Source organism: Bacteroides sp. (assembly GCF_030151085.1).
Taxonomy (GTDB): Bacteria; Bacteroidota; Bacteroidia; order Bacteroidales; family Bacteroidaceae; genus Bacteroides.
In genome coordinates, this window is sequence record NZ_JASLER010000015.1 from 1 (window position 1) to 44175 (window position 44175).

Sequence of the window (44175 nt, forward strand, 5' to 3'; positions counted from 1 at the left end):
AGCGGGGAAACAGCAAGCGGACTCGCAAACTTCACTCTGAAGAGTGTAAGCATATACCGAACGAAAAACAAAGGTTATGCAGCTCCGGTAAACGGAGGGATTATCACAGGCAATGTAGTGACATCCGTATCCATACCTCCCAATGCGGGTACAAACGAGGCATTGACTTATACCTGCTCGGACGGTAAATCATTAATCCGTACGATTTATGTGGCAGAAGCGGCACAGGGTACTAAGAGGGACAATAACATCTGTCTGGTAGTTGGAGGAACCTATGCGGGAAGCACGAATTACTACCGGGTGGATTTTGTCAATTCCGACGGTTATATACCACTGAAAAGGAACTGTAAATATATGGTGAATATCAAGGCCGTGAGCAATGCAGGATATACAACAGAAGAGGTGGCATTGACTGGAGACAAGACTCTTACCCCGGCTACAAGTATATCTGCAAACGCGTGGACTGATGAAACTCAAAACGGTTCGGGAAGTATAACTTTACCATAAACAAAGATGAATCAGATAATAAACAGCATAGTATATTTAGCATTCGCCATCTTGGTAGCAGGATGTAATACGGATGGGAATGAAGATGCTACCATTTATGAGAATGGTATACTTATTGAAGTAGAGGCTCCTCAACTGAACGGATGGGGCACGGAAGAGAACAGTTACACACGAAGCGGCGAAGCAATCAGCATACAACAGAAAGGTGAAGACGGGTTGGATATGGAAGTTGACTTACTACCGGATACAGCCAGAACTTTTACCGATAAAGTAACTACACGTTGGACGAATATGGATGACAATACAGTCTTCCGGGTAGTGGCATACGCATGTGAAAGTGCGGCAACCATCACAACATCGAACTACAAAGGATATGGAGACTATAAGCTACTAACTGACGGAACCGTACAAACAGTGAAAAGCCTGACACTACCTATAGGGACATACACTTTCGTATGTTACTCAAATGGGGACTCGACTGCGCTACCGGCTTTCAGCAATAACGCAACAAGTATAACTGCGACAAATGGAATTAACTTTATGACATGCGTAAAACCTAATATCGTTATTGATAATACAGGTAGCATATATACATTAAGTAACATTGAATTCACACACAATTGTGTACGCTATAGGGTCAGTGCAGCGGCACAAAGCGAAAGGATGGCAAATATCACGGCATGTGCAGCAACACTTACCCTGCCTGCCAATAGTGCAACGTATTCATTTACGAGCAATGCGTTTACCGCAAATTCTACAGCAGAAACAATAGCTCTGGTATGGAATAGTCCCAATGCCATGACAGTACACAGCAATTATGTGTATCTACTGCCTCAAAGCGGGAAAAATTTAACGGTTAAACTAAATCTGACTATTGGAGGAAAAGCATTCAACGATAAAAGCACTACCTTAACAGGAATTACTTTCACAGCAAATGGCACATACTGTAGCAGTGTTTCTTTTACTACCACCAAAGGGTATATTGTGGGAGGTAATATTTGGGCAAACGGTAATTTATATCGTGCTGCTGTAAGTTCGGGAGCATATGATTTTTATCCCAATACAATGTCGTGCTCAAAAGGGAATTATGCTAGTGACTACTTTACATATAACAACCCATATCCAAGCAACTCGGAGCTTATTACTACTTGGTCGGATTCAAGAGATCCTTGCAGATTGGTATCACCTACAAATACATGGAGGACACCAACAGTACAAGATTGCAATGCATTACTTCAAACGGGTGTCGTACAGAAGACAGACCGAACAATATATGGGGGAGTGCTTAATCTGCCCTTTACAAGTTTTATGAGATATCATACCGGTTATCCACACGAACCATATTTTGACCATATAGGATATTATCTAACTACAACATATACCAGATGTTTACAAAACGGAGGAATAGGCGAATACTCTGTCGATGAAACTTTAGCATTCGCTGTTCGTTGCGTTCGTAATTAAGGTAAAAAACAAAGACCTAGATAGAAGCACTTTTATTCTTCTGATAAAGAAATCCCGCAACCCCAAGGAATTATCATTTTTAACTCCTTTGTACTTTCTGCGGGTAATCAACATCATATGTAGATGTGAATTTCCATCCGATGTATTTTTGTTTGTTTGCGAATCTCCTTTCCAAGCGTGGAAAGGAGATTCTTTAATAACAACTTACCTAGAGCTTATTTTAACATTCAACCAATAAAACGTTAATAACCTTATTATATCTTTTAAACCATGTTATAAGTTAGCCCAGATGCTTTGATAAATTTGGAGATTAGCATAAAATCTGTACCTTTGCATTGTGTTTTTCATAGTATTAGATTTAAGGTTAACAAAAGATTGGCTGTCTGGGATAGATAGCCTTTTTTTATGCACATAGGTTACTTACTCAAAATCCATCATAGAGACCGAATACTTACCAGCTATTATTTTTTAACTTTACAAATACAATTAGTTAATAACCCTCTCACATCTATTAAACCGTGTTATAAATCACCCTGATTTCACATAAAAATTTGGAGATTATCATTTAATCAGTACCTTTGTACTGTGTTTTTCATAGTATTAGATTTAAGGTTAACAAAAGATTGGCTGTCTGGGATAGATAGCCTTTTTTTATGTACATAATTCAAGGATTGAGTTGCAGGAAGCTATCATTGCTTTAGCTTTAATTGCTGCATAATGACCTTTGCCATTTCTTTAGAACTGAATGGGTTCTGTCCTGTAATCAAATTATTGTCAACAACTACTTTTGAAGTCATAGGTATCAATGCTTTTTTATAATCGACTCCTCGTTCTTTCAACAAAGCTTCAAGATCGAAAGGCACATCTTCCTTTCTTTTAGCAAGGCTCTCCTCAAACCAACTGAATCCTGTCAGACTTTTACCTTTAATCATATATTCACCATTGGATAGTTTGACATTCAACAGTCCGCTTACACCATGGCAAATGGCTGACATCATCCTGCCACTTTCATACTGCTTTTTTATGATCGCTTGCAAAGCTGCATTATCAGGAAAGTCATACATTGCACCGTGCCCACCAGCTAAATAAACACAATCAAATTGTTGTTCCAATACATCATCCAACCTATTTGCATGATCCAGCATTTCTTTGAAATCGGGATTTTCCCAATACTTTTTGGAGACTTCATCCAAAAGAAATGGTTTTAAACTTTCGGGATCAACAGGAGTATAACCACCTTTCGGGTTGGCTAATGTAATATCATAACCGTTTTCTTTTGCACTATGATAGATATGAGTAAACTCACTAAGCCATAATCCGGTTGCAAGTTTTCTATTGACAAAAATCCCAGCACTGGTAACTATTATTAAAATCTTCATGATAATCAAATTGTTAATTCTATATTATTCAGAAATAAAACATTCACATGAATTGATTGTTTTATTGACCATAGTTTTTTATATAACCCGAAAGCATACATTGAATTTTAATTGGTATTTACCAATTATGTGTGTATTTTCCCAACTATTACCATATATCTTCATAAAATCCTTATTCACGATTATTTTCCACTATTTCTATTTTTCTCATTACCTATCCACATAAAAGCCAAACAGTATGTTAATTTTTAACCTTACAAACGCAAATAGTTAACAAATCCATCACATCTATTAAACCGTGTTATAAGTTGCCCTGATTTCACCTGAAAATTTGGTGATTACAACATAATCAGTACCTTTGTACTGTGTTTTTCATAGTATTAGATTTAAGGTTAACAAAAGATTGGCTGTCTGGGAAGATAGCCTTTTTTTATGCATATACTTCACTAGTTTAAATCGAATTAAGTCGTTTGGACAACATATACAACTTATCCATACCAACAAGTGTATTATTATAAACTATTACTTGTATATCATTTATATTATTTGTAAATTTGCAGCATAAAAACATGTATCAAAGAGAGTCTTATAATACAAAAAGATAGCCATAAACGCTGATTTAGTAATATAGATAGAAAAAACAACTTCTTAGCATTCAATTGTAAAAGTGATAAACATGAAAACCAGATTTTTAACAAAAGCCAGTGCTGCAGCTTTCAGTTTAATGATTGCTTGCGGAGCATTGACAGGATGTGCCGACAAAGACGTGTACAATCCTAATGCCGGTAAACCGGAATTAAAACCGGAAGGTGAATATTTTAATTTCACTACGACTACAAACGTCGATTTCGACGTAAACTATGGAGAATTTGCTGCTGGTTCTTTGTTGGAGATATACACAAAGAATCCTATTAGCTACAACGAAGATGGTACATACTCTATTAATGGCGAAGCCAAATACAAAATCTTTGCAGATGCAAAAGGTTGCTTTAAAGGTAAAGTAGAACTCGCTGCTGCAACGGATAAAGTATATATCTATTCTCCAAGTTGGGGAGCACCCATGTGTGTAGAAGCAAACGTGGAAAATGGAAAGGTAGCTATTGATACTACTGTAGAAAATGAAACAGAAACACGTGCAATGACTATAACACGTGCAAAAAGCAATTTTGAAATCGACCCAGTAAATAAGGAAAAGCAGTTGTATACTATTGTTGACTGGGGCCGATATGGGAAAATAAACGATATCAATAAGATTACTGGTGATGGAACTATAAGTGAAAGAGATATAAAAGATTTGCAAAGCACATTGTGGCAAGGAGCTTCAGCTAAGCCATATAATTTGGATAATAGAGAAAACGTAAAAGACACCAAACACGTTAATATCTCCATTGCCGAAGCTTATATGAACGACAAAAATGAGAAAGTAATTGTAACTGATGCTGAATTGTCCTTAACTTTCATAACAGAACGTGCCGGATATCAATCAACAATCGGCTATTATTATTATAAAACAGATAATGTGCCCACAGATCCAAGTAAAGTAAAAAAATACGTTATAGTTCCTAATGCATCAATTGCATATGACGACCCGTATAACGGTAATAGCTACCAAAATGCACCTATTAAAAAAAATACAAAGATAGAGTTATTGTATGAAGATGAAAAAGGGAATGTAACAGCGAAATTTCCAGCAGGTTATACTATAGGATATTTCATCATTTCTGATGCATTTAAGCCTGGTAGTCGGAATAACAAAGGTACAATTGAGACTTCCAAATCTTTCATCTATTCGAATAAAGAATGGAATAAATTATATGAAGGTGAGCAAGCGCGTTTCATTTCTCTTTCTACCGAAAAAGGTGCAGTGATCTTTGGTGTTGAAGATGGTGCTGATACAAGTTACGAAGATATTCTGTTTTCCATTGATTGTAACCCGAACGAAGCAATTCAAGACCCGGAACGTCCAGTGATTAAACCCGACGAACCTGTGATTACAACCACAGAAACAACTTATCGTACTTATGCTTTTGAAGACACATGGCCTACAGGTGGTGATTATGACTTGAATGATGTGATTATTGAACATAAACGTCAAGTCACTGTAACCAACAAGAACTACGTTACAAAAGTAGTAGATACCTTTGTACCTACACAAAAAGATGATGCCGCTACATTTAAAAATGCGTTTGCCGTACAATTTGCCAGCGATCAACGGGGTACAATGGAATTGCCAGCAGGAGCAATCGATGAGTTAAAAGAAACATCTTCGGTTATTCTGTTCCCGAATGCAAATTTGGCAAAAGATCTGGAATTCACGGTATCACGCACATTTGGTAAAGAGGAACTAACAAAGGATAAACTGAAAACAGATATCAAATCTCTAAATCCTTTTATCATCTCTCAATACACTGCCGGAGAAGTCAATCGTACAGAAGTACATTTACCTAAAAATCAACCTACCAGCAAAGCTGATCCAACTCAGACTGGTGCCGAGGATGATGCATATTACATTAACAAAAACGGTAAATATCCATTTGCTATTATGATACCGGAAAGATCGGCTTCTGAAATTGAAGTAAGCTTTAAGCCGGCAACCGAAAAGCATAGCATAGATCAGGAGTATCCTGATTTCACCAAATGGGTAGAATCAGAAGGAAAGACTAATATCGACTGGTATCTGAATTATAAACCTATCAAATAACAGACTTAAAGTTAGCATATCAAACTGAAGGCTGCACAATGAAAATTTGTGCAGCCTTCTTCTTTTCTTAATATTTTTTCTACATTTGCACTCATTATACGAAAAACAGAACTGTACCAAGCAGGAAATAATGAAGATTACAACGCCCGTCAGACATACTATACGCTTCCGTCGTTGGAGCAGAAAGGCATACGCTGCATTTGCCAGCATAGGGCATTGTGTCACCATCGGCAACCTGCCCAAAAGCGTAGCAGACAGTTCTCTTTCAAAGCAAAAAGCTACAGGCTCTGCCGGTCACACTTCTTGTGGCAAAGATAGCGCTTGGGAAGGCGTAACCGAGGGAAAAGAAACAGATATCGGTATCCCGATAGGAAGTAGTACGGCACTTACTTGCGGAATGGCAGGACCGGAAATAATACTTCAAGCACTTCTCGGATCACCAATCATTCGCCCGTGTGTACATGCGGACGGAGAAGAAACGCATATACTAAAACAGAGAAATTATATAAGCACGAATTATCAGAAAACAGCAAATTCATTAATAATGTCGCTGTATACTGATAATTCGTGCTTCTTTTTTCATCAACGCACTTAATCGTAGAAGATATGACAATAACGGAATTAAAAAAGAAGGTATTACATGGTTACTTCATTCGTAAGGAAGAAGCAGAATGGCTGGCAACTCAATCCGATAAAGAGGCTCTGTATGAAGCAGCCCATGAAATAACCCAAGCATTGGCTTCGGAAGAATTCGACATGTGCTCCATTATCAATGCAAAATCGGGTCGATGCCCGGAAAATTGCAAATGGTGCGCACAGTCGTCACACTATAAGACAAAAGCGGATGTTTACGATCTGGTTAATAAGGAAGAATGCCTGAGACATGCCAAATACAATGAAGAACAAGGAGTTGCACGATTTTCGCTGGTAACCAGCGGGCGGAAGCCTTCGGGCAAGAACATGGAAAGCTTATGCGAAACTGCCCGCTATATGCGGAAACACTCTTCGATACAGCTGTGTGCTTCTTTAGGATTGCTTAACGAAGAAGAGATGCGCGCACTGCATAACTCAGGCATTACGCGTTACCACTGTAATCTGGAAACTGCCCCCTCCTACTTCCCTACCCTTTGCAGTACACATACGCAAGAAGAAAAACTGCGCACGCTGCAAGCTGCACGCAATGTAGGTATGGACATCTGTAGCGGTGGAATCATCGGCATGGGCGAAAGCATGGAGCAACGCATCGAGTTTGCATTTACACTGAAAGGTTTAGAGGTACAATCTATTCCTATCAATCTGTTAAGTCCTATCCCCGGTACACCATTGGAACAACAAACTCCTCTGACCGAAGAGGAAATTTTAACCACTATCGCCCTGTTCCGTTTCATTAATCCGACTGCCTTCCTCCGCTTTGCGGGAGGTCGTTCGCAACTAAGTAAAGAGGCTGTAAAAAAGTCATTACATATCGGTATTAACTCTGCAATTGTTGGAGATTTATTGACCACTCTCGGTTCGAAAGTATCGGAAGATAAGGAATTGATTGAAGATGCAGGCTACAAATTTGCCGATTCACAATTTGACCGTGAACACTTGTGGCATCCTTATACATCGACTACTGATCCGCTACCTGTATATAAAGTAAAACAAGCGGAAGGAGCCACAATCACATTGGAAAGTGGGCAAACTTTAGTCGAGGGTATGTCTTCTTGGTGGTGTGCCGTACATGGATATAACAATCCTGTATTAAACAATGCAGCAGAAGAGCAACTTCGAAAAATGTCGCATGTGATGTTCGGAGGGTTGACACACGACCCGGCTATAGAATTAGGGAAGTTATTATTGCCGCTTGTACCGCCATCCATGCAGAAGATATTCTATGCGGATTCAGGTTCGGTGGCAGTGGAAGTTGCTATGAAGATGGCTGTTCAATATTGGCATGCGAAAAGCCATTCATCACCTGGACAGGCACATCTGGAAAAGAAAAGCAACTTTGTGACCATACGTAAAGGTTATCATGGAGACACGTGGAATGCGATGTCTGTTTGTGATCCAGTGACGGGTATGCATTCTCTATTCGGTTCCGCACTTCCGATAAGGTATTTCGCTCCTAGACCGCATTCTCGTTTTGGTGAAGAATGGGATGCTGAAGATGCTATGAAATTACTGGATATTGTAGAAGAACATCACGAAGAACTCGCCGCACTTATCCTTGAACCCGTTGTGCAAGGAGCAGGAGGCATGTGGTTTTATCATCCGCAATACCTGCGCGAAGCGGCAAGAATATGCAAAGAGCATAATATATTGCTGATATTCGATGAAATAGCAACAGGCTTCGGACGAACCGGCAAACTATTTGCTTGGGAGCATGCCGGAGTAGAACCGGACATCATGTGTATAGGCAAAGCTTTGACCGGTGGTTATATGACGTTATCTGCCGTACTAGCTACCAATGAAGTGGCAGATACGATTTCCAATCATACACCCGGCGTATTTATGCACGGTCCCACATTTATGGGAAATCCGCTGGCATGCGCCGTAGCCTGTGCGTCTGTGAAATTATTGACATCCCCCGAATATGACTGGAAAGGAAAGGTAATCAAGATCGAAGCACAACTGGAAAAGGAACTCGCCCCCGCACGAGATTTGCCAATGGTAAAAGAAGTGCGTGTATTAGGTGCCATAGGCGTTATAGAATTGCTGGAAAATGTAGATATGGCATGGATGCAGCGTCGGTTTGTGGAAGAAGGCATTTGGTTGCGTCCATTCGGAAAACTAGTCTACATCATGCCGCCATTTATCATTGAACCGGAACAGTTGACGAAGTTGACAAGAGGAGCAATAAAGATTATAAGAGAAATGGGATTCTAATCTTTTTGTCATCCTACAAACCTAATGCAATGAAAGTAATAGAACAGATGCAGCACGAGCTGCAAGAATTGAAAGAGCATAGTAATCTGCGCCGCCTGCCAAACATAGTACATGATGGGCGGGAAGTCGAGGTTAACGGACTACGGATGTTAAATCTCTCGTCCAATGATTACCTGGGACTGGCTGCCGACAGGGAGTTAAGAGAAGAATTCCTCGGTACTTTAAATCCTGATTCCTTTATGCCGACATCTTCTTCTTCCCGTTTGTTGACCGGTAACTTTAGTGTCTACGAAGAATTGGAAGCAGAATTAGTAAACTTGTTCGGTACGGAAGCAGCATTGGTATTCAATAGCGGTTATCATGCCAATACCGGGATTCTGCCTGCCGTATGCGATACGCAGACTTTGATATTGGCGGACAAGCTGGTGCACGCAAGCATCATTGATGGCATCCGTCTTTCGACAGCACGTTGCATTCGTTACCGTCACAATGATTTATCGCAAGTGGAACGTCTGCTCAAAGAACATCATACGGATTACAGGCAGATCATTATCGTTACTGAAAGTATATTCAGTATGGATGGCGATGAAGCCGATCTAAAAGAGTTGGTACGAATCAAACAATGCTATAATAACGTTTTGCTTTATGTAGACGAAGCACATGCGTTCGGTGTACGTGGCAAAAAGGGATTAGGTTGTGCCGAAGAAACCGGATGTATAAAAGAAATCGACTTCTTAGTGGGTACTTTTGGTAAAGCGGCAGCATCTACCGGTGCATACATTGTTTGCCAAAAGACGATACGCGAGTATCTTGTAAACCGGATGCGGACGCTCATCTTTACCACCGCATTACCTCCGGTTAATATTGCGTGGACATTATTCATCGTAAAGAAGCTACCCGCTATGCAGAAGCGCAGGGAACATTTGAGCCACATCAGCCGCCTGTTGCGTGAAGCATTGCAAGCTAAAGGATACGCTTGCCCCAGTGTGAGCCACATCGTACCGATGGTTATCGGGCTTAGTGCAGATACTGTATTGCGTGCCGAAGAGTTGCAACGACACGGATTCTATGCTTTACCGGTTCGTCCGCCTACGGTTCCCGAAGGAACTTCACGCATACGGTTTTCACTGACAGCTGAAGTTAAGGAAGAAGAGATAAGAGAATTGATTAACGAGATTTAATATGAAACAAACTTATATCATACACGAGCATCATCCCCGCCTACTGTTATTCTTTGCAGGTTGGGGAGCTGACGAAACTCCATTCAAGAGATACCGCCCCGCTAATAGCGATTTCATGGTATGCTACGATTACCGTACATTGGATTTTGATTCCTCCGGTTTGAACGAATACAAGGAAGTAAATGTCATAGGGTGGTCTATGGGAGTATGGGCAGCCTCGCAAGTAGTGCCCCAACTCTCTTTCCCCCTGACATCGAGTATCGCCATAAATGGTACGCCCTACCCTATTGACGAGCATCTCGGCATTCCTCCCGCCGTATTTCGTGGCACGTTGGATGGACTTACAGGCGCTTCTCTCCATAAATTCCTCCGCAGAATGTGCAAGGATGGGGCTGCTTTCAAAGCCTTTCTGGAAATCACTCCACGACGCCCGTTAGAAGAGTTGCACGATGAATTGGCGGAGATAGAGAAGATGTATCATACCCTGCTACCCGCTACTTTTCATTGGGGGAAAGCCATAGTGGGCAGTAACGACCGAATCATTCCTCCTGCAAACCAATTGCAAGCTTGGGAAGCCCTGGGAACTCCGGTAGAGCAAACAGAAGAAGCACATTATCAAGAAGAAATATTCCGACGCTATTTACAAGAACTATGGATAAACAACTGATTGCCGAACGTTTTGCCAAAGCAAGAGATACTTATTCCCGTGAAGCCCGTGTACAACAGCAGGTAGCGGAAAAGATGATGTATCTACTTACACAAAAAGCAGGCTCCGGCTTCAATCATATCGTGGAGTTCGGATGTGGCACGGGAAGTTATTCCCGCCTTCTATTACACGAGCTGCGCCCCGAAGCGTTATTGCTCAACGATCTTTGCAAAGAGATGGAAGAGTGCGTACACGTGTTATGCCAATCGCCCGGTGTCCGCTTTCTCCCTGAAGATGCCGAGTGCCTGGATTTTCCTGAAAAGACCGACTTGATTACTTCCTGCTCCACTTTGCAATGGTTCAATGATCCGGCTGAATTCTTTGTCCGCTGCCATAGTGCGCTAGCGACAGACGGTGTACTGGCATTCAGTACTTTTGGTGCGGAGAATATGCATCAGATTAGTCGACTGACTGGACACGGACTCAACTATCTCCCACTTGAAGAGCTGCAATCTTTACTAACTCCCTATTTCGACATTCTCCATGCCGAAGAGGAAATTGTCGCCCTACCCTTTGACACTCCGCAGCATGTATTGAAGCATCTGAAGCAAACCGGTGTAACCGGAACAGAGAAAAAGGTATGGACCCGCGGACGTTTACAGTCTTTTTGTGATGAATACATCCGCTTGTTCAGCGATAACGAAGGCAAAGTTTCATTGACTTACCATCCTATCTACATGATAGCCAAAAAGAAATCTATTTAAACAAAATATACAGAATAATGGAACCGGAAATTTATTTCATCAGTGGTATCGATACCGATGCCGGAAAAAGTTATTGCACCGCATGGTATGCCAACGAACTGGCTAAATGCGGTAAACGTGTCATCACCCAGAAGTTTATTCAGACGGGCAACACAGGACATTCGGAAGATATAGACTTACATCGTCGGATAATGGGTACGGGGTATCTGCCCGAAGATCGTGAAGGTCTCACCATGCCTGAGATATTTTCTTATCCCTGCTCTCCCCATCTGGCATCGCTCATAGACAATCGCCCTATTGATTTCGATAAGATTGAACGTGCCACGCAAGAGCTTGCACGTCGTTATGAGGTAGTTCTTGTAGAGGGTGCAGGTGGATTGATGGTACCTCTTACTGAAGAATACCTTACGATTGACTACATTGCCGAAAAGCGATACCCACTGATCTTTGTCACGTCGGGCAAACTGGGCAGCATCAACCATACGCTGCTGAGCTTTGAGGCCATCAAGAGCAGGAATATAAAACTCGACACTGTGTTGTATAATCTCTACCCCACCGTAGAAGATAAAACGATTCAGGATGATACGATGAAATATATCCAAGATTATCTAGCCAAACATTTCGCGGACACAAAGTTTAAAGTTGTACCGGAATTGGACAAGTATTAGTCAATTTGTCCCTATACATGATATTAATATTCAGCAAAACAAGATATTAGTATCATGTACCACAAGAAATTAATATCGTGCAAACACGATGCGAATAACGTGTTTACACGATATTAACTTCTTTTTTTTGCATAATCTGTGCTGAATTTTTATACCTTTGCAACGCATAAAACGTCCTACGACACATGGAAGCATTAACATTAGACAGCACTGAAAAAATACTACTCGTAACAACGGGTATTCTTTTTATTATCCAAGTTATTTATTATTTATGTCTCTATAACCGTATTCATGCACGCAACCGTGTAGTGAAGCGTGGTGACACACATTTCAGCCAGGAATTACCTCCAATATCAGTCATTATCTGTGCACGCGAAGAATCGGAAAACTTACGCCGCAACCTGAATGCTGTATTGGAACAGGACTATCCACAGTTCGAAGTAATCGTTATTAATGATGGTAATACGGACGAAAGCGAAGACTACCTGACATTGCTGGAAGATAAATATCCGCATCTGTATCATAGCTTTGTACCTGATTCATCCCGTTATATCAGCCGGAAGAAACTTGCCGTTACTCTCGGGGTAAAAGCCAGCAAATATGACTGGCTGGTATTTACCGACGCTAAATGCCTACCACAAAGCAATCAATGGTTACGATTGTTGGCACGCAATTTCACCTCACGTACCCAGATTGTTTTGGGATACAGCGGTTATGAGCGTGGCAAGGGTTGGCTACACAAACGGGTATGTTTCGACAATCTTTTCAACTCAATGCGTTATTTGGGATTTGCTCTTGCAGGCAGTCCGTTTATGGGAATTGGTCGTAATCTTGCCTATCGTAAGGAACTTTTCTACGAGCAAAAAGGATTCTCCGCACATCTTAATCTGCAAAGGGGGGATGATGATTTATTTATCAATCAAGTAGCTACTCCTGAAAATACCCGGGTAGAAACGGATGCGAATGCCATTGTGCGTATGCAGCCTGTTTTTCGCGCCAAAGATTGGAGAGAGGAGAAAATAGGTTATGCATCTACCGCCAGATTATATCAGGGAGTTCAACGCTGGCTAGCCGGCTTGGAAACGTCCACACGTTTAGCATTCTATGGCGCATGGATCGCTATGCTTGTGATTGGTATTCTCAACTTCCACTGGTTAGCGGCAGGGATTGCATTCTTTATCTTCTTGCTCCGTTTTATAATGCAAGCCATCATTATCAATAAGACTGCTAAAGATTTGGAAGAGAAACGCAGATATTACTTCACTCTACCCGTATTCGATTTATTGCAACCGGTGCAGTCTTTGCGGTGGAAGCTATATTGCGTGTTTAGAAAAAGAAGCGGATTCCTGAGAAAATAAGTAGCACATCGTTTATTTCGACCTATGGACACAGTCGTGTCCGCAGGCAATCACGGGCGTTTCCTCAGGGGGACTCATTCGTTTCCTACCGTGGAAATGATTGTTCCCTGCCGGAGAAACGGGCGTTCCCTGCTGGGGAAACGATCGTGTCTGCTAGGAGAAACGATATTCTCTTCTTATTCGTAACGGATGGAAGTAGCCGGGTGTATGCGTGTAATGAGGTAGGACGGTCCTAACAACATGAGAACCGAAGCAAGCAGCGTACCGACATTCAGCAGCAGGAATAACCAAAGATTAAAGGAAACCGGAACGGTAGCCATGTAGTAAGTTTCGGGATCGAGTTTGAATAGTCCGAACCAATGCTGAACGAAGTAAAAACCCAAACCTATTATATTTCCCCAAAGCATTCCCTTACCAATCAGGAACACGGAGAACCAAAGGAAAACTTTCCGGATAGTATAGTTATTGGCTCCCAAAGACTTCAGTATGCCGATCATAGATGTACGCTCGATAATGATAATAAGCAGTCCCGAAACCATTGTAAAGCCTGCAACCCCTATCATCAGAATAAGTATAACCCAGATATTCACATCCAAGATGCCCAACCAGGCAAAGATCTGAGGATTGAGTTGTTCCACATTTCGTACACAGTACTCTGCTCCAAAACGGTCAGAACGTTCATTTGTATCGGCAGCAATGGCATAAGTAGTTTCTTCCAGTTTATCGTAATCACGCAATTCCAGTTCTACACCGCTCACCTGATCAGGCTCCCATTTATTCAGCCGGTTCACCAGACAAAGGTCAGTCAGCAAGAAAAGATTATCATATTCTGAGAAATTAGTTTGATAGATGCCTACAATTTTCAAACGGCGGGCGCGCACATCATCTTGTATATAGTATGTGTCTATCTTATCACCCAGCTTCAATCTCATCTTGTCGGCAAGCGATTTAGAAATAACTACCTGGTTGGAAGATGCCGAATCACTGAACTGCGGAAACTCCCCCTCCAGTAAATGACGACGGAAAAAAGCTCTGTCATATTCAGGACCAATGCCCTTCAACACCATCCCCTGAAAAGCATTGATCGTTTTTATCATGCCAGGTTTTGTAGAATAACGCTGGACATGCTTTATCTCCGGATAATCGGAGAGCGCAGCAATCATGCTATCACCTACAACAATAGGGGGCGTCTCGTATGAACGAGCGGCATCCATATTGCTAATCTGGATATGCGCACCAAAGCCTACAATCTTATCCCTTATTTCACTCTTGAACCCTACAATAACCGAAACCGCAATAATCATCACCGCCAGTCCTATAGCAATGCCTATCATGGCTATGAGAACGGCAGGACGAGATACTTGCTTTCCGGGTTCCGAATTGCGATAAATACGAAGAGCTATGAAGCGGGATAGATTCATAATCAGTGATTAACCTTCTGTGCGCCCCGGATATGCTTCCAATGCTTTTTGAAGCACAAACAGAGCACGGTTCAAATCATCCTTTTTCAGAACGTAAGCTATGCGGACTTCGTTACGACCGGATCCGGGAGTGGTATAGAAGCCTGATGCCGGAGCCATAAATACGGTTTGTCCTTCGTATTCGAAATCGGATAAACACCATGCACAGAACTTATCCGAATCATCTACCGGAAGTTTTGCTACCGTATAGAAAGCTCCCATCGGGATAGGTGAATATACGCCGGGAATACGGTTCAAACCGTCAATCAAGCATTTGCGGCGCTCTACATATTCGTCGTATGTATCACGCAAGTAATCCTCACCTGCATCCAACGATGCTTCGGCAGCAATCTGACCAATCAACGGAGGACTCAAACGGGCTTGACAAAACTTCATAACAGCATCACGTATCTCTTTGTTCTTAGTAATCAGAGCACCGATACGAATACCGCATTCCGAATATCGCTTGGACACGGAATCAATCAATACTACATTATTCTCAATGCCCTCCAAGTGGCAAGCTGAAATGTAAGGAGAACCGGTATAAATAAACTCACGATATACTTCATCGGAGAAGAGGAAAAGATCATACTTCTTCACGAGGTCGCGTATCTGGTTCATTTCACGACGGGTATATAAGTAACCGGTCGGGTTGTTAGGATTACAAATCAATATGGCGCGTGTGCGTTCGTTGATCAGCTCCTCGAACTTTTCTACTTTCGGCAAAGAGAATCCTTCTTCAATAGTAGTAGCAATCGTACGTATCTTAGCTCCCGCAGAAATTGCAAATGCCATGTAGTTGGCGTAAGCCGGTTCCGGAACGATAATCTCATCACCCGGATTAAGACATGCCAAGAAGGAAAACAATACAGCCTCAGAACCGCCCGATGTGATAATGATATCATCAGCGGTCAAGTTGATATTATATTTCTGATAATACCCCACCAACTTCTCGCGATAACTGCGATAGCCGGCACTAGGACTGTATTCCAAAACCTTACGATCGATATTACGTATCGCATCAATCGCGACTTGCGGTGTCGGCAGGTCAGGCTGACCGATGTTCAGGTGGAATACATGCACACCTCTTTGCTTGGCAGCATCTGCCAGAGGAGCCAGCTTTCTGATGGGAGACGCAGGCATCTCCACTCCGCGAATAGATATTGTTGGCATGAGATTTATTTACGATTTAACTATTTACGATTTACGATTGATATTACTATCATTTTATTATTGAGTTGCAAAAGTACACATTTATTTGATACCGAAAGATAGCTAAGACATAAAAACTTTAAAATCCTTATCTATATTAAAAACACTATGTTTTTTAAGAAGAATCTTGTACCTTTGAAATATCAAACAATAAGCAACTACATTTGTTAAATCGTAAAACGTTAAAACCGTCGAATAAATATGGTCATCAACCTCATAACCTTTGCTTCTATCCTACACAAGCAAACAACCGTTCGAAGTTCACATGAAGTGATATTGACTGAATTGGAGAAATACTTCACAGTGAACTTCATCGATTATAAAGACATTAACAAACTATCGCCCAACGACTTCAGCATTCTTTTTATTGCAACCGGAGGTGTAGAGCGATTAGTTATTCAACATTTCGAATCACTTCCCCGCCCTGCAATCCTATTAGCAGACGGTATGCAAAACTCGCTTGCTGCCGCTCTCGAAATTTCTTCATGGCTTCGGGGACGAGGTATGAAAAGTGAAATCCTTCACGGAGAATTGTCTGAAATAATCAAACGTATCTTCGTTCTGCACAGTAATTTCAAGGCGCAACGCAATCTATTTGGAATGCGTATCGGTGTGATTGGTTCGCCATCCAGTTGGCTCATCGCCAGCAATGTGGATTACCTGCTCGCCAAACGTCGTTGGGGAGTTGAATATACGGATATTCCTTTGGAACGTATCTATGAGTATTATGGGCAAATAACAGATGATGAAGTAGGTGAAGCATGTGCCGAGCTTGCCGGAAATGCACTCGCCTGCCGTGAGGCCTCTCCCGAAGATATGATTAAGGCTATGCGCCTCTACCGTGCTATAAAAAAAGTAGTGGAAGAAGAGAAATTAAGTGCCATCACCCTGAGTTGCTTCCGAATGATAGAGCAGACAGGTACCACCGGTTGTCTGGCTCTCGCCTTACTAAACGATGAAGGAATCATTGCCGGATGTGAAGGTGATCTGCAATCTATCTTCACCATGCTTATCACCAAAGTATTGACTGGAAAGTCTACTTTCATGGCTAACCCTTCCATGATTAATGCACGCACCAATGAAATCGTACTAGCACATTGCACGGTCGGCATCAAACAAGCCGAAAAGTTCATTATCCGCAATCACTTTGAAACAGAAAGCGGCATCGGTATTCAAGGAATACTACCTACAGGTGATGTAACCATTGTAAAATGTGGCGGTGAATGTTTAGACGAATACTATTTGAGTACGGGTACATTGACCGAAAATACAAACTACATCAATATGTGCCGTACCCAAGTACGAATTAAAATGAATACTCCCGCCGAATATTTCTTGAAGAATCCTTTAGGAAATCACCATATCCTACTACATGGTAATTACGAAATAATGCTAGATGAATTTCTACAATCCAACGGATGTAAACGTATTTAATAAAGAAAGGCAGGAAATTGATCCTGCCTTTCTTTTAAAATCTATTCATCTATTTTTTTATATTCATCATTCACATCAGGAAGTCTCACTTCAAATCTCGTTCCTTTCCCTAATTCCGAAGTAACGGAAATGTGTCCTTGCAGTCGATCGACAATTGTCCGGCAGATACTCAATCCTAACCCGGCACCTTGCGTAAAATTATCAGCCTTAAAGAAGCGTTCAAAAATATGTTTCTGAGCTTCTTGGGAAATACCGCTACCGGTATCTTCGACATAAATAGTGGTATAACCCGGTTCATCCGTCAAATACCCAAAAGTAATGCTACCTTGTACCGTAAATTTCTTGGCATTATTTATCAGGTTATTTACCACTTGCTTCAAGCGAACAGAGTCTGTAGGTATAAATTTACCTTCACCTTCAGGAAATACCGTACGTAATGCTAATCCTTCGGGCATGCTCAGACGCTGAGAATCATATATCTGCTGCATAACAAAAGTCAAGTTATAGGATGCAAACTGGAAGTCCATCGTTCCGGACTCAATACGGGAAAGATCGAGAATATCACTCATCAGAGCCAAGAGTAAGGTACAATTTGTATTAATCGTCTCTACAAATTGCTTAACCTCTTCGGACGTGAAATTATCTATATCTTTCAGCAAATCAGAGAAACCTACTATAGAATTCAACGGAGTACGTATTTCATGGCTCATATTAGCCAGGAATGCAGACTTTAGTTTATCGGCTTGTAACGCCTGGTCACGTGCTGCAATCAATGCTTCCTCGGTATCTTTATAGCGTTGAATACTTTGACATACACCTAATACCATATAGGGCTCGTCCGATTTCAAACCATCATAAGCCGTACTACGGAACTCCCACCATTCATAACTTCCATCTGCATTCTGCAAACGGAAATTCATACGGGAATTCAATTCACGTCCCAAAATAATAGAGTCAAAATGTATACGGGTTTGCGACAAATCATCCGGATGTATAAGCCGTTCCATTTCATCTCTATCTAAGTAATCAGCTTTACCCTTATGATTGAAACGCTTTAGCACCCCTCCCGGGAAATGGAAGCTACTTAAATGCATATTATACTGCCAAGGATAGATGGAGCTTTCTTCAACAGCCATATTAAAGAAGCGTTTCTGCATCTCTTCATCCGAAATATTACGGCAAACAATAGCCATTCCCGTCATTTTATCGTTAGCAAAGATAGGTACGACTTCACCGGAAACAGGGAAATAAGTTCCTTTATGATTTTCTTGCATAAAGACATTTTGGGGAATCGAAATAGGTTTCTTTTCTGTACGCACTTCCTTCAACAACTCTTGCAAAATATCTTTGCCACGCATGAAGATATGAAAAATAGATCCTGCCATTTGTCCTTCATAATATCGGGCAGAGTGTACTTCGGGGGACAAACCTAACATTATCATCAATGGGCGGTTGACAAAGTGGATACGTAAATCCATATCATACGTAATCAATCCATCCCGGATAGAACAGAATATATTATCAAACTCGTCTCGTTGTTCTACCAATCTATGTTGTATCAATAAACGTGTCTGAGCGTGAATGCGTCTGCGGGATTCACGACGGTTAATACGGAAAAGCCACACAACCAATAAAACCAGTGCAGCCACAATCAACGAATAGAACAAGACAAACCACACCCGATATTGTTCAACCATCGGTATATTCAAAACGATACCTTGCTTCTCTACACGTCCCATATCAACATGGAAGAACTGTAATTGCTTGTAGTCATACAACAAAATACCCGCCATATTCTCTATTCCGAAAGATGCTGGAAATCCACCTTTCAAAATTTGTGCAGCACGTTTGCCAGCTTCGTATGTTCCATTATAAGGCTCTACATCATTCGCACAAAAGACGCCATTCGTTAATGCCAGATTCTGACATGCAAAAACAGGAGCTTTGGAATTTTTTCCGATAAAGGAAAGAAAAGGAGTCCACTTAGGAGCGATAACAATACGATTGTATGCATTATATTCATAACAAATGGAAGCAATGACCGAGCTAGGAGCTTGTGCTTGTACATTCAGTTTTTTCCATTTATATTCCGGATATTTATTTTTAAATTGAGTCCAATATTCTTCCATAGCTCTCACACCTCTCCGGCTTAGCTGACTGCTATCCGAAAGACAAACTATTTCTGTCCGATTAGGGTATACACGTTTGGCCTCCTGCAATAAAGTTTCAAAATCAATCTTTGCTGTATAACCACATACATTCGGCATTCTTTTAAATATATTATCATCCGGATACTTAATGCCTGAAACAACCACAGGCAACTGATAGGGTAAGGAATCACCGCAATGCGTTAAAGTGTAGAAAGCCTCATCACCGGAAGTAACAATCAGATCCGTATTTCTTTGACGGGCCCGTTCACAAATACGTCGCATTATCACGCATTCAGAAGAAAAAGACCAATAATCGGCATTCAAATATTCAATTACGACATTTGCTTTCACTCCCCCTTTCTCGAGTCCTCCCTTTAAACCAGCAGTGAGACGATCGTGCCAAGGTGTGTGTTTGGTATATGATTGTATAAAAAGTACATTGTAGGTGCGTTCTGCAGCAGAAAGCATTTCCGGCATAATCCATATCAAGCTCAAAAATAACGGAATAAAAAGGCGTTTCCTCATAATATTCTTTTTTGGAACTTTGTACACAGTTCTTTATTTGATTTCGCAAATATACAAGTTATATTGAGAAAGAGTGTAGAATATTCAAAAAAACTTATTCATCATGCAACGCTTCTGCAGGTTGGACCTTCATTGCCTTTGAAGCCGGATACCAAATACCTATAATTACCATCAATGCCATCAGGCAGAAAACTGCCAAGATACATATTACAAATCTTCCCAAACCAGCATCCGTAGCTTCCGTGAATGTTACGTCACTTAATACCATATTCATGCAGATTATTATAGCAGGAATAGCTGCGATTACCAGTAGCAAAAGTCCCTCACCCAGTAACTGTCCCCGTATTTTGTTACGACTACTTCCCATAGCCATACGTAAGGCTATTTCGCTACGGCGATGGCGGGTACGGAACCAGAAAGTACCCATAAGTCCAATAAAGACATTGAAAACAAAGAATATTACGATAAGACGTGCACTGCGAATATAAGGAGTCACTCCCTCGGCAGCATCACGCTCTATCTTCTGCTCTTTATAGCTGCGAATATCGAAAAGATAGAATGGAGACACCCGCAACAATGGAGTCATGTCCCGGTAGAAACTAGCAGCAAAATCGTTTGTATCTGCTTCGGGACGTATGCGGATTGAAATAAACGGAATATTTTGTGTTTCATAAAACCAACTGGGAAATGGTGTAAGAATAAAAGGCTCGTAACGAGCATAATCATCTGTTTTCTGTAAAGCACAAACCGAAGAAACACGATAACGCAAACCGCTATTATAGTAATCCATAAACTCACGTTTTATTGCTCCGTCACTCGTTTGAAACAAACTATCTGCCAAATCTTGGGTTATCACAGCAGACACAGGGCTGGCAGACGGATTCCATTCGGCTGAGGAGATTTCACTACCTTGCACTAATGGAATACGCATAACATTAAAATACTCCGGAGATACATAGCGAATATTAGCCCCAATTACATGTACGCTATCCGTGGTATAAGCCTGAAATACGCAACCACGAGTATATGCATCAGTACCCAGCCACATCGTAGCACTTTCCACCGCTGGGTATTGCTTGATACGGCGAAATACTTCTTCCAAAGGTTTAAACCAAAATTGCTGTAAGCTATCTTTCGAGCTACATAGCACTAATTGTGTAGGATTACAGGAGATTCTTACTTTATAAACATTTTCCAAATCATACCCTTTAGACTGCTGTTCTGCATGACCAAAACCGTACAGAACATCAACGCAGTACCACATCAACGTAAAAACTATCAGCAATTCAGCAAATAACCAACCGTTACTACGGCGCTGATTCCATATCTGATGCAAAATGGAGTGTATCATAATCGTCTATTTTTAATAGTTATCAGTCAGCTATTTGCTTACTCCCCGCCAATTACCTGGGCAACGGGACGATTGGTAGCATTCCATGCCGGAATAAAGACGGATAGCAGATTAAATAACAAACATACCAACAATACAGCTATAAATACTGTCGGACGCAGGAATAACCAAATACTGACGTCAAAATTAGCCCCGGGAGCACCATCACCAAGCATCCAATCCTTGCCCAACCACAAAAACAGGCACGAGAAAGCAAAACCAAGCAATGCACCGGCAAATGCCAATACCAGATTTTCACAAAGTAGCTGCATCATCAGTGTATATCGACTGGCACCGTAGGCTTTTCGTACGGCAAGTTCTGACATACGACGGGACATTTGTGAAGAAATAAGTCCGCTGACATTAATCGCAGGTACAATCAATAATATCAGTCCCAATATAATACAAGTCACGGTTGGAGTTATCGTATCATTACGAAAGAATTGACGTTCCGTATAAGTACTTAGATCAGGAAGCTCCACTTTAAAGTCAGTCAACGTTTCATTAAAATGGGCAAGCGAACGTTCCACTTGTTCTTTAACTTCATCACTACTAACTCCCGGTTTAGTGAGAGCTACGGCTTCGAAATTTCCCAATAACCCTTCGTTATCCAGATTGGTATTCTGTGTAGAATAGGGTGTCCACAATTCTCCATAGGCAAATATAAAAAGAGAACTCACATCTTTGGTAACACCTACAATGCGTTTAGGCTTAAAGTTCACAAAATAATTCTTGCCGATAGCTGCCTCCGCCGATCCGAAAGCTTCGCGAGCCAACTGCTCGCCAATGACAACAACATCCCGACAAGCATCAAACTCTTCTACACTGAACAAACGTCCTGTCACCACCGGAATATCATATACACGCCAATAGTTCAAATCCACTTGTCGTACCGTACGGCGCATTCCCTGTTCCGGCGATACACCGCAATATCTTGTATAGCTAGGTCCAAGATAGGTTACTACCTCTGCACCCGGTAAATTGTTAAAAGCAGCATTTATCGCACGATAGGATATACCCGTATTTGCATGACTATGATCTGATTTTCGATTAGAATATCCATAGGAGGAATATATCATACGGTCGCGATGAGACTCAGGAGCAATATTCGCTGTCTGTATATCATATACCATATAAATAACCATCACAAAGGTGATACTCACTGCCGTTCCAATAATAGAAATAACACTGAAAAAAAGATTCTGACGGATAAGCGCGATAATCTGCTTCATAATAAGAGATCTTAAATATAGTATTTATTCATCATGCAATGCTTCAGCTGGTTGCACTTTCATAGCTTTGCTTGCCGGATACCAGATTCCGCCAATAATCATTAATGCCATTAGCAGCCAAGTAAGAAGAATTCCAAGTAAAAAACGTCCTGTATCAAAAGGTAACTTAGTGACATCCACCAATTCTGCAAATCCTACATTCAAGGCAAGAATCGCTGCGGGAACTGTAGCCAAAGTTAAGAGTATCAGTCCCTCTCCCATCAAACGAGAGAAAACGGCTTGTCGTGAACTACCCATTGCCATACGGAGGGCTACCTCCCTACGGCGATGCTGTGTACGGAACCAGAATGTCCCTATTACACCCAAGAAGATGTTCATCAATAGGAATCCAAGGACGCAAAGACGGGTTTTCAAATCGTTCATATCTTCCAGTTCACACTGATGACGAAGCTCTTTGTAAGAAGTTATGTCAAGCAGGTATAGATTACCCACCTGATAAAGACGATCAGCAGCATCCATCAGACGAGTACTAAAATCGTGATCTTCTTCGGGAGTGACACGCAGGCTGATATTGACATAGCGGGGATCGCCAAATTCTTTCAACTTATCCATAGTAAGGGCAGCAGCAATATAAGCTCCACCCCATTCATGTGTAGTGTAAAAATGTGACCAGCGCACTGGTGTTCCTACCGCACCAACACGAGAGTGTTGGTCACTATCTTTATGCCAAAGAGTAACTTCACTCCCTTGCAATGAAGTGGCATCCTTCATTCCCAGTTCAGGATACTCTTCGGTGATGTTGGATGAGATAACGAGTTGGTTATTGCGCATCGCTTCGTCCATCTTATCATATCCTGTACCGTCAGCTGCTGTATAACGAAAAACACGGAAGAAATCAGGACCTGCCCAATATAGACGGGCATTCATCATGGTGGTATCTACTACGATACTCATACTATTGCTGCCTTCATTGTATGGATAGCAATTCTGTGAAAGAGCAACCGCCTCTACACCGGGATGATGGCGTAGACGTTCAGTTAACTGAAGTAAATGTTCCATATCTTCCTCAGAGGTAATATCAGGGGTATAAGCAGCAGCTTTAGGAGTGAGCTTACCTATGTTAATATTGTAACAATGGTTAGTATCGAAGCCCATCGGTGCGTTGTAAACACGAGCGGTAACAGTCGTCAAATCCACAATATACCACAGTACAGCAAAAACAAGCAGTAGCTCTACAAATAGAAATAGGTTACTACGCCATTCATTTTTTATCTGTTTCAGAATTGATCTCATTTCTATTTATCTTTGGTTAATAGCATCAGTTATATTCATCTTTGAAGCACGCCATGCAGGTATTCCTGCCGAAAGGATATTCATAAGCAAGCAAAAACCGAAAGCCGAAAAAAATGCCCAAGGCGAAAGAAGCATACCAGTAGTAAGAGCTGTTTCGCCACTGAGGTAAGCATTCATGCTGTTACTAAAGAGGAAGTCCGTCAGCAGGAAGGTAGCAAGATAACTTAGGACAAGTCCTAAAATACCAGCCAGAAGTGTAAGCAGCAGATTTTCGAAAAAGACCTGCCGTATTAGTTCACTGCCAGTAGCTCCAAAGGCTTTACGTACGCCAATCTCTACCATGCGCTTCTGCATACGTGAAAGTGTCATACTGCTAAGGTTAATAGCAGGTACAAGCAAGAGAATAAAAATAATAATGACATAACTCAAGATTACTGAACTCATATCGGGAACTTGACTCCATTTTCGATAGAGATTAGTAAATGACGCATCTGGTTGTCCGCGATAAAAAACGTCTAAATTAACCAGTCCGTCGTTGTACTTTAGGCGTAGCTTTTCAGTCTCCTCACGAATAGCAGGAAAATCGGAAGCGGAGTGAGCCAGAATAACAGCACGCATCTGCCCCATCGTATTATCTTGCCAAGTAAGATCTGCCATATCAGTAGAATTGTATGGAACCCATATTTGTGCATACGCAGAGGTAGCCAAAGTGGATACATCTGCCACAACACCACAAATACGATAATCTACATGATTCAGTTGTACTGTTTTGCCAGTCACATCAGTAGTACCAAAAAGTTTACGGGCAATACTTGCATTAAGTACTACTACCGGTAGTCCTGCATCACTATCTGCCTTAGTAAACGCTGCCCCATTAAGGAAACGAAAATGGAAAATGTGCCAAAATGCTTCATCTGTTTGTTTTATATCTGCTGTAGTCTTTGCCCCTGCAGGTAGGGACACCCGTACCTTATTGGGTAGAGAGATCAGAGTCACTGCTTCGGCGGTGGTAAGAGATTTGAAGCATTCCTGCCCTGTATGGATGGACATAAAACTGTTTGCCGAATTACTATCATCTGCCCCCTTTGCCTTAACAGACATTGCAGAAACATAAAGTGAACGCGAACGATTCACCTCCGGTTCGCAATCAACAAGACGAACCTGAAAAGTAATAACAAGCACCATAATCATGCAGATAGCAAGTGCCGTGCCCAAGATAGAAACCCAAGTTATGATTGGGTTGTCACGCAAATGGTATAGAGCTTGTTGAAAATATAGTCGTATCATTTAAATTGAGTATTATGAATAAAAAAAAGAGAAATAATTCTATTCGTCGTGCAGAGCTTCTGCTGGTTGTACCTTCATTGCCTTACGTGCAGGTATACCAATACCAATAGCAATCATCAAAGCAATTAGAACAAAGCTAATGCCTGCACAAAGTAAAAGGCGATCCCATTCCAAGGTAGTGCCATTACGCCATGAATTCAATTCCAAATTCGCTATATTATAGTCTATCACCAAAGCCAATGGAGTTATCAGCAAAAGCAGAAGCCAGCCTTCGCAAAGTAAACGATAGAATATATCACGCACGGATGCACCATGCGCTTTATGTAATGCAATCTCCGAACGGCGTTGCTGTGTACGGAACCAGAATGTACCAAGCAGACCAAGGAAAATATTCAGCAGCAGGAATCCCATCCCCATCACATAGTTACGAATATCATTTGTCCATGCTTGCTGAAAATTTCGGCGTATATCATGAAATGAGCGAATTTCCGAAATAAAAAGATTACCTACACGGAACTGGCTTTCGCTGGCTTTCTTTAATTTCATGATAAAATCATTATCCTGCCCTTCGCGGACACGAACACAAAGTTCCATGCCTACCCAATAAAAAGACTGCTTGGCCAGAAAACAATACGAACTACGAGCTTGGTCATAATCATGATAACGTACATCTTGTAGGGCAGCTCCCAGTTTATACGTCTTGGTCGTATCACCGAAAAGCTGAAAACGTTTACCTACAAATTCAGTAAGTTTATGGTCGTACTTCCTATAAAGGTTATTAGAAGCCAAGAATTCACCCCGTTCCAGCATTTCTGCCAATTGTTCGGGTGTTTCACCATGTGCACCCTGATAGCGGAAAACACGTACGAAGTCCGGAGTTACCATTCTCCGGATGGTCCACTCAGGTGACTGGAGTGTATCATAACGTACAGGATCGGTACTATTACTTCCATTATAAGGATACGAGTTTTGCGAAAGGCTGACTGCTTCCACCTCCGGTCGGCGGCGCAGACGTTCTATCAGTTCGGTAATATCTGCATGGGTGTCATCGGTGCTCTTATTGGGCGTATAATCGGGACTTTTAGGTGTCAGTTCGCCCAATTCAATAAGATAACAGTGCTCTATGTTGAAGCCTCGCGGTTCTAGGTAAGTAGCAGCGCGGGTATAGAGATAGTCCACTACATACCACATCACTACGCTCACCACTAGCAACTCCAACGCCAACCATAGGTTCGAGAGCCATTCATTCTTTATCTGTGCAAGAAGTTTCTTAGTCATTTCTTTCAGTTATTAATGTTTAGTGATGAGTGATTAATGCAGGCGTCCGCTCAATGCATTTACAATTCCGACTCTCGATGCACGCCATGCTGGAATACCGGAACTCAATAAATTCAGTATGAAGCAGAACAACAATGCCCAACCAAAGGTGGAAGCATGCAGCAATATACTGGCATCTACCGCCGGAGGGCTTAGTGTTTGAGTGAATTCCTGTGCAAACAATAACGAATTACCCAAATAAGCAAATGCCACACTGAGCAACAATCCCAGTACACCAGCCATCAGGGTCACTACAAGATTTTCAGTAACAATTTGTCCCATCAATTCCAGACGTGTACTACCAAACGCCCGACGCACACCTATTTCAGATACACGCTGACGAAGACGGCTCTGCGTCATACTACTCAGATTAATAGCGGGTACTATCAGAAGGATAACAAAGATTATTAGTCTCTCTCTACGTGCCTGAGCCAAATCCGGTTCCAGATTGGCAGCAAAGGCTATTGCACTTTTCTCCTGATCGTATGGACGATTACGGTAGATAAGTTCATATCCATCAGCTCCAATCAGAGAATTATATTCTTGCCTACGCCGTTCCGCTTCCTCACGAATGGCATCAAAATCCTTACGGTCATGCGCTAAAATGGTACAACTCATCATACCCATGTGTGCATCACTCCATGTGTCATGTGTGATTTCGGTTGAAGTGTAAGGCACCCATACCTGCCCGTATGCACAAGTAGCCAAAGTAGAAACATCTTTCACTACACCCGCTACCTTATAGGGTGCATGGTTCAGCAGAAACTCGCGTCCTTCAACATCTGTACTCTGAAATAACTTCTTTGCTACACTCTCCGTAATAACCGCTACCGGCATTCCGGCATCGAATGTCGCCTTATCATAAGGCTTTCCGGAAGTAAAAGAGAAATCAAATATATTCCAGAAAATATCATCCGTTTGTAACAAGTCGATACCTACGGCAGGTTGTCCCGGAAGATTAACCGGAGTAGAGACTACCATACAAGTATAAATAGTCACAGCCTCAGGCGTTTTCAGTGTTTTGAAACACTCGCGTGCAGTTTTAGCACTCATAGGCCCGTTGCTGGTTCCATCCCCCCAGTTTTTATTAGAAATACTCATGTAATGCACATGCAAGAAACGGTCGCGATTACTCTCCGGAGCAAATGGTGCTACCTTAACCTGCTGCATCATCACCACTAACATGATGAGGAAGATAGCAAGCGCCGTACCTGCTATGCTCACTGCACTGATTAACGGTTGTTGCCGAAGTTGAGCCCACGCTTGTGTAAAATATTGTTTTATCATCTTAGTTCTCTGTAATTAAAGTTACTCAACGACCGATTTTCAGGTCACGTGTATTCACACCACCTACACCGTCCTTAGAAATGTCAGCTTTTCCAGCCGTACCACTCAAAGTCACATGTCCTACTCCATCCAGATGTGCAGATAAATAGTCGCAATTAACATGAATATCAGCCTTACCAACACCTTCCAAACCTACTTTTAACGAATGGCAAGTCAAATCCTTTACATTCACTTTTCCTACACCTTCTACCTGAAATTTAACATCGTTCAGTTTTAATGGCGCATCGCAATTAAAACTACCAACTCCTGTAAACTCCACCTTTTTCAAATCAGGGGCAGATAAGTAGATAGTCACACCTTTATTACGATTACGTTCATTATTATCCTTGAAACCAATGACAAGGCAACCGTCTTTCACTTCAGATGTAGTAGTCTTTACATACTTCTCCGGACCTTCAATCTTGAATGAATAAGTATTACTTTGAGTAAAATAAATCGTAGCAACCGAAGTCACTTCAATAGATGAAAAAGCTTCAACTTTACGTACTTCACTTACATTCTCATCTTTTCCATTACTGGCAGCATAAAGTGTACTGGTTATTACTGCAAATATACAACTAAGGGTTACAAACAATGCTTTCATAATTTATATATATTATATTTATATTCTGTTTTTAATCTTCATGTAATGCTTCAGCAGGTTCCACTTTCATGGCTTGCCGAGCCGGATACCAAATCCCCATCATCACCATCAGTGCTATCAGTAGCCAAGCACCAATCGAACCAAGCAGAAAACGTATTATGCTCCATTCTACAGGCCAGGTAGCTATCAATGCAGTACGCCCAATGGTAAATTCGCCAACACCTACGTTGTAACAAACCACCATGGCAGGTAGTGTAACCAGCGCCAGCAACAATAATCCCTCACCTACAAGAAGGAAAAATATCTGCCGCTTGGTACTGCCCATAGCCAACCGCAAGGCTATTTCCGAACGGCGGCGGCGCGTACGAACCCAAAAGGTTCCTATCAGCCCCAAAAAGACATTACCCAAAAGGAAAAGCACCACTATTGCCTGACTGTTCACCTTGTCTGTATCTCCATACAACACTTCGAACTGTGCCTGCATTTGTGTATAGGGTTCGGCATCGGCTACAAATATGTTGTCTGTGTCCAGTCTCGGTGCTATCTCGCGGAGAAATTGTTCCCGATAGTCCGGCCCATCGGCAGCAGGCTTCACACGGAAAACAATCTGCGCCCACTGATCACCGAATTCTTCACGAATAAACTGTTCACCTAGTCGCATAAAAATCCAATAAGCATCATTACCATAGCGATAATCACGAAAGCTACCAACAATGCCACCCTGAGTAACTGTATTCACTGTATCTCCACGCCATGCCAACGGTGTATTGAGTGAAAATTCAGGCACCCGCTTCTTAAAATAATCTACCACAGCCTGACTCAACATAACATTATTGATACCTATAGGCAATGAGGCAAAAACTCTGCCCGAATTCTCCTGCATGCGGAAGACACGAGTATATCCACCAGTAGCATAAATCATACGCCCATTCCGCTCGATAGTATCTTGTACAGTCAGCGTATTGTAGCTATTCGCACCGCTCATCGGCAAGCTCCAATAACTCAAAGAGGCTGCTTCTACAGTAGGTTCCAATTCTAACTTCTTCAGAATATTCAGAAACTTGTCAGCATTTAGCAACGTTGTATCGCGATTCTCGCCACCCTGAATCATGGTAAGACGATAAACATGGTCGATATTATATCCTAGAGGACGGTAAAAGGTATATTTCATGCAACCTAGAGAATCACAAAGAAACCACATCACGATAAATACCAAAAAGAGTTCGGCCAAGACCCACCCATTATTACTCAGGCGCGCCCATATCATGTGTAAGTTGTGTAAAATGAATTTCATAATACTTCTTGTTTTATTTATCGTTCAGTGAATCTACAATTGTCCGCCTCACCGCCAACCATGCAGGCAGTCCTGCACTAAGAGCGTTGATGACCACACAAAAAGCAAAAGCCAACAAAAACACCCACGGACTGAACAATGCCTCCATACTCAAACTAAAATCTCCTGCCGTACCAATATTCTGATTGTTAGTGAAGAGCCAGGTACGCATCCCCCACACAGCTATGTAACTGAACAACAATCCCACCAGACCGCCAAGCAATGTCAACAACAGATTTTCATTCATTATTTGACGTATCAGCACACCACGGGTTCCTCCGAAGGCCTTGCGTACTCCAAGTTCAGAAGTGCGCTGCTGCATCCGGCTGTTACTCAATCCACACAAATTGAGCGACGGTACCAGCAGAATGATGAACAATGCAATAGCATATTGCAGGTAGAGCATTGTGACATCCGGTCCCACGTTGGACCATACATGGTTCACGTGTGCCACGATGTCATCCGGTTGCTCCATGATATCTATCTGCATATCTCCCAACCCGGCATTTACTCCCTCTACCCGTTTCGAAACACCTTGTCTGATAGTCTGAAAATCATTGGACGTATGGGCCAGTAAAGCAATATGAGTATCACCACTGTAACTCCATTCCGAAGTTACTTTCAGATCATCTACCGGATACATACTCCATATTTGCGCATAAGCATCCTTTGCTGTGACAGAAATATCTTTCACTACTCCTATCACACGCGCCGGTTCGCGGTTCAATAATAACTGCAGCCCTACTACATCCGTAGTGCCAAACACTTTCCTTGCTACAGAAGCACAGACCACAACAGCTTTCGCATCTCCCGTACGATCCTCTTCTGTAAAACCACGTCCTGCCATGAACTGCATGCTGAATACTCTCCAAAAACCGGGATCGGTCTGCATGGCATCCACTTTTACCCGGTTACCCCCATCTGTAAGCGAAACCAGCGCAGCACAAGCTGGAACAAAAGCTGTACAAGCCTCCACTTCCGATAATGGTTGTATACATTCCTTCATAAATGCCGGCGAAGGAGTATTAAAACTATGATTTCCTTCCTCTGTTTTACTGCCTATATGCATACCAGAGAAGTAGAGGCACCGGCTACGGTTCACCTCCGGTTCCAAATTGGCATACTTCGTTTGCCAAGTAATCACAATAGCCATAATCATAGTAATAGCAAAAGCCGTACCCAGTATGGATATTGTACTCAACAAGGGATTCTGCTTCAGGATAGTAAATGCTTGTCTTATGGTCTGCATATTGTTAAACAGTTAAAGAGTAATTATTCTACTTGACGTCCATCGAAGAAACGAACAGTACGGCTGGTTTGCTTAGCCTGCTCTTCATTATGGGTCACCATTACGATGGTACGTCCATCTTCCTTGTTCAACTGGTGCAATAATTCCATAACTTCGGCACCCATCTTAGAGTCCAAGTTACCGGTAGGCTCATCGGCGAGAATTATCTCCGGATTACCAATAATAGCACGAGCAATAGCAACACGCTGGCATTGACCACCGGATAGCTGTGTAGGCATGTGACGCATACGATGGCTCAAACCGACTTTTTTCAAAACTTCTTCTGCCAGATGGCGACGTTCTTTTGCAGATACTTTTCTATAAAGTAATGGCAACTCTACATTATCAAGTACATTCAACGAATTGATCAAATGGAAAGACTGAAATACGAAGCCTAATTTCTGATTACGGAAAGCAGCCAGTGCCTTGTCCTTCATACCATCCACCTTGGTACCTGCAATTTCAATAGTTCCGTTTGTCGGAGCATCCAGCAATCCCATAATATTCAACAAGGTTGATTTACCACAGCCTGAAGGCCCCATAATACTCAGAAAATCTCCCTTATTCACCTCAAGGTTTACATTCTCCAATGCTACAGTTTCAATCTCGTTCGTACGATAAATCTTGTTGATGCCAGTTAACTTAATCATAATAGTAATGTATTTAATTGTTTATTATTTAACTCCGTTTATTTTTCGCACAATAATTTCATATTAGTCAAATGTTATGCCAAAACTGTTTATTACTGATTTACTGCTATTTAGTTATAAATAAGAATGTCCGAAAATGAACACTATGTCCGTTTTAGTAATAGGTTACCGAATAATTACTCATCACGTAATGCTTCAGTAGGCGGTATCCGGCTAATGCTACGTGCCGGTATATAAACTCCTAGTAATACTACGGCCAAGATAATGACATAGACAATGAGTGATACGGCTATAAAGTGTAGGCTAAAGTTATTAATCCAATAAAGTTCACCGGTAATTTCACCTTGCTGGAACCAATTTCCTTCGGATATACCATATTGCAGATAAGCAAAACATCCTATTATCCAAGCAAAGCTGGCCAAAACAGCGGCTTCTCCCATTAATAAACGAACAATATGGTTCGGAGAAGCACCATAACTCAGTAGCACCCCGACCTCTTCACGACGACTACGTGTCTGAAGCCAAAAGGTTCCGGTTACTCCCAAGGCTAGATTTGTCAAGAAGAAAATAGCCAAAGCTACATTCATCCGGTACTTATTGGTTATTCCCCATTCGTATTCTCTTGCTTCTATCTGTTGTTGATAGTTGCTGGCATTGCGCACATACAAATTGCCGGCTCGAAGATGCTTTCGTGCCCATGGGCGGAATTCATGCATGAAGCGTTGTTCCGAAACACCCGGACGAAGGCGGAATAGGACTTGTCCGTTATCTTCTACCTCAGAAGCTTGAAGTTTCAATTGCGGCTCAAAACGACATCCTACTCCCTGTTCAAAGGTCAGAGTACGAACCTTCTCGACCATTGCACGGATACGATAATCAATGGTATCGTTTACTTGAGTATCAAAAAACCGTTTACCTGTTAAGGAAGTTCCGCCTGTCAACCGACCAACCAGATCTTCAGTCAAAATCTGATCTCCATTCTCGAAATCCATATTATCCAATTCCTGAGCAGTTTTTCCATCAACTCCCCGAAAACCAAAAGTCTCAAAATAATTAGAATGAGGTAGAAAGTAATACACATTACTTGTAACTTCAAGCGTGTCATACTTTAACGTTGCCATAGCTGTACCATCCGATGCAGGATAAGCAAAAGTGATTAATGGCGTAGCGCATTGTATATCGGGATGATTACGCAGCTCTTGCAACAATCGTTGAAGATTCTGCATCGTATGAAGTGAATCGGACTCTTCTTCATTATAACCGGGAGCTTTCGATGGCAGATTGTTGAGTTGAGCAATCAGCAACCCGTCGGGATTATAGCCCAAAGGCAAAGAACGGTTATAACTCAGCACAAAAACGGGATCGGTAATGTACCAGGTCAGTACAGTAACCAGTATCAGTTCGGCAAGTAACCAAGCATTACGCCGACGCCGTGCCCAAAGGTTTTTCAGTATAAGTTTCAACATCATAATATATTATTTTTGCTCGTTTAGTGATGCCGTGATAGGACGACGCAACGACTGCCATGCAGGAATCAATGCCGAGAGTACATTCAACAACAAACAGAATAAGACCGCAACCACAAACACTGCCGGTGCAAAAAGCATATCCATGCCTAATGAGGCATCGGCACCTTCGGGTACGCCCGAAGGATAACTTTCAAATAAGCTGAAAGTATTATGTCCTGATATAACCAAGGCGATCCATGCAACCACTAATCCCAGCAACGCTCCTAAACCGGAGAGGACCAAGTTTTCCCAAAGTACTTGTTTCAGCAGTAATCCCCGGTTAGCTCCAAATGCCTTACGCACTCCCATTTCAGGAAGCCGGCGTTCCATACGTGCAGAAATCATACCACTCAGATTAAGTGCCGGAACAAAAAGTAACACAAAGGCTATGCCTGCAAATGTTCCTATCACTTTAGTCCAATCAATATTCTGGTTTTGAAAAGTTCGGAAAGTATTACGCCAATATGTCTCCGGTTGACCAACCAAATCGATCTTCCAATTGTCGTCTCCTCCGGCTGCATTGTATTTTCGAACCAGTTCATCCACCTCAGTTTTTACATCAGCTATACCATCTTTTCCCTTAGACAAGATATATGCTCGGTAAGCACCTATCCCCCAAAGTCTCCCCTTTTTGTCGTAACCATCCATGCAACTATAAGGAAGATAGAGTTGTGCATACGAATCTGGTGTCAGATAACTTCCGCCACGTACAATACCCACTATTTTTACATCAGTATAGTTCAGTGAAATGACCTTACCCACTACTCCTTGTGTTGTTCCAAAGAGTTGACGGGCATAACTATCAGTCAATACGGCATTACGAATACTACTACGCCGGTCCGCTTCTGTAAAAGGTTTACCATCAAGAAATGTCAAAGGAAAGACGCCAAAGAAATTTTCATCTGTATATTTTACCTGAACCGGAACTTCTTCTTCTGTTTCTGATTGTTGTATGTAAGAAGAATTATTCCCCCAAGGACTATAAACCCCTGTTACCAGCTCGGCACTCTTCAATGTGTACATCCACTCTTTTAACATTGCATAGCTAAGCATAGCAGCTTGCATATTCTTCTCTTTGGTCATTTGCGCTGTTTTAACAACCAGTGTATATTCTCTGTTTGTTTCAGGATAGACGGGCGCTATTCTCACATAATAGACAATAGCTATCACCATCGTCATTGCAATAGATAGTCCGGTACCCACAATATATAGTGAACTGAAAAGCTTGTTTTGTTTCAGTAGTTCCCAGGCTTGTTTCAGATAAGTTTTTAGCATTTTTCTAGTATTTATTTTCTATAGTTCTGTTTATTCATAGTGCAACGCCTCTGCTGGTTGCTCCTTCATAATCCAATAGGCAGGAACAGCGATACCCAGCAGTATCATCAACGTCATGATACCTAAAGAAATACCGATTTCGATAAGCCAACGTTCGAGGCTATATGAAACCTCCGAAGCCAATAAATCCATGTGATTCAAGTTCAACACAATAATGGCGATGGGCACAGCTGCCAGCAACAGAAGTAGCACTCCTTCGGCATTCAGCCAAGATATGATTCTTCCTTTCGAAGCCCCTAATGCCATACGAAGTCCGGTTTCGGCACGGCGTGCCTGCGTACGCATCCAAAATGTACCGGTTATTCCGAAGAATACATTCAGCAGCAAAAAGAGGCAGACTAGTTGCGACATCTTCATTTCGGTCATTTCCACATTAATCCGTTGGTTACGCATTTCTTCAAAGTTAGTAACGGCATTTACATAAATATTGCCCGAGACAAGACCATCACCCAAAGAAGCAAGCCATGCTTCTATTTCGTCTTGTGTCATGTTGCGTTTCATACGTATGGAATACTCCATGTCTTTGGGACGATACCACTCAAAATATTCTCCCATTAAGGCACCGGATGCTTTGACATAGAAACTAGCTGTAGCAGGTTCAAAGTCAGATTCACGAATAGAGGGGGCTACTGCCAGTATAGGTGACACATCCAGTACACCGGTATCTACCAAACGATTGCGCGGGTCTTGAGTCGGAAAGAATTTTTCCGCCAACTTTTCAGTAATGATTACTTGACCTTTGGCAGGATCTTCCAAATCACGAATACGCTTGCCGTTCACGTCATGAATGTTGAATACTTCAAAATAGCCAACATCTCCCACTTGGCTATGCAATGTTTCGGGAGAAGCATTAATACTGTCAGCACCCGCAGGTGCTATAGTAGTCCAAGAGTTGCCTTGGCTGTAGGGACAACTATTAAAGCTACCGCCCACGGCTTCCACTTCATCAGTTGCCATCAAACGGTCAGTCAACTCGCAAATACGATCCCAACATTTGGTACCCCGTTCTTGCTCACCGACATAACCCTGTGTTCCCGGTTCTATTTCTTCTAGATGAAGCCGCCAACACCGAGCAATGTCATAACCCAAAGGCTGATTGTAAAGGGTAAATTTGCTATAGTAGATATCTGTTAGCATAAATATAGCAAACAATACTAGAGTCAACTCTGCAAAAATCCATCCGTTCTGCTTGCGCTGATTCCATATCAGAGTAATAAGATGACGTATCATGTATATATTTTTTTTAGAGTTTACTCCTGATTATTCAATGATTTGACAATATTGTACTTTCCTGCACGCCATGCCGGTACACCCGCGCACATCAGGTTGAGCAGGAAGATAAAAAATAGAGATGCGAGAAACATTTCAGGTCGAATCAACATTGCCATACTGATTTCTGATCCTGTAGGGAAGAAAATGCTACGCGTCAGCCAAAGCATAACTACTGAGAATACCAATCCGAATACCCCTCCGATAAATGTAATAACCAGATTCTCATTGACAACTTGCCTGAACACATTTCCGGCGGTTGCACCAAATGCCTTGCGTACTCCTATCTCTGCACGGCGCTTACGGAAACTGGTAATTGTAATACCAATCATGTTGAGGGCAGGCAGTAACAGTAAAAACAGTATAAAGCCTCCTTGGGTTAAAAACCATTCCATATAGGGTACTTCATTTTTGAAACCGATATAATTGGTTATAATCAAATCGAAATTACTTAAGGGACCACTAAAAAAGCTGATTTTATACTCCGGATTATTTGTATTGAATTGTTGAGTTGCCTTCTCCATTTCCATACGGATAGTAGAAAAATCACCGGTACTACCCGCCAGCATTACCACATTAAAGCCTCCTACCAATCCTCCACATACATTGGCTGGAGTCTCCATACCGGCATTAGAATTATAAGGTATCCATAGATCCGAATAGGCGAAACGGGCCGTACGAGGAACATCTTCTACTACGCCACAAATGGAATATTCTTTCTTGTTGATAAGCAACCGTTGTCCAGATATCCCTTCGGACTTTCCAAATAGGCGACGTGCCAACTTCTCACTGATTACCACTTTGCAGATTCCACTTTCACTTTCTTCACGAGTAAAAGGTGCACCTTCAAGATATTTAAAATCGAATATATTCCAAAATCTTTCATCGGTATTAGTTGCTGAATATTTAGAGAATGTACGTTTACCGGGTACATTGACCGAAACTGTACTACGTGCATATCCGCTTACTTCTTGCGGTGTTTTCAAGTCGTAGAATAATTCACGGACTACACGTTTACCCATATATCCGTTATTCGTATTTCCATTATCTCCCTTTTCTACCACACGCATGGCAGTGACATGCAACATTCGGCTACGGTTTGACTCAGGAGCATACTCAGCCAAACGTACTTGTATTACCAGAATAATCAGCATTACTGCAGTAATGGCAAGGGCGGTACCTGCTATAGAAAGTCCACTGATCAGCGGATTCTCTTTTAACAGACTCCAAGCTTGTTTCAGATAGATCTTTATCATGGCGGCTATTTCAATTTCAGTTTGCTCTTGTTTTTGTATTCACTCATATCGCTCACTACCACTTCATCGCCGGGTTGCAAGCCACTGACTACTTCTACAAACTCAAAGTTGCTATCCCCTAACTGAACTTTACGTTTAATTATTTCGTTGTCAGAGTTGCGTACAAAGAGCTCATATTCTCCACGTCCTACGTAATAAGATGCATTGGCAACACGCATTACATCTTCTTTCACTGCATTCATCACATAAACATCGGTCTTCAAGCCCGAACGCAAGCGTTTATTGTTGTCTTCATTCAACTGTACGGTAAAGGAAATAACGCCATTCTTTGAAAGCGGTGTAACACTGCTTACCGCACCTTCCAGCTTCTCGCTACCAATCTTTACTATAGCTTTGCCACCGGCAGCTACACGGTCGCCGTATGTATCGGCTATTTCGCCTTCAACCTTGAAGTGACTTAAATCGGAGATTACGGCAATCCGGTCGCCTTGTGTCACCTGTGCACCGATCTGGTTATTGATAAATGTAAGAATTGCTTTTCTCGGCGAACGTATCTGTGCATCATCCAATGTACGTTTTACTTCTGCCAAGCTCTTCTTGAAGATACTGAAGTCAAGTTCCTGTACTTTATATTCGGCAGCAAGAACCTCTTTTTCATTGGAAAATTGTTGTTTCAACTGTTCGTATTCTAATTGTGCTACATTATAGCTAAGCTCTGCCTGACGTACTTTATCGGTAGTCCCTGAGCCCAAGCTATCAAGATATTGCTCATTACGCAGTTCTACTTTCATACGGTTCAGCTTCATGGCCGATACTTTAATCTGCATTTGCAGGTCGTTTAGTTTTGTCTGATTATTCACTTGAAGCTGTTTCAGTTTGTAACTGCGCATCTGCTCTTCGTCCAATGATTTTTTGTAGTCTGTTTCGGCAGTTTGCAAGTCCAGCTTCAAGATGGGTGTACCTGCATCTACGCTATCTCCACCTTTCTTATATATCTCCATGATACGGGTATTGATGGGTGAATTGATAATTTCCTCAAATGCGGGCACCACTTTTCCCGAAGCGCTAACGCTGACTTCAATCGTACCCTTGCCAACTTTCGAGAATACAAGGTCTTTTTCTTTAACGCCCGTACGCATCAAAGAAATAAGTACACTGACCAATACAATGCCTGCTATACCCAAACCACCAAAACGAATAATTTTCTTATTACGTTCTTTGTTTCGCACTTCTTTTGGAATTTCTCTATCCATATCTTTATTGTGTTTTTATTATTTACGAACATTACACCTTTTTATATACTAAATCTATGCCAAAACTGTAAACGCTTGAAAGTAAGCGGAAAGGCAAAAAAGAAGAGTGTCCGTTTTCGAACACCCTGTACATTTTCGGATAACATAGTTTCCTTTAACTGTTAACATGAAGACCTCGCTTTCATTTCATTACATAAGCTGAAAGGATTACAAAAGAGCTTCCGCTCTACTCTTAGAACGGAAGCTCTTAAACAAACAAACAAAAGAGGTTAACGAGATATCACATCTAGCATTCCTCTGCATAAACAACCGAAAGAAAATATAGGAGGAATGGAGAATCCTTCTAACCTTCCGGTATTTTTCAATCTGTAATGATAGTCATCTATTGCCGCTTACATAGAAAAGGTTAGGTCTTTGTTTATATAATCGTATCCTTTGACAAAATGCTATAGCAATAAGATATGTGCAAAATTAGTCCAAAATCAAATGCCACAAAAAGAATTAATATTGGATAAAAGAGTCAGTTTTTTTGTATATTTCGTTCATGTCAAGTTGCGCGAATAACCTGAATGGCTTTTATTCAAGTGTCACAAGCTGATTCATAAGCAGTAAGGGATAAACTATAAAAATTAAACTTACCAGATACATTATTTGTTTAACGATAAATAAACCTTAATAACTCCACTGCAATGAAACAAAAAATCAAATTACTACTGGCAATTGCAACCATGTTCTCCATCACCTCTTTTGCATACTCTCAGGATGTTGGGTGCAAGTGCGGCAATCAGTGCAAATGCGGTGAAAAGAACGGTACGGGAATGTGCAAATGCGGAGTCGGTTGTCAATGTGCCCAGATGCACTCGCATTCGATGCAGATGACTCACAACAATGTTTTTCTCATTATGATGGACTCAATGATGACAGCTATGGACGCAGCTCCATTGGATGCTTCGGCTGAAGGAAATTTCCTGCGTCAAATGATTCCACACCACCAAGGAGCGATAGAAATGGCGAAGTACGAAATTGCCAACGGGAAGAATAAACAAATGATACAGCTTGCCAAAAGTATTTTGACCGAGCAGCAGGGTGAGATTCAAGAAATGAAGGCCATGCTGGCACTCTATCCTTTTGTGCATAACCAGGTTCCGAGTGCCGACTATAAGAAGTCAATGGATGACGCTATGATGAAGATGATGACGGCAACTCCTTCGGACAAAGACCTTCAAGGCAAAAGCGTTGACTGTGCCTTCGCAATGGTAATGCTTCCTCATCATCAGGCAGCAGTCGATATGTCTACGGCGCTGCTTAAGCTCGTACCGACAGGACAAGTAGCAACCTATGCCGCGCGCATCATCTCCGACCAACAAATAGAGATTCAACAGATGGCTGAATTCATTAAACAAAATTGTAAAGAATAAAACGTATGCAGAAGCTAATTATCGCCGGCCTCGCATTGCTGGCAACATTCACTATCTCGGCTCAGGAGCGTTATGCAAAAGACCGTGTGTATACAGGTAATCAGGTATCGAATACCGTTTCGGTCGTCGATCCGGCCACCAACACCCTACTGGGTGAAATCATTCTTGGCAAGCCACAGACTAACATTCTCTCACCGCTCTACAAGGGGCAGGCATTGGTGCACGGATTGGGATATTCACCCGTGAAACAGATGTTGGCAGTGGTATCAATCGGTTCCAACTCTGTGACGCTCATTTCAACCAATGACAATACAATTCTCAAGACTATCTATTTGGGTCGCTCTCCTCACGAGGCAACTTTCCTCCCAAACGGGAAAGAGGTATGGATCACTGTTCGAGGCGAAGCATACGTGAGCGTTGTCGATGTGGCAACGATGAAGGAAACTCAGCAAGTGGCAGTATCAGATGGTCCGGGCATGGTAGCTTTCACACCCGACGGTAAGTTTGCATATGTTTGTTCAAGTTTCTCACCCTATTTAGATATTGTAGATACCCAAACCTATAAGGTGGTCAAAAAGATAGATATACCGAGTTCATTCTCTCCCAATATCTTTCCGAGTCCTGATGGTAAGTTGATGGCTCTAACACTCAAAGATATTGGCAAGGTGGTGGTTATCGATACCAAAACCAACGAGATTGTTAAGACATTCTCTACCGGATCTATTACCAACCACATAACCTTTACTGTTCTCAATGGCAAACTGTTGATGCCCGTAACAGTGGGCGGAGAGAACTGCGTAAAAGTGTATGATGTGGCGGATAATTATAAACTTATTGCAACAATCCCTACAGAAACGCTTCCTCATGGCGAGTGGGCGTCACCCGATGGCAAGCGGTTGTATGTGGGATTGGAATATTCCGACCAAGTTCAACCCATTGATCTCGAAACCATGACCGCTATGAATGCTATTCAGGTAGGTCAGAGCCCACAGGCATTGCTCTATGCTGCGAATGCCGTAACAAGCGGAAATGGAACGCAAGGGCTTAAACCGCTGCAAGATCCTGCTTCCACCCAGGTTGTAGTGATGAAAAATCTTGTGGATGGTAGTTCCGCAACGGGTCAATTGGCGGTTCGTCCAATCGGGCTTACCGACCTTGTAGAACAACTATTCCTTAAACTCAAGCCTGGTACAGCATATATTCTAGCTTTGACCAACAGTGATAAAACTCCCTATGTGGCAGACTATGAGATCAACTCATTTATTACGGAGGCTAACGGGAAATATGCCGGGCAATCCACCGGACTAGTCAAGAGCACAACCAGCTCACAGGAGCCATACAAGCATGTGATTCTGATTGATAAATCGACTGGTGAAGTGGTGATGATAGGAGAAAACAAATAGTAATCGTCCGATAATAGAGCAATCCCCTGTCAGTAAGTGACTCACTGCTGACAGGGGATTGCTCTCAAGGGCATTTTATCAACATAAAAATATCCTTCCTTACGGAGCTTTTCAAAATTCTGTATGCCGATAGGATAAATTTTATTGCTTATAGATATTCATATTAATGATTCTTACTACAAAAGTAGCAAATTAAATCACTCATTACTCATATCTATATTATATTCTTTTTCCCATTCCGTACGTTGCTTACGAAAACCATCTCTAATTTCCTGAAAAAATTTCTTATGAGCAGCTTCTGATTTTTGTTTTGCTTCTTCCGCAACTTCTTTTATTAATTGAGAAAGCATTTCATCAGAAGGTTCTTCCATACTTGTGAGACGATAGGAATTCATTTCTTTTTCTGACATATCGAATTCACATTTAGTATTATCACACGAAGATAGCAATGTTTTATTATATATTCCCAAAAGAGTTCCTTTTCCTTTCATAGAAAAGAATCTCCTTTCCACGCTTGGAAGGGAGATTCGCAAACAAACAAAAACACATAGGATGGGGATTCACATCTACAACCGATGCTGGTAATCCGCAGATTGTGCAAAGAAGATAAAATCTAAAAAATCTTTGCGCTTGCGGAATGTTTTTATCTGAACTATCTGCAATTTATGGTTTTATGAACGGATGAACGGAGTATATATTTAGTTCTTTACACATCGGATTGATAAATTGTAACCATCATTACATCCATTAATAAATGGCACTCCTTCTTGAAAATGCGGTGAAAAGTCTAAAAATGTACCTTTCCCTGTTCCTCTATATAATCCTCGATTATTGGCATCCAATGCTTCGGGATATGTCATATTTGCTTCTAAGTAATACCCACATTTAGGTAAGAGTAGAATGTCATTAAATAATCTTCCGTTTGCTGAGTCTTTGCTATTTAAATTTACTAAATTTATCAGTTCATCTGAAGTGGGAGTTCTCCATCCTCCATTAACTTGCCTACAAGGATCATTGTTATCATTCCAAGCAGTATTGTCTCCAGTTATAAATGGATTGAGTTGATTCCAAGGCCAATATGCACCACCTGATAAAGCTGATGAATATGTTCCACTCGATGGATAAAAGGCAAAAGTATTGCCACTTTTGTATAAATTTCCATTAGCCCAGAATGCTCCTCCTACTATATATCCTTCTGTTGTAGTAAACGATATTTTTGTATTATATATCTCTCCTCTATTAAATCTCAAGCTAGAGAGTGTAATACTTTTATTACTGAATACTTTTCCACCAATAGTTGGAGTTAACTTAATGATTATACTATTGGATGTTTGTGGAAGTATATAGATATAATCACTGGATACACTCATAGCATTTGGGGCACTCCAAGTCAAGTTGACTGTACCAGCAGTTGAATTTCTAGTAAATTCATCATTTGTGAAAGAGAAAGTTGCACTATTGCTGGGTAATGTTAGCGTACCGGAGCATGAGGTGATATTCGCCATTCTCCCACTTTCGGCTGTTACTATTACTCTGTAGTGTACACAACGTAGTTTAAATACTATATCGTTCAAGGTATATTTACTCCCCAAATTGCTTATTTCAATATTAGGCTTGATACATGTCATGAAATTTTTTCCATGAGAAACTGTAATAGAGGCAGTGCTGTTATCAAATGTAGTTATTGCATTGGAATCTCCATATGAATAACATACAAAAGTATATGTTCCAGCCGGTATGACAAGTGGTGTAATTGTTTCTATTGTACCATCGGTAAGTAATTTATAATCTCCATACCCTTTATAGTTTGCAGTAGAAATATCAGTAGCATTTGTACATGTATAGGCTATTATTCTAAATATTGTATTATCGTCAATGTTACTCCATCGTGTAACTGCCTTCTTTTTGGGGATATTGATGGACTCAGTTTGAGTAACAATTTCCATATTTAAGCCATCAGTATTATCTGTTTTACAATTAGTTACTACATTTCGTGTATCAATATTATTATTAGTATTCCACCCTTCAATTTGGGGAGTTTCTACTTCAATATGTATTTCTTGGGTTGGTGTGACTATATTCGGTTCGTTGTCATTATTGTTACATCCGGTTACAAAGAATATACATACCATTCCTACCCAAAAGATGATTATACTGTTTCTACTTCTATCCATAAAAGTTTGGTATTATAGTTATAAGGGTATTTGCCCACTTCCATTTTCAAGTTCATTACTCCATGCATCTGCTGATACGCTAGTTGCAATCACTAGTGTCTTGTTTCCTTTAAGAGCTTCCGCTTCCGTGGTGTAGCCCGCATTGCTGACTTCTTTTATATTCACTATATATCGGTAGTTCCTTTTAATCGGAATATAGCTTCCACTGCTTGTCAGGTCGACCCGGTAGTAATTCGTGCTTCCCGCATAGGTTCCTCCTATCACCAGACATACATTGTTGTCTTTATTAGTACCCTGTGCCGCTTCTGCCACATACATAGTACGGATTAATAATTTACCGTCCGAGCAGGCATAAGTCAATGCCCCGTTTGTACCTGCATCGGGAGGTATGGATACGGATGTCACTACATTGCCTGTGATAATCCCTCCGTTTACCGGAGCTGCATAACCTTTGTTTTTCGTTCGGTATATGCTTACACTCTTCAGAGTGAAGTTTGCGAGTCCGCTTGCTGTTTCCCCGCT

Annotated in this window: 33 protein-coding genes and 3 pseudogenes; 13 read left to right on the plus strand and 23 right to left on the minus strand. The window is 41.6% G+C overall.

Annotated elements, in window-relative coordinates; translation table 11 throughout:
• Nucleotides 1-507, plus strand: a pseudogene (locus tag Q1W14_RS03410) (hypothetical protein); the annotation flags it as partial.
• A gap of 6 nt (nt 508-513) precedes the next feature.
• Complete coding sequence (locus tag Q1W14_RS03415; protein WP_300699304.1) at nt 514-1971, plus strand: hypothetical protein; 1458 nt, start codon at nt 514-516, stop codon at nt 1969-1971.
• A gap of 689 nt (nt 1972-2660) precedes the next feature.
• Here the strand turns inward: Q1W14_RS03415 and Q1W14_RS03420 are convergent.
• Nucleotides 2661-3350 carry a type 1 glutamine amidotransferase domain-containing protein gene (locus Q1W14_RS03420; protein ID WP_300699306.1) on the minus strand — a complete coding sequence of 230 codons (690 nt, stop codon included), beginning with the start codon at nt 3348-3350 and terminating at the stop codon, nt 2661-2663.
• 676 nt (nt 3351-4026) lie between these two features.
• On the opposite strand from Q1W14_RS03420, the gene Q1W14_RS03425 reads away from it, so the two are divergent.
• The 8 genes from Q1W14_RS03425 to Q1W14_RS03460 all read left to right on the plus strand — a co-directional run bounded on the left by Q1W14_RS03425 (nt 4027) and on the right by Q1W14_RS03460 (nt 13536).
• Nucleotides 4027-6051, plus strand: coding sequence for an LruC domain-containing protein (locus Q1W14_RS03425; RefSeq protein ID WP_300699308.1), 2025 nt, complete (start codon nt 4027-4029; stop codon nt 6049-6051).
• A gap of 130 nt (nt 6052-6181) precedes the next feature.
• Entirely contained in the window at nt 6182-6646 is a 465-nt protein-coding gene (locus Q1W14_RS03430; protein WP_300699310.1) for a hypothetical protein, read from the plus strand.
• Between the two features lie 11 nt (nt 6647-6657).
• Entirely contained in the window at nt 6658-8919 is a 2262-nt protein-coding gene (bioA, locus tag Q1W14_RS03435; RefSeq protein ID WP_300699312.1) for an adenosylmethionine--8-amino-7-oxononanoate transaminase, read from the plus strand.
• Nucleotides 8920-8948: 29 nt separating this feature from the next.
• The gene (locus tag Q1W14_RS03440) at nt 8949-10100 is read left to right on the plus strand and encodes an 8-amino-7-oxononanoate synthase (RefSeq protein ID WP_300699314.1); all 1152 of its coding nucleotides are present in this window, start codon (nt 8949-8951) and stop codon (nt 10098-10100) included.
• Between the two features lies 1 nt (nt 10101).
• Nucleotides 10102-10767, plus strand: coding sequence for a pimeloyl-ACP methyl esterase BioG family protein (locus tag Q1W14_RS03445; RefSeq protein WP_300699316.1), 666 nt, complete (start codon nt 10102-10104; stop codon nt 10765-10767).
• On the plus strand, nt 10752-11510 hold the full coding sequence (gene bioC, locus Q1W14_RS03450; RefSeq protein WP_300699318.1) for a malonyl-ACP O-methyltransferase BioC: 759 nt from the start codon (nt 10752-10754) through the stop codon (nt 11508-11510). Before Q1W14_RS03445 ends, bioC begins: the two co-directional genes overlap by 16 nt.
• Nucleotides 11511-11527: 17 nt before the next feature.
• On the plus strand, nt 11528-12178 hold the full coding sequence (bioD, locus tag Q1W14_RS03455) for a dethiobiotin synthase (RefSeq protein WP_300699320.1): 651 nt from the start codon (nt 11528-11530) through the stop codon (nt 12176-12178).
• Nucleotides 12179-12363: 185 nt separating this feature from the next.
• The gene (locus tag Q1W14_RS03460) at nt 12364-13536 is read left to right on the plus strand and encodes a glycosyltransferase (RefSeq protein WP_300699322.1); all 1173 of its coding nucleotides are present in this window, start codon (nt 12364-12366) and stop codon (nt 13534-13536) included.
• Nucleotides 13537-13712: 176 nt separating this feature from the next.
• Here the strand turns inward: Q1W14_RS03460 and Q1W14_RS03465 are convergent, their stop codons facing one another.
• Together Q1W14_RS03465 and Q1W14_RS03470 are read right to left on the minus strand one after the other, a co-directional pair.
• The gene (locus Q1W14_RS03465) at nt 13713-14957 is read right to left on the minus strand and encodes an ABC transporter permease (RefSeq protein WP_300699324.1); all 1245 of its coding nucleotides are present in this window, start codon (nt 14955-14957) and stop codon (nt 13713-13715) included.
• 9 nt (nt 14958-14966) lie between these two features.
• Nucleotides 14967-16169: a pyridoxal phosphate-dependent aminotransferase gene (locus tag Q1W14_RS03470; protein ID WP_300699326.1), complete on the minus strand. Its 1203-nt coding sequence runs from the start codon at nt 16167-16169 to the stop codon at nt 14967-14969.
• 240 nt (nt 16170-16409) lie between these two features.
• Between Q1W14_RS03470 and Q1W14_RS03475 the strand changes: the two genes are divergently transcribed.
• Nucleotides 16410-17642, plus strand: coding sequence for a fucose isomerase (locus tag Q1W14_RS03475; RefSeq protein ID WP_300699328.1), 1233 nt, complete (start codon nt 16410-16412; stop codon nt 17640-17642).
• A gap of 41 nt (nt 17643-17683) precedes the next feature.
• Here Q1W14_RS03475 and Q1W14_RS03480 read toward each other — a convergent pair whose 3' ends face one another.
• The 16 genes from Q1W14_RS03480 to Q1W14_RS03555 form a co-directional block, all read right to left on the minus strand.
• A complete protein-coding gene (locus Q1W14_RS03480; RefSeq protein ID WP_300699330.1) occupies nt 17684-20317 on the minus strand; it encodes an ABC transporter substrate binding protein in 2634 nt (877 codons plus the stop codon).
• A gap of 94 nt (nt 20318-20411) precedes the next feature.
• Complete coding sequence (locus Q1W14_RS03485; protein ID WP_300699332.1) at nt 20412-21668, minus strand: FtsX-like permease family protein; 1257 nt, start codon at nt 21666-21668, stop codon at nt 20412-20414.
• A 38-nt stretch (nt 21669-21706) separates the two neighbouring features.
• On the minus strand, nt 21707-22939 hold the full coding sequence (locus tag Q1W14_RS03490) for an ABC transporter permease (protein ID WP_300699334.1): 1233 nt from the start codon (nt 22937-22939) through the stop codon (nt 21707-21709).
• A 24-nt stretch (nt 22940-22963) separates the two neighbouring features.
• Complete coding sequence (locus tag Q1W14_RS03495; RefSeq protein WP_300699336.1) at nt 22964-24232, minus strand: ABC transporter permease; 1269 nt, start codon at nt 24230-24232, stop codon at nt 22964-22966.
• 6 nt (nt 24233-24238) lie between these two features.
• Nucleotides 24239-25519 carry an ABC transporter permease gene (locus Q1W14_RS03500; RefSeq protein WP_300699338.1) on the minus strand — a complete coding sequence of 427 codons (1281 nt, stop codon included), beginning with the start codon at nt 25517-25519 and terminating at the stop codon, nt 24239-24241.
• Between the two features lie 39 nt (nt 25520-25558).
• Nucleotides 25559-26797, minus strand: a complete 1239-nt coding sequence (locus Q1W14_RS03505) for an FtsX-like permease family protein (protein ID WP_300699340.1) — start codon at nt 26795-26797, stop codon at nt 25559-25561.
• A 33-nt stretch (nt 26798-26830) separates the two neighbouring features.
• Nucleotides 26831-28123: an ABC transporter permease gene (locus Q1W14_RS03510; protein ID WP_300699342.1), complete on the minus strand. Its 1293-nt coding sequence runs from the start codon at nt 28121-28123 to the stop codon at nt 26831-26833.
• A 25-nt stretch (nt 28124-28148) separates the two neighbouring features.
• On the minus strand, nt 28149-28766 hold the full coding sequence (locus Q1W14_RS03515) for a DUF2807 domain-containing protein (RefSeq protein ID WP_300699343.1): 618 nt from the start codon (nt 28764-28766) through the stop codon (nt 28149-28151).
• A gap of 31 nt (nt 28767-28797) precedes the next feature.
• A complete protein-coding gene (locus Q1W14_RS03520) occupies nt 28798-30060 on the minus strand; it encodes an FtsX-like permease family protein (protein ID WP_300699344.1) in 1263 nt (420 codons plus the stop codon).
• Between the two features lie 13 nt (nt 30061-30073).
• Entirely contained in the window at nt 30074-31348 is a 1275-nt protein-coding gene (locus Q1W14_RS03525; RefSeq protein ID WP_300699345.1) for an ABC transporter permease, read from the minus strand.
• Between the two features lie 23 nt (nt 31349-31371).
• On the minus strand, nt 31372-32037 hold the full coding sequence (locus Q1W14_RS03530; protein WP_300699346.1) for an ABC transporter ATP-binding protein: 666 nt from the start codon (nt 32035-32037) through the stop codon (nt 31372-31374).
• A 176-nt stretch (nt 32038-32213) separates the two neighbouring features.
• Nucleotides 32214-33506, minus strand: coding sequence for an FtsX-like permease family protein (locus Q1W14_RS03535; protein ID WP_300699347.1), 1293 nt, complete (start codon nt 33504-33506; stop codon nt 32214-32216).
• Nucleotides 33507-33512: 6 nt separating this feature from the next.
• Nucleotides 33513-34820, minus strand: coding sequence for an ABC transporter permease (locus Q1W14_RS03540; protein ID WP_300699348.1), 1308 nt, complete (start codon nt 34818-34820; stop codon nt 33513-33515).
• Between the two features lie 30 nt (nt 34821-34850).
• Nucleotides 34851-36110 carry an FtsX-like permease family protein gene (locus Q1W14_RS03545; RefSeq protein ID WP_300699349.1) on the minus strand — a complete coding sequence of 420 codons (1260 nt, stop codon included), beginning with the start codon at nt 36108-36110 and terminating at the stop codon, nt 34851-34853.
• Nucleotides 36111-36130: 20 nt separating this feature from the next.
• Complete coding sequence (locus Q1W14_RS03550) at nt 36131-37405, minus strand: ABC transporter permease (RefSeq protein ID WP_300699350.1); 1275 nt, start codon at nt 37403-37405, stop codon at nt 36131-36133.
• Between the two features lie 5 nt (nt 37406-37410).
• Entirely contained in the window at nt 37411-38658 is a 1248-nt protein-coding gene (locus Q1W14_RS03555; RefSeq protein WP_300699351.1) for an HlyD family efflux transporter periplasmic adaptor subunit, read from the minus strand.
• 689 nt (nt 38659-39347) lie between these two features.
• Here Q1W14_RS03555 and Q1W14_RS03560 point away from each other — a divergent pair.
• Both Q1W14_RS03560 and Q1W14_RS03565 read left to right on the plus strand, forming a co-directional pair.
• A complete protein-coding gene (locus Q1W14_RS03560) occupies nt 39348-40076 on the plus strand; it encodes a DUF305 domain-containing protein (protein WP_300699352.1) in 729 nt (242 codons plus the stop codon).
• Between the two features lie 5 nt (nt 40077-40081).
• On the plus strand, nt 40082-41479 hold the full coding sequence (locus Q1W14_RS03565) for a hypothetical protein (RefSeq protein WP_300699353.1): 1398 nt from the start codon (nt 40082-40084) through the stop codon (nt 41477-41479).
• A 74-nt stretch (nt 41480-41553) separates the two neighbouring features.
• On the opposite strand, the pseudogene Q1W14_RS03570 reads toward Q1W14_RS03565, so the two are convergent.
• From Q1W14_RS03570 to Q1W14_RS03585, 4 genes and pseudogenes are all read right to left on the minus strand, one after another.
• Nucleotides 41554-41631: pseudogene (locus tag Q1W14_RS03570) on the minus strand (AAA family ATPase); the annotation flags it as partial.
• 45 nt (nt 41632-41676) lie between these two features.
• Nucleotides 41677-41970: a hypothetical protein gene (locus Q1W14_RS03575; protein WP_300699354.1), complete on the minus strand. Its 294-nt coding sequence runs from the start codon at nt 41968-41970 to the stop codon at nt 41677-41679.
• Between the two features lie 207 nt (nt 41971-42177).
• On the minus strand, nt 42178-43653 hold the full coding sequence (locus tag Q1W14_RS03580; RefSeq protein ID WP_300699355.1) for a hypothetical protein: 1476 nt from the start codon (nt 43651-43653) through the stop codon (nt 42178-42180).
• 18 nt (nt 43654-43671) lie between these two features.
• A pseudogene (locus tag Q1W14_RS03585) lies at nt 43672-44175 on the minus strand (hypothetical protein); the annotation flags it as partial.

Excerpts from the sequence above, each read along its gene's own strand:
- Q1W14_RS03560 (WP_300699352.1), top strand. The coding sequence starts at position 39,348 with ATGAAACAAAAAATCAAATTACTACTGGCAATTGCAACCATGTTCTCC.
- Q1W14_RS03550 (WP_300699350.1), bottom strand. The coding sequence starts at position 37,405 with ATGATAAAGATCTATCTGAAACAAGCTTGGAGTCTGTTAAAAGAGAAT.
- Q1W14_RS03460 (WP_300699322.1), top strand. The coding sequence starts at position 12,364 with ATGGAAGCATTAACATTAGACAGCACTGAAAAAATACTACTCGTAACA.
- Q1W14_RS03480 (WP_300699330.1), bottom strand. The coding sequence starts at position 20,317 with ATGAGGAAACGCCTTTTTATTCCGTTATTTTTGAGCTTGATATGGATT.
- Q1W14_RS03465 (WP_300699324.1), bottom strand. The coding sequence starts at position 14,957 with ATGAATCTATCCCGCTTCATAGCTCTTCGTATTTATCGCAATTCGGAA.
- Q1W14_RS03520 (WP_300699344.1), bottom strand. The coding sequence starts at position 30,060 with ATGAAATTCATTTTACACAACTTACACATGATATGGGCGCGCCTGAGT.
- Q1W14_RS03580 (WP_300699355.1), bottom strand. The coding sequence starts at position 43,653 with ATGGATAGAAGTAGAAACAGTATAATCATCTTTTGGGTAGGAATGGTA.
- Q1W14_RS03425 (WP_300699308.1), top strand. The coding sequence starts at position 4,027 with ATGAAAACCAGATTTTTAACAAAAGCCAGTGCTGCAGCTTTCAGTTTA.
- Q1W14_RS03420 (WP_300699306.1), bottom strand. The coding sequence starts at position 3,350 with ATGAAGATTTTAATAATAGTTACCAGTGCTGGGATTTTTGTCAATAGA.
- bioC (WP_300699318.1), top strand. The coding sequence starts at position 10,752 with ATGGATAAACAACTGATTGCCGAACGTTTTGCCAAAGCAAGAGATACT.
- bioA (WP_300699312.1), top strand. The coding sequence starts at position 6,658 with ATGACAATAACGGAATTAAAAAAGAAGGTATTACATGGTTACTTCATT.
- Q1W14_RS03475 (WP_300699328.1), top strand. The coding sequence starts at position 16,410 with ATGGTCATCAACCTCATAACCTTTGCTTCTATCCTACACAAGCAAACA.
- Q1W14_RS03470 (WP_300699326.1), bottom strand. The coding sequence starts at position 16,169 with ATGCCAACAATATCTATTCGCGGAGTGGAGATGCCTGCGTCTCCCATC.
- Q1W14_RS03545 (WP_300699349.1), bottom strand. The coding sequence starts at position 36,110 with ATGATACGTCATCTTATTACTCTGATATGGAATCAGCGCAAGCAGAAC.
- Q1W14_RS03445 (WP_300699316.1), top strand. The coding sequence starts at position 10,102 with ATGAAACAAACTTATATCATACACGAGCATCATCCCCGCCTACTGTTA.
- Q1W14_RS03490 (WP_300699334.1), bottom strand. The coding sequence starts at position 22,939 with ATGAAGCAGATTATCGCGCTTATCCGTCAGAATCTTTTTTTCAGTGTT.
- Q1W14_RS03575 (WP_300699354.1), bottom strand. The coding sequence starts at position 41,970 with ATGAAAGGAAAAGGAACTCTTTTGGGAATATATAATAAAACATTGCTA.
- Q1W14_RS03540 (WP_300699348.1), bottom strand. The coding sequence starts at position 34,820 with ATGCTAAAAACTTATCTGAAACAAGCCTGGGAACTACTGAAACAAAAC.
- Q1W14_RS03495 (WP_300699336.1), bottom strand. The coding sequence starts at position 24,232 with ATGAGATCAATTCTGAAACAGATAAAAAATGAATGGCGTAGTAACCTA.
- Q1W14_RS03430 (WP_300699310.1), top strand. The coding sequence starts at position 6,182 with ATGAAGATTACAACGCCCGTCAGACATACTATACGCTTCCGTCGTTGG.
- Q1W14_RS03515 (WP_300699343.1), bottom strand. The coding sequence starts at position 28,766 with ATGAAAGCATTGTTTGTAACCCTTAGTTGTATATTTGCAGTAATAACC.
- Q1W14_RS03555 (WP_300699351.1), bottom strand. The coding sequence starts at position 38,658 with ATGGATAGAGAAATTCCAAAAGAAGTGCGAAACAAAGAACGTAATAAG.
- Q1W14_RS03440 (WP_300699314.1), top strand. The coding sequence starts at position 8,949 with ATGAAAGTAATAGAACAGATGCAGCACGAGCTGCAAGAATTGAAAGAG.
- Q1W14_RS03535 (WP_300699347.1), bottom strand. The coding sequence starts at position 33,506 with ATGATGTTGAAACTTATACTGAAAAACCTTTGGGCACGGCGTCGGCGT.
- Q1W14_RS03525 (WP_300699345.1), bottom strand. The coding sequence starts at position 31,348 with ATGCAGACCATAAGACAAGCATTTACTATCCTGAAGCAGAATCCCTTG.
- Q1W14_RS03505 (WP_300699340.1), bottom strand. The coding sequence starts at position 26,797 with ATGACTAAGAAACTTCTTGCACAGATAAAGAATGAATGGCTCTCGAAC.
- Q1W14_RS03500 (WP_300699338.1), bottom strand. The coding sequence starts at position 25,519 with ATGATACGACTATATTTTCAACAAGCTCTATACCATTTGCGTGACAAC.
- Q1W14_RS03415 (WP_300699304.1), top strand. The coding sequence starts at position 514 with ATGAATCAGATAATAAACAGCATAGTATATTTAGCATTCGCCATCTTG.
- Q1W14_RS03530 (WP_300699346.1), bottom strand. The coding sequence starts at position 32,037 with ATGATTAAGTTAACTGGCATCAACAAGATTTATCGTACGAACGAGATT.
- Q1W14_RS03485 (WP_300699332.1), bottom strand. The coding sequence starts at position 21,668 with ATGATACACTCCATTTTGCATCAGATATGGAATCAGCGCCGTAGTAAC.
- Q1W14_RS03510 (WP_300699342.1), bottom strand. The coding sequence starts at position 28,123 with ATGATAAAACAATATTTTACACAAGCGTGGGCTCAACTTCGGCAACAA.
- bioD (WP_300699320.1), top strand. The coding sequence starts at position 11,528 with ATGGAACCGGAAATTTATTTCATCAGTGGTATCGATACCGATGCCGGA.
- Q1W14_RS03565 (WP_300699353.1), top strand. The coding sequence starts at position 40,082 with ATGCAGAAGCTAATTATCGCCGGCCTCGCATTGCTGGCAACATTCACT.